This window comes from Haloterrigena gelatinilytica, from assembly GCF_013342145.1.
GTDB classification, from domain to species: domain Archaea; phylum Halobacteriota; class Halobacteria; order Halobacteriales; family Natrialbaceae; genus Haloterrigena; species Haloterrigena gelatinilytica.
This window is the reverse complement of record NZ_JABUQZ010000001.1, coordinates 3797519-3852420: the sequence shown is the minus strand read 5'-3', so window position 1 is coordinate 3852420 and position 54902 is coordinate 3797519. Positions and strand designations below refer to the sequence as shown.

The following is a 54902-nucleotide window of genomic DNA, read 5'->3' as shown; positions in this document are numbered from 1 at the left end:
ATCGCGTCGCGGATCTCGGCGGGAACGACGAGTTCGGGGTCGGAACCGGTCACCGGTAGCTACGCCTCCGCCTCGAGTCGATCGGTCAACTGCTCGAAGGGGACCGCGATCTCCTCGAGCGCGACGGGCGGCGTCTCGGCGTCGAACAGCTTCGGCCGGACGATCGGGGCCAGCGCCTCGAGAGTGTCCACCAGCCGCGGGCCGGGCCGATTCAGGTAGTGGTGGCCGTCCATCGCCCAGACGCGGCCCTCCCGGACGGCCGCGAGGTCGTCCCAGCCCTCGCGCTCGGTGAGGTCCGACGCGTTCGCGGCGGTCTGCTCGAGGCCGAAGCCGCAGGGCGCGACGACGATCAGTTCGGGGTCGTACGCGCGGATCTCGGCCCACTCACGGGGGCTCGAGCGCTGGCCCGCGTCGGCCAGTCCGTACTCGCCGCCGGCCCAGTCGACCAGGTCGGCGGTCCAGTGGCCCGCGATCATGACCGGGTCAGTCCAGTCGAAGATCGCGACGCGAGGCCGATCGTCCGGTTCGAGGCTGGCATCGGCGGTTCGCTCTCGAACGGCGTCGATCCGGGACTCGAGGTCTGCGCGTACTTCTCGAGCGCGTTCCTCGCGACCCGTCGCGCGGCCGATCCGCTCGAGGTCGTTCAGGACGTCGTCGACGCTGTGTGGGTCCGTAGTCAGGATCTCCGGGTCCGCATCGATCTCTTCGACGGCGTCCGCCACGACGACCTCGTCGACCGCGCAGACGTCACACATCCCCTGCGTGACGATCAGGTCCGGCTCGAGGGCCTCGAGCAGCTCCGTGTCGACGTCGTAGACGCCCCCGTCGTCGGCGGTCTCGAGCACCTGCTGGTCGATCTCCGAACTCGAGGCGTCGGCGTCGATCCTCGAGTCGGTCACCGACGGCAGCGACTCGACGCCGGGCGGGTAGTCACACTCGTGGGAGACGCCGACGGGGTCGATCCCGAGCGCGGCCACGGTTTCGGTCGCCGAGGGGAGCGTCGTGACGATTCGCATATCGGTGCGTAGGCGTCGGAGGGGCAAAAACCGACGGCTCAACGGTAGTCGCTCGAGGGGGTCGGCGAACGTATTCCGGCCGTTTGTACCGATTCCGAAGGTGGAGACGACTCGAGCACGCTGCTCACGCTGGCGGCGAGGAGTTTCACATCCCTCCCCAACCGATTCGCTCTCGTCGGTCGCTCATCCACTGTCAGAGTGAATTCTGACAAGCTGCTGAAAAATCGGGGATTTTTCGCATCACGAGACGGCAAAGCCGTCTCGAACGACTTCGTCCGTTACACTCACGAAGACCTCGCACGGCGTTATCTGCTGTCCTCGCCTCCGCTCGGACAGCCGACAGCGCGCGCCACCGCAGAGGGGGAATCGAGGTACTACGGAAACGCCGGATAGACGTTCAATTAAACTTCACGCCGACGTCGTGCAGGTCGTCGTTGTACTTCGCGATGTTGATCACGAGTGGCGTGACGCTCTCGACCTCGGCCGCGTTCGCGAGGGGGCCGACGTCGAGCGCGCGCAGCCCCTCGATCTCGTTGGCGAGGTTGCGGACGGTCTCCTTGGCGTCGTCGTCGTCAGCGACGAGGAGGGTGTCCAGATCCAGCTCGTTGTCCAAGTTCGAGAGCGCGTCGGCCGCGAGGTTGTGGAAGGCGCCGACGACGGGCACCTCGTCGGGCGCTCGTTCGGCGACCAGTTCGGTGACGCTGCCGGTTCCCGGCGGGTGGTAGTGCAGGCCGTCCTCGTCGCCCTGCATGCCGACCGCGGGAGTGACCAGAATCGTGTCGGAATCGAGGTTGTCGGCGACGGCTTCGACGGTGTCGCCGGCGTAGTACGGCGGCACGCTGAGAACGACGACGTCGGCCCGGTCGGCCGCCATCTCGTTCGCGAAGCCCTTGACGTCCGCGTCGGCGCCGCGGGACTCGAGGTTCTCCTCGTAGGTGTCGACCGCGTCGCGGGCCTTCTCGGGATCGCGCGAGCCGATGAGGACTTCGTGATCCGTATCGCGTGCAAAGCGCAGGGCCAGTCCCTGCCCGATATCGCCGGTTCCGCCGAGTAGTGCGATTCGCATACTCGCCTCTCGGGACGGCATCCGAATAAAAGGGGTGGAGGCCGGCCGATCTCGCCGGGTTTTCGGATGGCAGGGAATAGACGCCGGGTCGGCTCACTCGCGGATCGACGGCCCGAGTCCGAGGGCCGACGCGGCGATCCCGAAGCCGACGAGGATCCCGCCGACCCCGAGTGCGGTTCCGCCCGACGAGGGATCGGCCAGCGCTCGAGCGCCCGTGGCTACGAACAGGAGCGCGAGGCCGAGCAGCAAGACCGTTCCGAGGACGTCGAGCAGCGCGTCCCTGACGGCGGTCCGGATGACCGTATACAGTTCGTCTCGCTCGAGGGCAACACCCACGTCGTCGTCTGAGCCGACGTCCCGTCCGGAATCTGTTGCCATACTAACGAGTACTCGCCGGCCCCGATAACGATGACGGGATCGACACCAACGCACGGCGACGGAAACCTCAGGGCGCGTCGCCGTCCTCGGGGTTCATCGCCGCGCCCAGTCCGCTGTCGTACGCGTCGCGCTCTTTGATCTCGCGAATGCGCTGGTCGAGGCGCTCTTCGAGTTCCCGCCGTCGCGTCTCGTCGACGTCCGGATTCGATCCGAGGTCCTCGATATCCTGACGTGCGGTCCGCAGGACTGACACCGCCTCCTCGGTCTCGAGGTCGGCCGCGCGGTCGAGGCTCCGTTCGACGTCCTCGAGGCTGGTCTCGGTCATGGGGTCGGCTTGGGGCGCGAGCGGGGTGAATGCTGGGCCGTCAGTGGTCGGGCGCGGAGCGGCCGTCGGCCGAGAGTCGGCAAGGGCTCGGCGAAAGGGTACACACTTCCCCCGCAGCCCCCACCACGAGGTATGGAGCTCTCGATCGTCGATCTCGCACCGATGCCGGAAGACGGCACCGCAACGGAGGCGTTCGAACACACGATCGAACGCGCCCGGCGGGCCGAGGACCTCGGCTACTCGCGGTTCTGGGTGGCCGAACACCACGACTTCACCGACGCCGTCGCGAGCACGACGCCGGAGGTGGTGATCCCCTCCGTCGCCGCGAGGACCGACGAGATCCGGGTCGGCTCGGGCACTGTATTGCTCAACCACTACAGCCCGTACAAGGTCGCGGAGACGTTCGGCGTCCTCGACGCCCTGGAGCCCGGCCGGATCGACCTCGGCCTGGGCCGGGCGACGGGGAATCCGGCGAGCGACCTCGCCCTCCAGCCGGATCGCAGCCAGCGGCGACGGACCGGCGACGATCAGGCGGAGAAGATCGACGAGGTCGCGAACTACTTCCACGACGGGTTCGCGGACGACCACCCGTTCAGTGACCTCGAGATTCCCCGATCTGGCGACTCCGCGCCCGAAATCTGGGTCCACGGCTCGAGTCCGGCGAGCGCGAAGATCGCCGGCGAACTGGGACTGCCCTACTGTTTCGCCGCGTTCATCCGCCCCGAGCCGGCCGTGCAGGCGTTCGACACCTACCGGGAGCACTTTGAGTCCTCGCAGAACGGTGCCGGCCTCGAGGAGCCCCGCGGCGCCATCGCGGTGAACATGACCTGCGCCGAGACCGACGCGGAGGCCGCGCGGCTCCGCGCGACCGCCGTAGCCTCGTCGCGACTGCTCCGCAGCGGGCGGGTCGACCGACTCCCGATTCGGTCGGTCGACCGGGCGATCGACGTCCTCGGCGGCGTTCCCGAGCCGACGCCGACGGATATCGAACCCGGCGACTGGCCCCGCCACCTCTCCGGCGGGCCGGAGACGGCCCGCGAGATCCTCGAGGAACTGACCGCACAGGCCGGGGTCGACGAGGTCGTGATCCAGAGCCAGCACGCGGACCCCGAGACGACGCTGCGCTCGCACGAACTGCTCGCCGACGCCGTCGGACTCGAGTCGCGGTGACAGAAACTATCGACCTTCGGACTGACGAACTGGGTGCGGTGGCGCGCGCTGGGACGTGGTGAGCGAACAGCGAACCACGGCGAGCAGTCGTTCGAGGTCTTCGCGAGTGTAACGAAGGCTTATCAGAATTCACTCTGACAGTGGATGAGTGAGCGAGCGCAGTGAGTGAGCGAATCGGTTGGGGAGGGTGTGACAATCCCTGTTGCCAGGATGAGCAACGTGTGAGAGTTGGTTCCTCGAGTCATCGAACGCTGTCCTCCGACGAATACCCACGAGAACAGAGCTTCCATTAGCCCCGCCGTCGTCCTCCGACTATGGACAGTCCAGCGGTGATCGCCCACCGCGGTTACGCCGGCGTCGCTCCGGAGAACACCGTCGCAGCGGCCACGAACGCCGCAGCGAACGACGAAACGACGATGCTCGAGATCGACGTCCAGCCCGCGGCCTGCGGCACGCCGGTCGTGATCCACGACGAGCGCCTCGAGGGCACCGATACCCGAGACGGCCGTCCGCTGACCGACGCAACGGGCCTGATCTGGGAAACGTCACTCGAGGAGATCCGAGCCGCACGCGTCCTCGGGACCGAGGAGACGGTGCCGACGCTCGCGGCACTGCTCGAGGCGATCCCCGAGACGGTCGGCGTCAACGTCGAACTCAAAAATCCGGGGACGGCCGACCTGCGGTTCGGCGAGTCCCTCCCGGCCGAGGACCGGGCCGACCGCCGCGATGTCTGGACGCCGTTCGTCGAGCGCGTGATCGAAACCTGCGACGCGTTCGGCGGCGAACTCCTCTTCTCGTCGTTCTGCGAGGGCGCGCTCGCGGCCGTCCGCGAGATCGCTCCACGGTACGCCGCCGCGGCGCTCGTCTGGGACGACCTCGAGGCGGGCCTCGAGATCGCCCGCCGCTACGACTGCGAGGCGATCCACCCGCCGAGAAACGCAATCGCCGGGACGCCGCTCACGGACACCGAGTGCGCCGGGTTCGGCGCCGGCGAGCCAGAGATCGATATCCTCGAGGACGCCCACGCCGAGGGCCGGACGGTCAACGTCTGGACGGCCGAGAACTGGCGCCAGTTCGAGGCGCTGGCCGCCGCCGGCGTCGACGGGATCGTCGCCGACTACCCGGGGCTCGGAACGTACGCGAGCGATCAGTAGCCGGTGGAGGGCCCGAAAACCCTACGACTCGAGCAGGTCCGGTAACGCGTTGATCGACTCGAGGACGGCCGAGGCGTCCTCGGCCTCGTACTTCCGACGCCCCTCCTCGCCGGTGAGCCCGCCCGTGAGGACGCCGATCCCGTGGTACTCGCGGTCCGGATCGGCCTCACGGGCGTTGTTCGCCGTCCGAACGTCGTCTAACGTGTCGCCGACGAAGACCACGCTGTCGGCGTCGAACCGCTCGGCGAGCGTCGTCAGTGCCCGCGGGTGGGGCTTGCCTTCCTCCCAGTCGTCCATCGTGAACCGGTGTTCGAGCGGAATCGCCGCCTCGAGGCCGACGCGCTCGAGGGCGATCTCGGCTTCGGCTTCCGGCCGGCCGGTCAGCACGCCGACGGAGAGCGCGTCGTCCTCGACGAGCGCGTCGCGGGTCGACTCCTCGAGCAGGACCGGTTCGTCGTGGATGAACCCGCGCGTCTCGATGTCGGGCTCGCCGCCCTCGAGACCCCGATAGAGGTCGGCGCCGAGGTACAGTTGCTGGAAGACGTCCCGAAGCCGCTCGCGGTCCCAGCGCTCGAGGACGCGCTGGGTCGCTCGGGCGCCCAGTTCCTCGCGGACGGCGTCCTCGGCGGCCTCGAGGCCGCCGCCGCGGGCGGCGATCTCGTCGGTGAAGTCGTCGATCGATTTCCCGTATCCCTCGCCGGTCGCGAGGACGTACAGCGCGGCGGCGTAGGTCAGTTCCCAGTCGTTGTTGAACCCGCCGGCGTCCTTGAACTGCTGGATGTCGGCCTTGCGGATCGTCCGGTCGTGGACGCGCTCGACGGAGTCGACGATCGCGCGTCGGTAGGAGTCGGCGACGTCGACGAGCACTCCGTCGACGTCTAACACGACGGCGTCTGCGTTCATACCCGTCCAGACGGGCCGCCGAAGGTAAAGGCGGTCGGATTCCGCTCGTGCGGTCTCGCAACGGTGCGCGATCTGGCTCTCTCAGTGCAGCGACCGGGAGCGACGCGGTCCCTCAGAACCCGATCCCGCCGACCGCGTAGAACGCCAGCAGACAGAGCCCCAGCGCGTACAGGACGTCGGCCCACAGCCACGAGAGCAGGTTCACGACGTAGATCACGACGACGACGGGGACGCCGAGCAGAACGACCGGTCGTCGCCGCCACTCCGAGCGGGAGTGCGTCCAGAGCGTGTTCGCGTCGCCGGTGCTCGGGAACGCCTGCACGCCGACCGCGAGGCCGAGCCATCCCAGCGCGAGCGCGAGCGCGAGTTCGCCGCTCGAGGCCGCCACGAGACTGTCGCGCAGTGCGGTCACCGACGCGATCGGATCCGCGGTCGCGGTGGCGAGAGCGTCCGCGATCCCCAGCGACGACGCGAGCGCGGCGAACCCGAGGAAGGCCGCGACCGAGACGACGGTGTTGACCAGAAACGGGGCGACGCTGATCGCGAACGACTCGCGGTACCGTCCGGGCTGGGCGTGGCGGACGTAGCCCGGCGGGTCGCCGAACCGGAAGTAGACGACCTCCTTGACGGGCACCCCGACGAGGTGACAGACTTGCTTGTGGGCGAGTTCGTGGACGACGACGCCGGGGGCGGCGAGGAGGCGCATCACGACTCGGGTGATCGAGCCGACGACGGCGACGATCACCGTCACCGCGACGAGAACGACGAGGGTCGCGACGAGGGGCGAAGCGGCATCAGGGATCATCGGTAACTGAACCGTTCCGAACGGTGGTAATTCCTTCGACCACGAACGATGGGGCGCGGGCGACGATCACCGTCGGCGTCCGGCCGCCGCTCGAGCGACGTACAGCGTCCCCGTCTCGATCGTCCGACGTTCGACCGGGATCGCGGGCTGGTCCCCGCCGAGGGTCGTAAACAGGAGGTCGGCGTCGGCCTCGCGGGCGACCGCGAGCGCCGGTCGGTGGAGTTCCGGCGGGAGATGTAGCGCGTAGATCGCGTCGGCGGTGGCGTAGACCGCCGGATCGGGGTCGACGATGTCGTCGCGGACGAACCGCACGCCGTCGGGGACCGATCGGTCGTGGACGTCCGTCGCGGTGACGGCGACGCCGCGATCGGCCAGCGCGGCCGCCACGTCGGTCCGACGACCGATTCCGACCTCGACGAGCCGATCGTACTCGGTCAGGGTCTCGAGCAGCGTCTCCGCGTTCCGGCGAGAGTGGGCCACGGCGGGACGTTTATGCCACCCGCGGCCATAGCCCTTGCCATGCTCGTCGATATCGTGCCGGTCGGCAACGTCCCCGCGAACGTCAAGCGGGCGGCCTCCGCTGCGTTGCGATCGGTTTACGACTGCGACGTCACGGTCAACGACTCGCAGTCGGTCCCGAACGGTGCTTACGACGCCGACCGGAACCAGTACGCCGCCGAAACGTTCATCCAGCTCGCCGAACGGGTCGGCCGCGGGACGAAAAACATCGCGATCACGCCGCACGACCTCTTCTACCGCCGGCGCAACTACGTCTTCGGGCTGGCCTACCTCGACGGCAGCGGGAGCGTCGTCTCGACCTACCGCCTCCAGACCTCGAGCGACGGCGGCTTCTCGAACCAGAGCGCCGAGGACATCTTCGAGGACCGGGTCCGCAAGGAGATCGTCCACGAAATCGGCCACACCTACGGGTTAGAACACTGCGACAACAACCGCTGTGTCATGAACTTCTCGCCGACGGTCCGCGAGGTCGACATCAAGGAAGAGAACCTCTGCGGGAGCTGTCAGCGGCTGATCAGCTGAGTAGAGTCGATCCCTTTTCGACGGAATCGTACTGACTGGTTTTGACGCGGAGTCGTACTGGCGGCGTGCCACGCAGCCTCGAGTAGCGTCCGCTCGGTCGGCGATCGCGCGATCGAAAAACGAGTCGCGGCCGAAATCAGGGCGCGTAGTAGTACTCGCCGTTCTGCTTCTGCTGTTTGTCGAGTTGCGACTCGGGCTTGTTGATCCGCGGTCGCGAGGTGCGCTCGTCGCGGCGGAACGTGACCTCGAGGTTCGCGAGGAACTCGTTCATCCCGTCGCGCATCGGCTGGGGCTGGCCAGCGCGGCCGTGGACGGCGGGTTCGCCGTCGAAGACCATCAGCCGATCGGCGAGCAGGTCCATCATGTAGATGTCGTGATCGATGACCATCACGGTGGCGTCCTGCTGTTCGGCGTAGCGTCGGATCGCCTTCGTCGCCTGGACTCGCTGCTCGACGTCGAGGTGAGCCGAGGGTTCGTCGAGCAGGTAGAGGTCGGCCGAGTCAGAGAGACAGGCCGCGATGGCCACCCGCTGGCGCTCCCCGCCCGAGAGGTCCGAGAGGTTCTGCTCCATGATCCGCTCTAACTGGAGCGGCTGGGCGATCTCGGTGTTCCAGTAGGAGGAGCCGAACTGATCCGTAATCGACGAGAGGAACGCGTCGACCCGCATGTGCTGGTCGATGGTGACGTACTGGGGCTTGTAGGAAATATCGAGGTCGAGATCCGCATCGCCCTCGTCGGACTCGAGATTGCCCGTCAGCAGCTTCGCGAACGTCGACTTCCCGATTCCGTTGGGACCCACGACGCCCAGCACCTCGTTTTCTCGGATCGTCCCGCCCTCGACCTCGAGAGTGAACTCGCCGTCGCCGTAGCTCTTGGTGAGGTCGGGGTATTCGATCAACGCGTCGGCGTGACTCGCGGTTCGGGGCGCGTGCTCCTCGAACTCGATGGGATCCGGTCGGATCCGCATGTTCTCGTTGTCGAGGTAGCCCGAGAGGTACTCGTTGATCCCGTTGCGGACGGACTTGGGCGCCGTGATGACGCCGTAGGCGCCGGGCTCACCGTAGGCGACGTGGAGCGTATCGGCGAGCAGGTCCAGGATCGCGAGGTCGTGTTCGATGACGAGCATCGATCGGTTCTCCTCCTCCGCGAGCTCCCGGATCAGCCGCGCCGCGGTGACGCGCTGCCCGATGTCGAGGTAGGGCGTAATTTCGTCGAGGAAGTAGAAGTCCGTATCTCGAGCCAGCGTGGCCGCGATGGCGACCCGCTGGAGTTCGCCGCCCGAGAGGTCGTCGATCGACTGCTCCATGACGGGGCCGATCGAGAGCCGCTCGACCAGTTCGTCTAAGACGCCGCGCTCGTCGGTCTGCTCGAGCAACTCGCGGGTGTTGCCGTCGAAGCTGTTCGGAATCTGGTCGACGTACTGGGGCTTGCGCGCGATCGTGACGTCCCCGTCGCGCACGTCGGCGATGTAATCCTGCAGTTCCGTTCCGCGGTAGGCCTCGAGGACCTCGTCCCAGCCCGGGGACTCCTCGTGGCGGCCGAGGTTCGGCTCGAGTTCGCCGGCGAGGATGCGGACGGCGGTGGTCTTCCCGATCCCGTTGGGACCCAGAATCCCCGTTACCTGCCCTTCCTGGGGCGCAGGGAGTCCGTACAGCGAGAAGGCGTTTTCGCCGTAGCGGTGGGCGGGGTCGTCCTGCAGTTCCTCCGGTAGGTTGATGATCTCGATGGCGTCGAACGGACACTTCTCGACGCAGATCCCGCAGGTCTCGCCGAGACAGATCTCCTCGGAGATGTGGACCTGGTCGGGCTGGCCCTCGTCGGCCTCTTCCCCGCGGAGGGTGATACACTCCTTGCCGGTTCGGTTGGGCGGACAGTAGTTCTTACACTCGTAGCTACAGCGGTCGGGTTGGCACCGATCGAGGTCTACGACGGCGATGCTGTCGTCGGCCATGGTTACGCGGCGGCCCCCGTCGTGAGCAAGATTCCCCACGTCACGAACCACAGGGCGAACGTCATGAACACGATGAACAGGTAGTGTTTCGGTCCGAACTCGTCGTCATCGTAGATGCTCGTGAAATCGTAGAGCACGAACTGGGCGAGAATCGCACCGGCGACGAGCATGAGCGTTCGCGTGTCGTTCGCGGCCGCGTCGGCCGATGACACGTCACCCACCAGTGCCATCGAGCCGAACGCCGCGGCGACACCCAACAGCGCGGCCAGGGCGGTCACGCTGATCGAGCGGATGTGCTCGCGTCGGTCACTGATCGATTCGGTCGACATGGATCGAATTCAGTGGCCGGTGGTGAAAAGGAGTTCGGGTTGGTCTCGAAATGAATCCCGTGTGCACGCATCGAACCTCTGTCGTTCTGGCAGCCGCTCGATAGAAACGATGGCCTCGAAAGAGATCGGTTCGGTACCACGCCTCCGATACGGCCCGAAAGGAACAGTTCAGACCGAAAAATGCCGCCGCGAGAGCGGGCGATACGCAGCCGAGATCAGGAGTTCTCGTCAGTGAGTATCGTTATGATTACATCCTTACCCTTGACGTTCCGGTCGAACCCTTCCAGTCGGTAGGTTACTTCTTCGTCCGTACTGATCGTGTATGGGTCGTGGAACTCCTCCGCTCCGACAGCATAGTCTCCCTCGTTTCTGACCTCGGTATCGGTAGTATTCGAGGAATCGAGCTCCATGACCTGATAGGACTGGGGCGGCTTATTACTGGTATCATCTATTTTGAGACCAGTCACCGTTACCGATTCGTTGTGCGTATTCCGTATCGAAAACGCGACTGATTGGCCGTTCCCGGTGTATTCGTCAGTGAATTCGTACCAATCGGCACTGAAGTCCCCGTCTCCACAACTGACGGTAATATCGTTGATCGTTCTCGTAGCTCCGTGGACGGATACGCCGTCGCCGAAAGCGTCGACGACCGTTATTGTAACGTCCGTCTTTCCAGCTGCCTTATTCGATGTACAGGAACCGGAGACGCTCCAACTGTTGTCCTGTTGGCTAACGGTCAGATCTAGTAGTTCGTCGCTCTGGGTAACGTCGATATCGGTACTGTCGAGGCTGGTTATATCGATGGCGTTCGTATTACTCCCGACAGTTGCAATTTCGGTCTGTTTATTATGTTTATCAACCGTCGAGCTCTGTGCCGTAATACCGATGAGTGCGTCCGGGTGGCCGGCAGTACTAACGCTGACGCCTCGATCAGCCGCCAGTGAACTGAAACCGAACGCCGGACTGATTATCGTAGCCGCTCCGAGGACGATCAGACACATACCGATGACGGAGATCGTTCGGATCATAGTTACGGTGGCCGCTCCATCTCACCGAGACGCATCCGCCGGCTCTGTGCCACGTGGACGACTGCAGAAATCGCAAACAGCGCGAACACCAACGTCGACCAGCCGAGTGCGGACACCGCCCCCGTCGGTACGACCTCGAGCCAGAGCCCCGCCATCACGATCGAGCCGACGGCGGCCAGCCCCAGGTAGTACAGTCCCCAGGGGATCGAGTCCGCCGGAACGACGTCCAGATAGACGTCTAACTCCGAGGCCTCGTCCGTGAGTTCGATCGTTCGGTTATCGAACTCGATCATCTCGGCTCGCTCGAGCGTCGGCAGATGCGTCTGCTGTAACGACGTGTACACCCGTTTCCGTTCGGCGGAGGTGATCTCCTCGACCTCCTTGTCGAGTTCCCAGGCGGCGACGTGCTCGGCGAGGTCCCCCAACGTGACCGGCTCGCCCTCGCGCTTGCAGTAGTGAATCGCGTATCGCCGCCGGTGATTGCTCAGCAGATCGAAGATCTCCCCCCGATCCGAATCGCTCCCCATCTGCGTTGCCATTGGATCGTTCGTACTGTGGAGAAAATACTGATTGCTTATATATAACGCTTATTGCCGCGAAATGCGTCTATTTCCCATCGTACGGGCCCGACCACTCGGTCAGCACCGTACGGCGGCCCGGGTTGTGCCTACCCGGCTGCCGGGCGAAAACGGACGGCGATCAACGGTCGATCGCTACGGTCCGTTCGGAAACGTGTACCGCATAGTTAGCGGTACCTCCTGTCTCGTAGTTCACGGCGAGTTGCATCTGCGTATCCATCTCGAGGTCGATCTCTTCGTCGACGATTTCCTCGAAGAGATCGAGTAGCTCGTCTGGGTCGGCGGTCTGATAGTAGTTCCCGCCGGTCTCGGCCGCCCACCCTTCGAGCTTGTCCTCGGGTATCGAGTCGTGCTCGAGGCCATCGAGACCGACAGTGTGAAGGGTGTAATCGAGATCGTCCGACCGGTCGACCAGTTCGTCCATCCGCTCGTCGTTGGCAGCGTTAGAGTTTTTCCCGTCGCTCAGGAGAATAACGACTCGCTCGCGGTCATCGGCACCGCGAGTGGCGTAATCGTCGAGTGCCGCTTCCAGCCCGGCGGCCATGTTCGTCCCGCCGTAAGCGGTGCCGGCGACGCTCTCTTTCGCCGCCTCGAGATCACCGCTAAGGGGATGGAGGGTCCGACCACTGCCGGCGAAATCGTAGACTCCGACCCGATCGGCGCTGGGGTCGAGTTCGTCGATAACGTTTCTGGTCGCCTCGACACGCTGGCCCGTCGGATCGTTCCCCGGGTGAGCGTAGACGCCGATCGAGGCCGGTCTCAGTCCGAACTGATAGTACGGATGGACCCGAATCTCCGTCCAGTCATCAGGATGGGCAAATTCCAAGGACTCAAGCGTTCTGGTCGTCCCGTTTTCGTCTCGAACTTGGAGAACCTTCCAGCCATGCGTATTTCTGAACGGTTCGTCCGTCGGGATCGGCTCCCATTCGTCACCGATTTGAATCTCGTACTCGGGCTCATACGCGTGCCCGTACGGATTGTGCGGCCCCATCGATCCCGACCGGTCGAGAACGAAGGTTACGTCGACCGGAGGCCGCGTGTCGCTGTACTCGAATAACAGATCGGTGTCCTCCTCAGATAACGGTGTTGCACTCCGGAGCGAGCGATCGAAGTTAATCTGAACGTCGTCGCCGATCTCGAGCGTGCCGCCACGCCCGGCCGCATCGCCGGCGATGACGGCCCCGTCGATAGTCACACCGTCCTCGATCTCGAGGTCGGCACCGGGAGCGTAGACGACCCCCTGAAAGTCGTCCTCGATGGTAATCGTCGAATCGCTGGTGGCGTACACCCACAGGGCGTCCGCCCGGTCGTCGGGTCCGATACTGACGTCCGAGAGTTCGGCGCGACCGTCGACGTAGAAGTTCGTCTGATTGTCGCCGTTAATTTCGACGTTCGAGAGCTCGAGATCGCCGTCGACACCGACGTTGACGTTTCCATCGGAGGAATCCGTCGACTCGATCCCGTCTTCTCCGCTGTACATGCCCGCAGAAACGTCACCATCGGCCGGCGGGTTGCCGGCGAGATACGACGTCAGGAGCCGATTGATCTCGTCGTCGATCGGAGCAATGTCGGCGTACGGCTGCGAAAGTTCGGTGGCGAGCGCCGTTCCTTCGACGCCGTTCCCCTTCCCTTCGTTCTCCGAATCTAACCGATACAGGTTCCTGCCGCTCTCCGATTCGCCCTGCTCGGTCCCGTTGACGGTTACTCCGTAGCCGATCGGTGAGATCGACGGATTCCCTTTCGAACCCAGTTCTCCGTTTACGACCGGGATACCTTCGATATCGGCGTGATTGTGAAGGTAGAATTCATCGTAATTCGCGAGCAAGAAGCCGGGGGAGCCGGCGCCATTCGCGTTATGATTTTCGTACGCGCTCATCGAAAGCGACGACCGTAGCGTCCCCGTTTCACCGTCGATGTAGAGTCCGCTGCGAACCGTCGGCTCGATATCGGCGAGTTCGCGGAGCGGTTTCTCGCCATCGACGTTTGCGACGACCGTAACCGTCTCTTCGGATTCGTCGTGGCAGATGATGTTCTCGTCGACCGAACCGGAGATCTCACAGTCGTTGGCATCGGTCGCGTTGAACTCGTCTTTCAGAAAGTCGTACCACCCGTGGTGATAAGACGATTCGGAGACCTCGACCGTAGTGTAACTGACGACCTCGATATCCTCCCCGAGCGATTCGAACGAGTCGGTATCGGGATTCGGGATTTCTCGAACCGTATGCTCGCCCGTGCCGACGCTTCCCTCGAGCGTGACCGGTTCGATATCGACTCGTCCGACTTCCCCGTCTTCGGTCGACTCGTAGTAATACCGGAGGTTCGGATCCGAAACGGCAGTCGCTCGATCGCCGGAAACGTCCCAGGCTCCGCCGGCTTGATACGCGAACTCGTTGCCACCCTTATCGGTTGCAACCAGCGTCTCGAGCGCTATCGAACGACTATCGTTCACGTATCCGTCCGAGACGGTGACCTCGAGCTCTCCGTCGGTAACCAGTTCTCCGTCTAAATTATCGATTCGAACAGGTTTCGGGGTATCGTCCTGCTTTCCGAGCGACGATATCGTCGAATCGAACTGCCGGAGTTCCTGCTGACTCTGTTCGTGATACGCCTGCGACTCGGCGGCGTCGAACGCACCCATCCCGACGACGTAAACGCTCGTTGCGCCGAGGAATACCAGTACGAATAGCAATACAATCCCTAACTGAGGGCTCGCCCCCCGATCGGCCCGTTCGGAAAGAGAGTGCGCAGCGTTTCTACCAATCCGTCCCATTACGAATCCGTATTAATTACTGTATTATAAAATGTAATGAGTGTTGATCTCATCTTCAATAGAACAATTCTGGTCGCTAACGAACAATGCGTCCGGAGAGAATTCGACGAGCCGCTTCCAGTGCTACTGGCGAGGAATCGCACCAGCTAGCCGTTATCGGAGTTGTCGCGACCGGAGACGCCAATCTATAGTCTTCAAGACTGTCTTGAACGGGTGTATTACCGAGCTTTCGGGATTTCTGGCGACCTAATACAAAGTGGGTTGCACTCCACGGTGAGCGTAAGAACCGCGCGCTGGACTCCCGCCTCGAGGCGGGGAGACCCGACGCGGTCAGACGGAACCATAACCATGAGAATGAATCGACGCAATGTGTTAGTCGGACTGGGAACGATCGTCGCGGGCGGCGGAGCAGCGCTTGGGACGGGGGCGTTTAGTAGCGTGGAGGCAGACCGAACCGTGTCGGTCGGGACAACGGGAGACGGTCAGGCGTATCTGGGTGTCAGCGTTACTAATAGTGCGTATGCGGTGGACGGCAGCAGTGAGAGCGAGGCTGCTGTCACGATCGATCTGGGAGACACGGGCAATGAGAGCGTCGGCTTCAACGACGATGCGACGACGTACGTAAATGGTATTTTAGAACTCACCAACAACGCTGCCGACGGCAACAGTATCGAGGTCAGCCTCGGAAGTGCCGCAAACGGTCACTCGAAAAGCCAGACCGTTTCGATCGCCGGTGCAGACGTCACCTTCACGCTGAGCGACCCGGACACAGGTACAGACGGTGATCTGGCGTACGCTACCGTTTCAGACGGAGGAACGACAACCGTTGACGCTGAAATCAATACCGCTGTCGATAATAGCGGCGACGATGAAATGCTGACGCTCTACGCCGACGACGGCAGTAGCTAGTAGAGATCCGTCTACCCGACCCGAGCTCGGTAGATCGGAATAACGGTGTCCGCCCCTCGAGGACGGAGGACACTGGCTACAGAACGCCCGAACGTGTCGCCAGTAAACGACGGCCCGCGAGTCGTGCCAGCAAACCGCACAGATGCTATCCACTGACGTCCGACTTACCGCCGCGGCTGCTTGCGTTCTCCTCGCGTTCGTAGTTCCGACGGTCGCGATCACGGTGGGTGAGAATTCGGCGGCTGACGACGTCCTCCTCGAACCGACGTCCCGATACGCCACGATTCAAGACAACCAACTCGAACTCGACCTCGAGGAACTAAACAAAGACGCAATAACAACCGCTGATGTCTTCACGATCGCGATCGCCGATACCGACGTCCAGCGGGTCTGGATCGAGAACGACGTCGAGGGTCTCGAGTTCTACTCCGGAAACGATCCGACGGCCGAAATCGCCAGAGCGAGCCCGATCGAGCCGTCAGCGGGCGAGACGATCCACGTCGGCGTCGCGGTCGATACACACGTCGCTCACACGGGGACGGAGACGTTCACGGTGCACGTCCGCTACGACGATGACGGCGATGACGACGACGAGGGCGACGAAAACGAGACATCCCAAGGAGTCACCCTCGAGTCCCTCACGGTCTCCCCGACGAGCCTCGAGGCCGGCGAGTCGGTGACGGTCGAGGGGACCTACCGAAACGAGAACGACACGGCAAAGGGACACACCGCGAAACTGACCGTCGACGGCACCGTCGTCGACAGCCGAACAGTCGAGATCGAGAGCGGCGGGACGCGAACGGTCTCCTTCGAACGGGCGATGCAGTGGCCCGGCGGCTACGACGTCGGACTCGACGGCGCGGCGAGCGAACGGGTAACGGTCACGGGACCGGGCGCCGAGATCAGCGAAGCGTCGGTCGCCGACGCCGAACTCACCAGGGGCGATCGGACGACGGTCTCGGCGACCGTCGAGAACCCGACGAACGAACCCGTCGAGCGCACCCTCGAGTTGGCGGTCGACGGGATCGTCGTCGATACCGGAACGGTCGTCGTCCAACCGGGAACGGAGCGAACGGTGACGTTCGAGCGCCGGTTCGACGCTCCCGGAACGTACGACCTGTCGATCAACGGCGTCGACGCCGGTTCCGTCACCGTCTCGGAGCCGGAGCCGTTTCCGATCCGGAATCGGCAGCTGTCGGCGGCGACGACGGCCGCGCTCGCGCCGCCGCTGACGATGGGGATTCTGTTCCTCGGCGCCGCCGCGAACCGGCGCTGGGCGATCGTCTCGAGCGACTACTGATCCGACCATGAGAACCGACGAACACCTGCATCCCGGCTCGTTCGGGACTGTTAAGACGGCCCGATTCGAACGTCGTCTCGATAGACCGGTCAGATATCGATGATATTTCTCGAGGGGAGACGATGACGTGGACGGCGCTCCTGAAGCGAACGCTGGGGGCGGGGATCGCCCTCGTCGTCGTCCTATTGCTGGTCGGGCAACTCCTCGGACAGCCGATCCTGCTCGGGTACGTCGCGACCGGCAGCATGGAGCCGGCGATGGACGCCGGCGACGGGTTCGTCGCGATTCCCGACCTCGCCGATAGCTCGGTCGAACAGGGGGACGTCGTCGTCTTCGAGGCCCGGGAACTCCACGGCGGCGGGCTGACGACCCACCGCGTGGTCGGCGAGACCGAAGCGGGGTACGTCACGAAGGGCGACGCCAACCCGTTCACTGACCAGGACGGCGGCGAACCCCACGTCACGGACGGCCAGATCGTCGCGAAAGCGTGGCGAGTAAACGGTGGGGTCGTGACGATCCCCCATCTCGGAACGGCGACCATGGGCGCCCAGAACGTCGCGGAGTCGGCCTCCGGAACCGTCGCCTCGGTGGTCGGACTGACGGCGACCGGCGACTCGGAGGGACTCGGCGCCGTCCTCGTCGCCGTCGGCGTCGCCCTGCTCGGGTTCGGGACGGTGTTCGAGCGACTCGGCCCGGGGCGACGCGAGACGCACCGATCGCGCTCTCGAGAGAACGTGATCGCGTTCTGGACGGCGCTGGGGCTGGTCCTGCTCGTGTTCGTGACCTTCGCGACCGCGGCGATGGTCGTTCCCTCCGGAACCGCGGAGTACGAACTCGTGAGCACCGACTCGCCGACGGACGATCCGCAGGTGATCGCTCCGGGCGAGACGACCCAACTCACCCGCACGGTCGACAACGCGGGCTATCTCCCGATCGTGGCCGTCCACGAAGCCGAGAGTAACAACGTCGAGATCGAACCCGCCACGCAGACCGTCGGGAGCCGCTCGAGCGGGGAGACGACGGTCTCGCTGACCGCGCCCGACGAGACCGGATCGTACGCGCGACACGTCGGCGAGTACCGCTACCTCGCGGTGCTCCCGCCGGCGGCGGTCGTCTGGCTGCACGGGCTGCACCCGCTCGCCGCGATCGCCGCGGTCAACGGCGTCGTCGTGGGCCTCGCCGTCGCGATCGTGCTCGTCGTCTTCGGGCACGGCGATCTGCGCCTTCGCTCGGCGGGCGATCACGTCCCCGTATCGACCCGCCTCGAGCGGAAACTGCGCGAGTGGCTCCGGGAGTGATCCGTTCGCCGACGGCCAATATCGTTATAATGGTCGGATCGGATGAATGAACGAACGAAACTCCGCAGTCAGCCGGGGGATCGGTGCGGACGAGCGGGGGAAGAAACGCCGTACGGGACGGCTTCGACAGGGGTGTCCAACACGTGATCGATAATCCGCGTCTCGACCTGGTGCTCGCCAAATACGGGCGGTCGATCGTCGTCGTTCTCGTCGGGATCGGCATCCTCGCGTTTCTCGCCTCCGGGTGGGTCGTCGCGACGCCGTCGACGTCGACGAGCCACCAGTACGCCGACGAACGCGTCTCGAGCGACGTCGACACGAGCGCCGTCGTCGTGCGGAACGGAACGCTCTGGAACGAGGGCGACCGACTCGAGAACAGCGGCGTCTACATCCTGAACGCGTCGCCGGAACTGACGCTTCGCCCGGAGACCAGGCTGACGAACGCGACCGCGGAGGCGCCCGTCGACGACGGGACCGTGAGCCACGAACTGACGCTTCGGTTCGAAGCGACGCGTGAGGGCACGGCGTTCTGGAACGAGACCAAGACGCTCGTCGACGAGTCGCCGGCGGTCGAGAACGGCGTCGCGAGATCGGAGACGACTATCGACGTCGAATCCGTCCGGGACCGACAGCGCGAGATCGAGCGCGAACTGTCCGGCGTCGGGGCCGTCGACGTCCGCCTCGAGTTCCGCGCCGCCTACGAGACGGGCGCGGGACGGGGGGTACAGGAGGCGTCGACGACGCTCGAGATCACCGACGACGCCTACTGGATGGCGGACTCGCTGTCCGCGTCGGACGAACGGCGCTACCGGACGGGAACGACGGTGACGACCGAGTCGCGGAACCTGGGACTGATCGCCGGCCTCTCGCTGCTCGGAACGCTCTCGCTGGCCGCCGCCGTCTCCCTCGCCCGTCGCTCGCCGGTCGACGAGGCGGCCGCTCGACGAGCCGTCCACGAGCGGCGCTACGCCGAGTGGATCTCCCGGGGATCGATCCCGATGTGGATCGGCGACTACCACGTCTCGCTCGACACCCTGGAGGACGTCGTCGACGTCGCGATCGACACGAACGAGCGCGTCGTCCACGACACCCAACGCGGGCTGTTCGCCGTCGTCAACGACGGCGTGGTCTACTACTACAGCGACCGCGGGCTCTGGGAGGAAACCGCCTGGCCCGAGATGGATCTCGACGACGGGTCCGCGGTCGTCGACGCCGACGCGCCGCTGAACCCGGAGGAACTCGAACTCGAGGGGAGCGACGAGTTCTCGGATCCGGACGACGGGTTCGACGACGACGCGGACGTCTGGCGAAAGCTCTGAGCGTGCGGGAGACGGGGTGCGGTTGCCTGCTTCTATATCATGCCATACATCGACAGGGAGAGGTGTGTTACCAATCAGCAGTGAGGGCGTCAGACACCGGCGCGGTGAGTCGTCGACCGACCGTCGCAGCGCTCTCGGTAGTCCCAAATTTCACCGACCCCTGACCAGCCAGTCAACTCTCGATATCTCGGTAAAGAGGCTTTCACTCGCCACTTTACCGTTCAAAATCTGTTGGAAACTTTTGTGATGGGCACCGTTCGTAAGGCTCAACTTTTATGCTGCTGGGAGCTTTCGATTCGTAATATGGCAGAGACCGACGGGGAGGACATCGAAGATTTGCCACCGAGCGCCAAACTGGTCTTCAAGGTTCTCGAGTACGACGGGCCGCTGACCCAGAAACAGATCGTCGAAGAGTCGATGCTGTCAGCCCGAACCGTCCGCTACGCGCTCGAGCGGTTAGAGGAGATCGGGATCGTCGACGAGGACATCTACTTCGCCGACGCGCGCCAGAGCCTCTATCGACTCGAGGAGCCGGTGGCAGCCGACGGAAACGGCGTCGAGGAGTCCCCGAAGAAGGACGCCTGCTGCGCCGAATAACGGCGCGGAAACCGGGAGGATTATTTTCAGTCGGTGACCGTCCACTAGTATGGACAAGGAGACGCTGCCGCGATGGGGATGGCTCTTGCTGGGGCTGTTCGCGATGGCGGTCGTCGCGAACACGTTCAATCTCTTCGTTCTCGGTCCGGCGGGCGTTCCCGAGCGGTACCACGTCGTCACCGTCATCACGTCGATGGCGCCGGTGTTGATCTACGTCGGCGTCTGGTACGACGACGACCGCCAGCAGTACTGGGACCACTCGCGGGAACACATCGTCGGCGATATCGTGTTCGTCATCACGGGCGCGGCGATCGGGGCGGGCATGGGGGTCGTCGCGACCGAGGGGATCGGGCTCCCGCCGTTCGTCGAAGACGTCATCGCCATGGCTATCGGATTCATGCTCTCGTGGGGACTGTTTTGGTGGCGGAACACGGAGCTGTACCGCGATCTCGATGGCCGCTGATCACGAGCGTCGCTCCGGTCGCTCCGACGGGTGTGACCGCGTTCGCCGCCGCTCACTGTCCCGTCAGCGGTCGCTCGGCGCCGCGGTCGGCGATTCCGGGCGTCGGCGGCATCGATCGCTTGTGCTCGGTTTCGTCACAGAGCCACGCGATCGACCGCGCCGTCTCGCGGTCGATCTCGAGCGTCGTCGCGGCGTCCTCGATCGACTCGTCCTCGTCGACGAGCCGTCGTAACAGCGGGTCGATGACGTCGTAGGTGGCGCCGAGTTCGTCGGCGTCGGTCTGGCCCGCCCAGAACCCCGCCGACGGCTCCTTGCTGACGATCCGGCGCGGAACGCCGATCCGCTTCGCGAGCGCCCGCACTTCGGTCTTGTAGAGGTCACCGAGGGGATACGCGTCGGCCGCCCCGTCGCCGTGCTTGGTGAAATAGCCCAGCAGCAGCTCGGAGCGATTGGCGGTGCCGAGCACGAGTCGGCGCTGGCGGTTCGCCGCGTAGTACGCACAGCACATCCGCAACCGTGCGGTCACGTTGCCGATCGCGTGGGTGCGCTCGTCGGGACGTGCGTCGTCGCCGTCGTCTCCCGGCTCGAGTTCGATCGCGGCCGCCTCCTCGAACGCCTCGAGGACCGGCCGCAACTGGATCTCTCTGAACTCGATGCCCAGCCCTTCGGCGATCGTTCTGGCCTCGCTCACGCCGGCTCGTTCGCTCTTGTGGCAGGGGAGCCCGAGCCCGAGAACCCGATCGCTGCCGAGGGCCTCAACGGCCAGTTCGGCGGTCGCCGTCGAATCGATCCCGCCGCTCATCGCGACGACGACGCCCGCGGCGCCCGCGTCCTCGACCGTCGTCCGAATGTCGTCGACGATCCGCGAGCGGACGCGCTCGAGTCCCGGTCGATCCGTGATGAACGTCCCGGTCGTGCGCCCGATTCCAGCATCGACGATCGTCTTCCTCTCAGCGCCCATAGCGATCAAACACCATTTGTTTCACACTTCCCCCAGACATTTGTCTCGTATAAGTGCTTTATCCTTAAATAATATATTCTCCTATGCGCAATCGGAGGTCAAACAGTTGCAGATATAGAGTAATCGACTGTAAACGTCCATTCCCGTTCACCCCCGTTCGTTCCTCGTAGAATTCAGTTAGTATACAACAGGTCCGGGGGCGAACTACGATGCAGCTGGGTTCAGCCGTCTCCTCTCCGTTTGCGGAAGTGGACGCCATCCATGCTCGAGGACCTGGGCTGTGCAGGAAGCTACTTCCTCGTCGACGACCGGATCGCCGTCACCGCGAGGGGATGTACGGCTTCCGGAAATCGCCGGGCCGACGGCTGAGCGTCCTCTGAAACGAATAAAAACCGCTCACTCCGTTCGCGATACGATCCCTACGACGGCACGACCGTCACCGGCTCCTTCCGATCGATCGCTTGCTCTAACTCCTCGGCGATCGCGCTGCCACGCGAAACCTGAATCTCGCCGCCGCGGCTCACCGTCGCGGTGAAGAGGTACTCGCCGCCGGCCTGGACCTCGACGGTCTCGCCGTGGTTGCCGTCGACGGGGATGACGATGTGTCGCGAGGTGATCTCGGGGGTGACCATCTGTCCGGCCTGGGTACCGCCTCCGCCTCTGCCGTCCGCGCTGGCACTGCCGCCGCCGCTACCGGCCCCGTAGTTGGGGTTCTCGTCGTGAGTCCGGACGTCGATGTCGATCCCGAGGCGGTTCTCGACGTCGGTGATGCGACCGCCGCCCTTGCCGATGACGCTCGAGATGTCGTCCTCCTCGACGTAGACGACGGCCTTGTCCTGGCTCTTGAGTTCGACGTCGACGTAGCCGCGGGCGATCGAGCGGATCTCGCGTTCGATCTCCTGTTTGGCGATGCGGTCGACGCCGGACTCGTTGCCGGGGCCGCCCTCGTCGTCCGTGAGCGGGACGGTGACGACCTGGCGGTTGAAGGTGTAGATCTCGTACTCGGGTTCGCCGGTCTCGAAGTTCGTGACCTGAATGACCGGCCGCGCGAGGTCCTCCTCGGTGAGTCCGGCGGGGACCTTGACCTCCGTCCGGACGTCGTAGACGGTGTTGACCTCGCCGGCCTCGATGTAGACGACGGTGTCGACGACCTGCGGGATCATCCCGAGTTCGACGCGACCCACGAGCCGCTGGAGGGCGTCGATCGGCCGCGTCGCGTGGACGACGCCGATCATGCCGACGCCCGCCAGCCGCATGTCCGCGAAGACCTCGAAGTCGTCGGTCTTCCGGACCTCGTCGTAGATGGTGTAGTCCGGGCGGACCATCAGCAGGGCGTCGGCCGTCTTGGCCATCTCGCCGCCGAGTTCGGTGTACTGGGTGATGTCGGGGCCGACCTGTAGGTCCCGCGGTTTCTCCATCGTCTTGACCGCGTAGTCGTGATCGGAGATGAAGCGGGCGACCGCCTGCGCGAACGTCGACTTCCCGGCACCGGGGGCGCCCGAGATCAGGACGCCGCGCTGGCGCTCGAGCAGTCGCTCTTTCAGCTCGTCGGCGTTCTCGTAGTCCTCGATGTCGGTCTGGGCGATCGGCCGGACGGCGGTGATTTCGATGCCGTCGGCGAAGGGGGGCCGGCCGATCGCGATCCGGTAGTCCCGGAACTGGACGATCTTCATCCCCGGCTCGGAGAGCTCGAGGAAGCCGTCGGGGGACTCCTTGGCGGCGTCGACGATCTCGCGGGCGTACTCGTCCATCGTCGCCTCGTCTAACGGCTCGTCGGCGATCGCCTCGTAGCGCATCTCGCCGAGTTCGCCGCGCTTTGCCTTCGGCACCGCGCCCGTCTTGAGGTGGACGCTCATCGTCTGATCGTCGAAGTAGGTCTCGACGGTGAGCGTGCCGACCTCGCGGGTCTCGGGGGAGACGTGTTCGACGTCGAGCCCCTTCGCCCGGGCGACCTCCGCCTGGACGACGTCGCTGGTCAGGAAGGTGGCGCCGAGATCCTCGGCGAGATCCCGAATGAGGGCGTCGATCTCGCCCTCCGAGGCGTGGCCCCGCTCGATGGCGTTGGGCCGCTCGCCGACGTACTCGAGTTCGATGACGCCCTCGTCGGCGAGGTCGGCGAGACGCTGGAGCTCCTCCAGCCCGTCCCAGCCGGTATCGATCCCGTCGTTGGCCTGCGCTTCGAGTTCCGCGACGACGGCTTCCGGCACCGAAATCGTCGCTCCCTCGAACTGCCCGTCGTCGACTGTCGCCGAGACGCGGCCGTCGATGACCACGCTCGTATCCGGCACGACGTTCATACGCTAACTGGTCGACGGACGCCTATAAGGGTGTTCCACCTGCGAAAGTCGTATCGGCGGGATCTACGACGCTCGTAGGTCCCGTATTCGACGTGCTCGAGGCCGCGACCGTCTTCGCGTTCGACAGGAATCGAGCGGCCGCTCCGCCGACTGCGACCGGTGGTCTCAACTCGCCGCCCGTCGACGACTCGCCCATGGAGGTCGTCGACCTGACCCGCGAACTCGTCTCGATCCCCAGCCACGAGGACGAGACGGCCGCGGGGGACTACATCGAAGCGTGGCTCCGCCGCGAAACCGACGCCGACGTGGCGCGAGACGAGGTCGGGAACGTAATCGCCCGCCGGAGCGGAGGCGTGGGCGCTGGCGCAGGTGCAGACTCGCGGACGGACTCGAGCCCGGGAGGCGAGACGACGCCGGCGGAACGGTCGCTGGCGCTGGTCGGCCACCACGACGTCGTCGAGCCGGCCGACGCGCAGCTCGAGGACGGCGAGTACGTCCTCGAGGAGCGGGACGGTCGCCTCTACGGCCGCGGTGCGGCCGACATGAAGGGCGCCGTCGCAGCCGCGATGCTCGCGTTTCGCGACGCTACAAGTGGGAGCAACGAGGGGGAGGAAGACGGCGACAGAGGTGGAGACGGGGCGGCGGAACTCGTCTTCGCGAGCTTCGTCGGCGAGGAGGTCGGCGGCGTCGGCGCGCGCCACGCCATCGACCGGGGGTTCGCGCCCGACTACGCCGTCGTCGGCGAGGGCTCGACGGGCTACTCGGGGCCGGACGTCACGGACGTCGCGGTCGCCCACAAGGGCCGTCGCGGATCGACGATCACCGCCCGCGGGACGGCCGCCCACGCCAGCGAGGTCGGCGCCGGCGAGAACGCCATCTACCGCGCGACCGACGCCGTCGACCGCGTCCGCGACCTCGAGCCGCCGTCGGTCGAGGTGGCCGGCGAGGCCATCGAGGGGAGCCTCGCCGTCACCGAAATCGAGGGCGGCTCGGCGATGAACGTCGTCCCGGACCGCTGCGAACTGACCGTCGACGAGCGGACCGTCCCGGGCGAGCGGGCCGCCCTCGAGCGCGTCGAGGACCTCGCTGGCGTCGAGTGGACCGTCGACCAGGACCTGCCGCCGATGCGCTGCGACGACGAGGCGTTCGCGACGGCAGTCCTCGAGGCGGCCGACGACGCTCAACCGGGGTCGCCGGAACTGATCGCGAAGCCCCACGCGACCGATGCGGGGTGGCTCGCCGCGGCCGGCACGGAGTGCGTGATCTGTGGCGCCGCCGAACCCGGCGAGGCCCACACCGAAGACGAGAGCGTCTCCCTCGAAGTCCTCGAGCGGTGCCGGGAGACCTACCGGACGGTGGCGGCGTCGTGGCTCAGTTAGGCGCGCAACGAGAACCAGTTACTTCGGCGAACTGTGCGAGTCGTCGGAGAACCAGTCGTCGGTGACGTCCGTCGGAGACGCGGTTCCCGAGGATCGGACGGTCCGATAGAGGTGCTCGAGGTGCTCGAGCGTTTGCCGGACGTCGTAGCGTTCGATGGCCGCCCGCGTGTCCCGATCCGACCGGAGACAGCGTTCGACGGCGTCGGCCATCGCCTCGAGGTCGCCGTAGGCGAACCGCTCGCCGTTGTCGGGCCCGATCGTCCGGTCGAACGGCGGGACGTCGGACGCGACGACGGGCGTGCCGCAGGCGTTGGCCTCGAGCGTCGAGAGCCCGAGCGTGTCGGCGGTCGAGGCGGTGACGAACGCGTCGATCGAGGAGTAGAAGATCGGCAGCTCCTCGCGGGGGAGGAAGCCGCGGATCTCGACGTTGTCGGGCGCCTCGCGCTCGAGGCAGTCGCGGTAGGGGCCGTCGCCGACGATGACGAAGTCATACTCCGGGAGCGTCTCGGCGACGCGGAGGATCTCACTGACGTTTTTCTCCATGCTGAGCCGACCGCTGTAGCCGATGACGGTCCGGTCGGGATACCAGTCCTCGTCGGTCGGCTGGAAGAACTCCATGTCGATGCCGACGGGGAGCTGAACGTGTTCCACGTCGCGTTCGATTCGGCTCGTGGAGGCGGTGACGATATCGAAGCTCCGGAGGAGCGCGTTCTCCAGCGGGACGTACAGCCTCGAGAGCGCGTCGGCGATCGACTCGAACTTGACGTTCTGGTGGAAGTACTCCTCGATCGGCGTGTGGTGGGTGTACACCGCGGGCAGATCGTGTTTCCGGGCGTAGTACCGCCCGAGTACGCCGACCGTCGCCGGCCCGTGACAGTGGACGACGTCCAGCTCCGGCAGCGTCGACGGGCGTTTGAACACGGGAATCCGATAGCCGGGGTAGAACGGATTGGACACCGATTTGACCGGGATCTCGCGGTCGCCGGGCTCGTAGTCGCCGTCCGGGTAGACGACGTACACCTCGTGTCCGTCCTGTTCTAACTCCTCGCGCCAGAGTTTGATCGTATACGTGACGCCGTCGATCTCGGGGAAGTAACTGTCCGTAAAGAAACCGATTTTCATTCAGGTCACCTCGTCGTAAAGTGTCTGGTACCGGTTCGCGACCGACTCGAGCGTAAACGCCTCGCTCCGTTCGGCTGCGTTCGATCCGAGTCGCTCCCGGAGGTCTGGGTCCTCGAGTCGCTCGATGGCGTCTGCGAACGCGTCGACGCCGGCGTCCGACGCCGCCACCTTCAGACAGTCCTCGCCGTCCTCGAGCCAGGAGAACGTCTCGATGTCGCGGACGAGGATCGGTTTGCCGGCCGTCATCGCTTCCAGCAGCGCGATGCCCTCGTTTTCCTCGTGGGTGGGGAAACAGAAGATGTCTCCCGCTGCGAACGCGCCGCGGATGTCGTCGACGTAGCCGGTGAACGTGCAGTTGTCCGGCGACTCCTCGATGAGCCGCGTCGTTTCTCGACCCTTGAGCGAGAGGTCCAGCGGGCCGAACCACGCGAAATCGAGGTGGGGCAGCCGGCGGGCCAGTTCGACGAACGTCTCGAGACCCTTGCGCTTGATCACGTGGCCGACGAGGAAGACCGTCGGCGACTCGAGGTCGTAGCGCTCGCGGTACTCCGCCTCGAGGGACTCGAACCCGTCGAGTTTCTCGCCGTCGACGCCGTTCGAGACGACGGTCGTCCTCGCGTCGGTGTACGTCTCGATCAGCCGTCGGTTGTACTCGGAGGGACAGACCAGCGCGTCGGCCAGCCCGTAGGCCCACTCGAGGTACGGTTTCAGAGGCCTCGCGAGCGCGTTGGTAAACCGAAAGCTGTCCCCGAAGTCCTCGGCGGTGACGTGGGTGTGGGCGACGACGGGGATCCCCCGCGATCGCGCCCGCCGCGCGTACCAGACCGAGCGCGGTCCCATGAGGTTACAGTGGAGGACGTCGGCGTCCAGCGTCGGCTCGGTCGTGTACTCGACGTCCAGCCGATCCAGCATCTTCCGCTGGTGGACGACCGACTCGCGGATGCCGCCGGTGACGTGCTCCTCGAGTTCGAAGTAGTGGCTGATCTTCATCCGGAGTCTCTCGTGGCTGTGGTGGGTTCGGTCGCGTTCGAGGGATCGACGGGGCGGTGCGGTAGCGGTGACCGTGAGGTGACGTTACTCGACTTCGAGCCACGGCACCTCCATGAGCGGCGGGATGTACGTCTCGATGTGGTGTTCCCAGACGCCCTCCTCGCCGAAGGCCTCGCCGTGGTCGGCGGTCACGACGACCCGCCCGTCCAGTTCCGGGATCAGTTCGGCGACGGACTCGAGGGCGATCCGAAGGTTCTCCTCGTAGAGCTCCAGCGCCGCCTCCCGCGTGCCGTTCTTGACGAGGTCGGTCGGATCGAGTTCGAGCCAGAGGCCCGCTTTCTGCGCGAATTCGCTGTCCTCGAGTCGGCTCTCGACTTTCGGTCGGATGGTGTCGCTGAGCGACGACAGCGTCCCATCGCCGCCGTCGGTCGCCTTCTCGGCTTCCTCCTGGCGGCGGATCCCCTTCTGAATCTGCTTGAGCTTCTGTCCCTTTCCGCGGGAGAGGTACGGAGCGTGGGGCTGCATGTAGTGGAGGACCGTCCGGTCAGCCCGCTCGACGGCGTCCTGGTTGTTTCGGAACGCCTCGGCCAGCCCCTCCGGCGGGACCGTCCCGAGGTCGTCGTCCCAGCCGGACTTCCAGACGTCGAAGACGTCGCTGATGTGTTCCGACGCCGTCCACTCGTAGTCGCAGCTGGCCCCCCACTTGAGTTCGTTCAGCGGGATTCCGAGGTCGTTGATAAACGGGTTTCCGGAGAAGTAGGCGATATCGTGTTCGTCGGTGAACGTCCGGTACGCCCACTCCGGCGTGGACGAGCCGGTGCTCCACCGCTTTTCGAGCGTTCCGTCGAGATACTCGTCGTAGACGTCGCGGAACACGTCGTACCGGCACGCGTCCAGCACCAGACAGTAGTCCCACTCTGACTCGAGGAAATGCTGGTCCTCCATCGGTTAGGTTGGGGTTTCGAGTCGACAAACGTATGCTTACTGGTGTCCGGACAGTCACTGTAACTTTCCCGTTTCGATCAGTATCGGTCCGAAAACGGACCTCAGAGCGTCGAGATCGGACGGTACTACTCGAGATAGCCGAGTTCGCGCAGGCGGTCGCGGGTCTCCTCGTCGGCCTCGGCCAGCGCGTCGGCGTCCTCGGCGTCCGTCTCGCTGGGATCGACCCACGCGCCGCCGGCGGCCCGCTCGAAGCGGGCGAGCGCGCGTTCGGCGGCGGCGACGACCTCGTCGTCGGCCGGATCGACGGGCGTCGATTCCGCGGGGTCCTCGTCGAGTCGGTACCCCTCGTCGGGGATGCGGTCGGCCCGGACGTACTTCGCGTCGGTGCTGCGGGCCGCGCGCAGGCGGGAGTAGGCACGGTGGTCGTCGGGCAGTTCGAGCCCGGCCTCGCTGGCCTTCTCCTCTAAGTGGTGGAGTTCGATCACCGGCTGGGCGTACTCGACGAACGCGTAGTCGTCAGCCCCGTCGCTGCTCGAGGTATCGTCGGACGCCTCGTCGCTCGCGGCGTCGAGCACCGCCCGCTGTCCGGGATCCGGTTCCGGCGCCGCCTCGAAGGCCCGATACTCGCTCGAGAGCAGGGATCGCGTCGGATCGCGGCCGGCGACGGAGCCGTCGTCCGCCGGCGCGAGCGCGTCGGCGGGATCGACGTCCAGCGCCTCGAGGACCGTGTGATAGCAGTCGAGCAACTCGACGAGGTCGTCGCGTCGGTCGGCCTCGAGTGCGGGGTGTTTGACCAGCAGCGGGACGTTGATCAACTGGTCGTAGAGGGCGAACTCGTGGCCGTAGAGGTCGTGTTCGCCGTGGAGTTCGCCGTGGTCGGCGCAGACGACGACGGTCGTCTCCTCCCACTGGCCGGTCTCGCGCAGCCAGTCGAACAGGCGGCCGAGTTCGGCGTCCATGTGGGCGATTTCGGCGTCGTAGAGCCCGCGGATGGCCTCCCACTCCTCGCCGTCGATGTCGCGGGCGCCCGAGTTGTACTCCTTCGAGTTCTGGCAGACCGACCCCGGATCGACGCCGGGAGCGAACTCCTCGCGGTACTCCTCGGGCGGATAGTAGGGCAGGTGAGCGTCCATCAGGTTGACGAAGGCGAACCACCCCTCGTCGCTCTCGCTGTCGTCGACGAAGGACTTCGTCCGGTCGATGACCGACGGCGTCTTCGTATCGGCGCCCTCGCCGCTGGCGAGCTTCTCGTGGGCCATGGCGCCGAGTCTGACGAGTTTCGACGCCAGATCGCGGAGGTAGTCGTTGTCGTTGACCGTCTGCCAGGCGCTGGCCAGCGGCCCCGAGAGGACGTCGCCGGGGAGGACCTCGAAGAACGAGTCCTGCGCGTCGAACCCGTCGGTGAGTCCGGTGTAGGGGGTGATCCAGGCGTTCGAGGAGTAACACGCCGTGTCGTAGCCGGCCGCCGAGAGGATCGACGCGAGGGTCGTCTCGTCCTCGAGGTACGGACTCCCCTGATCGGCCCCGTGCTGGCTCGGGTACCGGCCGGTAAACAGCGAGGCGTGGACCGGTAGCGTCCACGGCGCGGGCGCGACGGCCGACTCGAAGACGGTCGCCTCCTCTGCGAACGCGGAGAGTTCGGGCGTCGTCTCCCGCTCGTAGCCGTACGGACCCAGTCGGTCCTTGCGGACCGTATCCAGCACGACGAAAAGGACGTTGGATTGCTGAGCGTCGTCCATTACGGGAGACAACTGAGTCCATCTAAATAAAACGCGTCAACTGTCTCGAGTCACCGCGAAAGTCGTCAGCGGTAGTGAATTTCTGACGGCTGACTCGTCTCTCCCGTATCGGACCGCCTCGACGATAATCAGACGTTTCAAGTCCGCTGACGATCCACGTCCGCTATGAACGAGCGAAATCGGCGGCGGCTCCTCATCGGCGCGTTCGGCGCGCTCGCCGTCTTCGCCGTGCTGTTCTTCGCGGTCGGTGCGCGCGACGTCATCGACACGCTGTTCTCGGCCGCGCCCTCGCTGGTCGTCGCGACCTTCGCCCTCGCGCTGTGCTGGCTGGCCGCGTGGAGCCTGATGCTCCGGACCGTACTGGTCGCCCTCGACGTCGAGCTGTCGGTCGTCAAGGCGTTTTTCGTCTACGCCGGCGCCGTCTTCGCCAACAACGTCACGCCGTTCGGCCAGGCCGGTGGGGAGCCGGTCGCGGCGCTGCTCATCTCGAAGACCGCCGACGCGCGCTACGAGACGGGGCTGGCCGGGATCGCCAGCGTCGACGTGCTCAACGTCGTCCCCTCGATCTCGCTGATCCTCGTCGGGGTCGGCTACTACGGGACCACCGCCGCCGTCGGCGACCGCCTCGAGACGGCCGTCGGCTCGGCGGTCGTGCTGATCGCGGCGATCGTCCTCGCCATGGCGTTCGTCTGGCGACACCGGCACGCGCTCACCGAGCGGCTGCCGGCCGTCATCGCCCCCCGTCTCGGTCGCCTCGGGCTCGCCCGCTTCCAGAGCGACACGCTCGAGGCGGACCTGACCGATCGGATGGGCCGCTTCTTCGAAAACATCGAGCGCGTCTCGACCGATCGCTGGCGACTCTCCGCCGTCGTCGGTCTCTCGCTGGCCGGCTGGCTCTTCCAGACGGTCGCGCTCATGGCCGCCTTCGCCGCGCTGGGCGAACCCGTCGCGCCGTACATCCTGCTGTTCGCGATCCCGCTCGCGAACCTCGCGGGCGCCGCTCCGCTCCCCGGCGGGCTCGGCGGTATCGAAGCCGCCTTCGTCACGCTGCTCGTGCCGACCACCGGCATCCCGGCGTCGACGGTCACCGCGGCCGTACTCATCTTCCGCGGGGCGATCTACTGGATGCCCATCCTGATCGGCGGCCTCTCGGTGTCCGCCTTCGGCGTCAAGGCCCTCGAGTGACGGCCGGACGCGAGCGACCGAGCGGTTGATCCCCGTCGGGCACGGACGATCGGTCGTCGAAACGCATGTACCGAGGCGGTCACATCGGCTTCAACGCCCTCCTGTACGCTCCGTTCGTCCCGCTGGTGAGCCGCGGCTGGTCGCTCGAGATGGCGCTCGCGGGAGCGGTCCTCGCCGTCGGGCTGGCGAACCTCCCGGACGTCGACCAGCCGCTGCCGCGGGTCCCTCACCGCGGGCCGACGCACACGATCTGGTTCGCCCTGCTCGTCGGGCTGTTGGCCAGCGTCGCAACGGCGCTGGCCGTCCCCTCGACGTCGGCCTTCCGGTTCGGATTCGTCGTCGGGACCGGCAGCATCGTCGCCCACCTCGCGGGGGATATCGTGACGCCGATGGGGATCAGCCCCTTCGCGCCGGTCTCGCGGTACCACGTCACCCTCAACTGGTTCAAGTCCAAGAACGGGCGGATCAACCGGGCGTTCCTGCTGGTCGGATCGACCGCGCTACTCGCGTCGCTGGGCCTGACGATCGGACGCGTCGGAGCGGTCGCTCCGGTGGGTTGATCGGTCGCTCGGAACCGACGCGACGAGAGGGTCCTCCGTCCGCCACGCGAGGACGCCGAGCGACGTCGCCCAGAGCAGCGCCGTCGCCGCGGGACCGTGAATCGGAACGCCGGGTCCCGCGGTGTCCGCGAGCGGGAACAGCCAGTCGATCCCCTTCGCCGACAGGGAGTCGATAGCGAGGTGCGAGCCGAGTCCCAGTCCGACGGCGATCGCGACCGTCCGATCCCGCCGGAGCGCGTACGCGCCGGCGACGGCGGCGGCCGCGAACACCGGCGTGTGCGTGAGTCCGCGGTGAACCAGCGGCCACCCCCACGCCTCGGGGAACAGGAAGTCCGCGTCCGGGAGGAGACCGAGAACGACGCCGAGCCGCGGATCGACGTCGGTAGCTCCACGGACGAGGGCGTAACCGACGACCGCGTGGGTGGCGAAGGCAGCGGCGAGAAACGCGATCCGCGTCGTGTCCATCGTCTCGATATTCCGCCTCCATCACGACATGCTTTGGGCCCGGTAACGCGTTCGAACGAATCGCCGCGCCGATCGCGGACCTCCGGGAACCAACAACGCTTACATTCGGGACGGAATAGGACCGAGGTATGGTACCGCTGCAACTCGAGGGGATGCCGGGCTGGCTCGAGTCGCTGTTCACGTCGGAGTTCGCGTTCGCGGTCCTGCTCGGGATCTGCATCCTCGAGGGCGCGATGATGCTGCGGTTCATGCCGAGCGAACTGGTCGTGCCGTCCGCGTTGGCGCTAATCGGATCGTCGATCCCGGAAACGGTCGCGATCGTCGCCGTCGCCGTCGTCGGGACGACGATCGGTCAGTTCCTGCTGTTCTGTCTCGTCCGCCGCGCCGGGCGGGAGTACGTCATCCAGAAGCGGTGGTTCCCCCTCACGGAGTCGCGACTCGAGCGCTTCGACGGCTGGTTCGACCGCTGGGGCGGGATCGCCGTCGCCGCGAGTAACACGATGCTGGTCGTCAGGGGGCTGCTCACGATTCCCGCAGGGCTCTCGGAGATGGACGGCCGGACGTTCGTCGCGCTGTCGGCGCTCGGCTCGCTTTCCTTCCAGTCGATCCTCGCCGCCCTCTACCTGTTCGGCGGTTATCTGCTGGCCCTGTGACGGAGCCGGTGACCGGTGAACGGGCGCATCGTCGACTCTGCCATACGCCAGCGGCGCAGCGCACTGATCGCTCGGTTGATGCGCCCGCTCGAAACCACCGCCAGCCAGCAGTTCGCTACGTCGCGGGTTTCTGGCCAGACGAGTCGACTCTGGTGACGTTCTCGTCGCGGATCTGCTATCTGCCCCGGCCGACCAAGGTTCATACCGTAAGTCGTTGCAATCGGAACCATGTCGCCGTCCCTGCCGATCGAGACGGACGGTGAGGGTAGCCGGGATCGATCACTGGCGGACGTCCCGGTCGAACTGTATCCGATCGTCCTCGTCGCGGCCGCGCTGCGGCTGTTCCGGCTGGAGTCCGAGAGCTACTGGGTCGACGAAGTCGTCTCGGTGACCATCGTCACGTCGAACACGCCGTTCGAACTCCTGGTCAGCGTACCGGGGAACGACCCCCATCCGCCGCTCTACTACCTCCTCCTGTCCGGCTGGACGACGGTCTTCGGAACGGGCGAACTGGCGACGCGACTACTGTCGGCTCTCGTCGGCGTTGCCACCGTCGTCGTCCTCTACGGGGTCGGTCGACGACTCTTCGACAGGCAAGTCGGAGCGATCGCCGCGGTGCTCGTCGCCGTCTCACCGTTCCACGTCTGGTACTCGCAGGAAGTGCGAATGTACAATCTGCTCGGGCTGCTGACCGTCCTTTCGTTCTACTGGTTCGTGCGACTGCAGACGGCGGAATCGACCGACGAGACCGGCATTCGGGACGATATCTGGTACGTTGTCTCCACGGTCCTCCTCGGCTATACCCACGTCTTCGGGCTGTTCGCGATACTCGCCCAGAACGCGTACGTCTTCTCCCGGTATCTGGTCCGGACCGTCCCTCGTTCGCGGCTGACGCTCCGCCGCTGGATCGCCCTCGAAGGAGTCACCGCCCTGCTCCTCCTCCCGTGGCTAGTGAGGCTGCTCCGCCGAACGGTGGCGGCCAGCGCCGGCGATACGGGCAACGTCTCGTGGATTCCGCTACCGACGGGCGAGACGGTCAGAGGGACGTTCGCCGCGTATCTCGGCGGACAGCTGTTCGAGGAGTCGTTCCCGGTTCTCGTCTCGCTCGTCGTCGTCGGCTGTCTGGTGCTCGCGCTCTCGAGCGGCCGGGACGCGGTGACGGCGACCGACCGCGATGCGTCGGGTGCGACGACGGCGACCGACCGCGAGGACACGCCGGTAAACGCCGTGTACGTGGTTCTCCTCTGGTTCGTCGTGCCGATACTCGTCCCGATCGCCCTCTCGCACGTCGTCACGCCGATTTTCGTGGATCGCTACTCGATCGGGGCGTCGCTGGCGTTTTTCCTCCTGATCGCGATCGGCGTGCGGACGATCTCTCGCCCGTCGCTTCGGTACGTCGTCGTCGGGGTGCTCCTCGTCGGTCTCGCGGCGCCCCTCCCGGCGTACTATCAGGACGACCAGAAAGAGCAGTGGCGGGCGGCCGCCGCCGACGTCGAGTCGAGCGTCGACGGCGACGACGTCGTCCTCGTGAGCAGGCCGTTCACGGAGCGGACGTTCGGCTACTACTTCGACCGATCGGTCGCGCCCACGGTTCGGATCCCGCCCGACGCGTCGGCCGACGAGATACGGGCGTCCGTCGACGGACACGACGACGTCTGGATCGTGCTCTCGTACACCGATTCGTCGACCAACCAGCGGATTCTCGAGGCGGTGGAGAGCCGCGCCGAGTACCGGGGGCCGGTACAGGTGAACCGGTACAACGGAATCGTAGTCGTCGAGTTCGAGCGGACGTCGGGTGGCTGATAGAGCCACCCTCGGCGTCTCCGTCGGTCGAATCCGCGCGACCGTGCCGAACGCCGACCCGCTAGCCGCGGTCGATTCGACTCGGCCACGCGTCACACTGCCGCCTGTTCAGTCGGTCGTCGGTTATCGCGATCCACCGCACCTCGTTCCAACTCAGTCGGTAGTGACAGGTCTCCGGTTTCGCCTGCTCCCAGTAGATCGTCTGCATCGACGGGACGTCCGCGTCGCCCGGCGAAATCGGGAGGTCCTCGTCCGTCTCGGCCTCCGCTTGCATCGTCCGGAGCGTCGACTGCGGAGCCGGCGAGCCGAAGTGCCAGACCAGTCCCGAGAGGACGAGCAGGCCGACGACGGCGACGACGGCCACGGCCGCCCACGGAGTTCGGTTCGTCCGCGTCGCGTCGCGATCGCGGCGGTCCGTCGTCGCCGGTCGCCGTCCGAAACCGCGATCGACGGCGACGGCGACGCCGAGCGCGACGAACGCGAGCCAGAGAAGCGCGTCCGTCGAGCCGTCTAAGTCGACGAACAGCACCTGAACGGTGAGTAACACGCCGCCCGCCGGAACCCACCACTGCGCTCGGAAATCGCGGACGACGGCGCGCGCCCAGCCGTAGAGCGCGACCGGGAGGAGCACCGTTCCGTAGCCGAACACCAGCAGTATCGTGTAGACGCGCTCGGCCAGGGTGTACGACGATCCGGCGGTCAGCGGGGCGACCACCGTCTGGACGACCATGGGAACGAGCCCCCCCGTGGCCGCGAACGCGAGGACGACGGCACCGGTGACGACGGCGCCGCCGGCGACCGCCGAGAGCGCGTCCTTCCCGCCGGTTCGCTGGTACGCCATCCCGACGACCAGCAGCGCAAAAACCGCCCCCGACTGCCACGACCCTGCGCTCAGCGCCGCGAGAGCCCCGGCGAGGAACGGCCTATCGCGGAGGGCCAGCGCGAGCGCGAGGACGCCGAAAAACAGCGCATAGAACTGCGCTCGAACGCCTTCCGGGGAGAGGAGAAAGAGCTCCGGCACGACGAGCATCGTGAGGCCGGCGGCGATCGCCGCCGCGTCGTCCCCGGTCACGCGGCGGGCGATCCACCCGACGAGCGGGACGCTCGCGGCTGCGACGAGCGTCGTGAGCGTCGCTCCGAGACCGTGCAAAACGAGCATGTTCCCGCCGGAGAGGGCGGCGAGCGCGGCCGCGATTCCGAACGGAACGGGCGGGTTCACGTCCCAGACGTCGACGTACGGTACGCCGCCCTCGAGGACGTACCAACCCGTGTGCTGGAAGAACGCCGGGTCGGTCGCGATCGTCGGCCAGTCGACGAGCAGGTGCCTGCCGAACCCGACGACGAACAGGACGGCGACGATCGGACCGAGGACGGCGAACCACGGACTGCGAGACGGGAGACGCGAGCGGACGGTCATCTCAGATCCGCTGCGAGATCTTCTTCGCGACGGCGAGGGCGCCCTGGTCCCACGCGACGCGGTGGTCCAAGCCGCTCTCGTCGGCCACCTCGTCGGCCTCGTAGTTCTCGAGGTACCACTCGTAGGTCTCCACGAGCGCCTCTTGGTTGGAGTACTCTGGCTCCCAGCCGAGATCCTTCAGCTTCTCGACGGAGACGTAGGAGTCCTCGTGGGCCGTCTCGTAGACCCACGGATACAGCGGCGAGAGGTTCAGTTCGTCCAGTACGCGGAGGACCGCGACCGTGAGGAAGGCGGGCGTTCCGATGGTTCGTTTGCCCGTCCCCGCGTAGTCGATCGGGGCCTGGAAGTCCTCCTTCATCGTACCGAATTCGTCGGTACCGACGTTGAACGTGTCGTTCACCGATTCCTCGTCCTCGGTGAGCAGCAGTTCGATGGCGGTGACGAGGTCGCGAACGTGTAGCAGCTGGTAGCGGTTGTTCCCCCGGCCGACGAGCGGAACGTTCGCGCCGTCCTCGATCCAGTCGAACAGCACCTGAAACACGCCGAGTCGCTGCGGGCCGATGAACGTCTTCGGGCGAACGATCGGGACGCACATCCCCATGCGGCGGAAGTCCTGACAGACCTTCTCGGCCTCGATCTTGGCCTCGCCGTAGGGGCCGACCCCGTCCAGGGGCGACTCCTCGGTGATGGGGTGCGTGTCGTGGGTTCCGTACACCGCCGTCGAGGAGACGTAACAGACCCGCTCGACGTCGCGGTCGTTCGCCGCCCAGAGCACGTTTCGCGTCCCGTCGACGGTCGTCTCTCGGATGCGGTCGGCGTCCCACAGCGGGAGCGCGGCCGCCGTGTGCACCACCGCGGTGGCGTCGCTCTCCTCGAGCGCGTCGGCGACGGACGCCTCGCTTCGAACGTCCCCTTCGACGAACTCGATTCCGTCCGTATCGTCGTCCGGCTCGAACGGCTTGAGATCGAACGCGGTGACGTCCCATCCCCGGTCGCGGAAGTACTGGCACGCGTGCAGGCCGAGGAATCCGGTCCCCCCGGTGACGAGAAGCGAGCCGCTCGAGTCGTCGGCGCGCTCACTATCGCTCATCGTGAATCAAACTGGACGTCAACACGGCGCCTCAATAGTGTATCGGCGTTTTGCGGGCCGTACGTGGCTCGATCCCCTCGCGGACCGCGAACCGGCGGATCGGGGCGCGATAGCGCGGGCGGCGCGCTCGTGACGAGCGACCGTTCGCCCCGTGAAACCGAGTCAGTCGGCCGCTAACCGAGCGGTGATTCGGCGTACGGCGATCCGGTGAGTTACCCGCGTTGCGCCACGGTCGGTCGCTGCTCGAGCGAGCGGCACGCGCGCGTTTCCGGGCGCCTGACGTCGGGAAGCGGTAGCGTAGCGCCGCAGATCCGTTACAGGCAAGCCCGATCTTTTTGCCGACCTGTGTGGGAGGACAGACGGATGAACCGCGCCTACGCCGACCGGAGTCGGGTCGCGGTGACCGTCTCCGGTCTGGTAAGGGAGATACGCCCCTGGCAGTGGTACAAGCAGGGAATACTGCTCGTGGGGCTCGTCTTCTCCAGGAGCCTGTTCGATCCGGTCGCCGTCACGAACGTCGCCCTCGGGATCGTCGCCTTCTGTGCCGTCGCGGGCACGACGTACATCGGCAACGACATCCTCGATATCGAGGAGGATCGCAACCACCCGCGAAAGAAACACCGCCCCATCGCCAGCGGACGGGTCCCGGTCTCCGTGGCGGTGGCGTTCGCGATCCTGCTCTTCGCCGGCGGTCTCACCCTCTCCTGGTACCTCGGCCCGCTGTTCCTGCTCGTCGTCTGCGCGTACCTCGTACAGAACGCGCTCTACTCCGCGTTTCTGAAGGAGGTCGTCATCGTCGACGTGATGGTCATCGCCATCGGGTTCGTGCTGCGGGCCGTCGCCGGCGTCGTCGCCATCGACGTCTCCCTGAGCCCCTGGCTCGTCGTCTGTACGTTCCTCGGGGCGCTCATGCTCGCGCTCGGCAAGCGCCGCCACGAGATGGTCGTCAGCGACGATCCGGCCGCGTCGCGCGCGACCCTCGCCGAGTACACCGAGGAGACGCTCGACCAGTGGCTCGTCGTCGTTCTGGCGGCGCTGCTCGTCTCCTATTCGCTCTACACGTTCTTCCGCGGCGGTCCGTGGATGATGACCACGCTCCCCTTCGCCTTCTTCGCGACCTTCCGCTACCACCTCCTCGTCTACACGCGAACGCTGGGCGGCGACCCGAAGTTCCTCTTCGCCGATCCCCCGTTTCTCATCAATCTCGTCGTCTGGGGGCTTCTCGTCGTCGCGGTCCTGTACCGGGTCCCGCCCCGACTCCTCGAGGTGATCGCGTGACCGTCTCACCCCGCTCCAAATCGAGCCCGCCATGACACGACGATACGATCTCCAGGTGCACACGGACGCCTCGCCCTGCTCGAGCACGCCGCCCGAGCGCGTGGCCGCGGCGGCGGTCGAGGCCGGACTCGACGGCATCGCCGTCACCGACCACGACACGCTGGCCAACGTCGCCGCCGTCCGGGACGCCGCGCCGGCCGATCTCGACGTTGTCGCCGGCGTCGAAGTGACGACGACCGAGGGCCACCTGCTGGCCCTCGACGTGACGGAGGCGCCGCCTCGAGCCGATCCGCTGACGGTGGTCGACCGGGTCCACGAGCAGGGCGGCGTCGCCGTCCTCTCGCATCCGTTCGACGCGCTGCGACAGCGCTACGAGACGGACCTCGAGGCCCTCGCCGACGCCGTCGACGGGGTCGAAGCGGTGAACTCCCGCTGCGTTCGCCGCCGGTTCAACGAGCGCGCGGCCTCGTTCGCGGCCGCTCGCGACCTGCCGGCGACCGGCGGCAGCGACGCTCACTTCCCGATGGAAGTCGGCCGCGCGTACACCCGAGTCGAGGGCGCCGGATCGCTCGCGGACGCGGTACGCGACGGGCGCGTGCGTCCGGGCGGTCGCGGACGATACCTCTCCGGGCACGTCGCGACGAAACTCCACCAGTTCCGCACCGCCTCCGGTCGCGTCGTCGCGGCGCTCACCTCGAGGCGATCACCGTGACGACGAGCGGTGAGGCCGGCGGGGTCGGTCGGAGCGTCGTCGACCGCTGCCGGCGGGTCGTCCGCGATCACGGCGTCTGGCTGACGGCGCTGCTCTCGGTCGCCGTCTTCCTCGGCCTCGCCGCCTACGCGAACGTCGGCGACGTGACGAACGCCCTCGCCACCCTGCGCTGGCGGACGTTCGCGACCGTCATCGGCCTGACGACGATCGGCTACGGCTTCCGCTTCGCCAAGTGGCACTACTACCTCCGGCGCCTCGAGGTAGACGTTCCGCTCGAGGCGAGCGCCATCGCCTTCTTCAGCGGCCTGATGATGGTCGTCACGCCGGGGAAGGCCGGCGAGGTCTGGAAGGCGTGGTTCCTCCGCGATACGCGCGGGGTCCCCGCGAGCAAGACCACCTCCGTCGTCGGCGCCGAGCGCATCACGGATCTCATCGCGCTCAGCGCGATGGCCGCGCTCGGCCTGCTGGTCTACAGCCGTTCGTCGCTCCCCATCGTCGCCGTTCTCGGCGCCATCGGAGCCGGGATCGGCCTGCTCCAGTGGCGACGGGCCTGTCTGGCGATCCTCGCGCGACTCGAGTCGCTCCCGGTCGTCGGCGAGTACGCGACCGAACTCGAGCGGTTCTACGAGAGCGCGTACCAGTTGTTTCGGTTCCGCCCGCTGGTCGTCGCGACGCTGGTCAGTCTCGCGGCGTGGGGTCTGGAGGGCGTCGCGCTCTGGCTGGTGCTCGACGGGTTCGGCGTCGAAACCAGCGTCGTGATCGGGCTGTTCGTCTTCGGCCTCGGATCGGTCGTCGGAGCGGTGTCGATGCTGCCCGGCGGACTCGCGGCGGCGGAGGCGTCGATGGTCGGCGTGTTGCTCACGTTCGGCTACCCCGAAGCCGTCGCGGCCGCCGCGACGGTCGTGATCCGCGTGGGGACGCTGTGGTACGCCGCGGCGCTCGGCACGGCGGTGTTTCTCGCGTACACGGCGACCCGCTGAACGGTCGACAGCCGGCCGCTCGCTCCGCAGCGAGTCGCTCACAGGGATCGATACCGATAGCGGCGGTAAAATCGAGGGTCGGCCGGAATCAGTCGCCCCGCCGGTAGACGGGCAGGCGGAACCGAACGCCGGCGTCGCGGAGTTTCCATCGGGTCTCCATCCCGAGCCATGCCAGCCCGGTCAGGATCGCGATGCCGACGGCCGCGAACTCGGAGGCGCCCATCCAGACCGGCGACGCGAACAGCAGTCCGTTGTGGATCCGGTGTGGCAGGAGATCCTCGAGGAGGTCGCCGGCCCAGCCGAGCGGATCGAAGCCGAAGAGGCCACTGCTCCCGCCTCCGCCGCCGCTGTCGTCGACCGTGCGCGACTCGAGGCCGAGTTCGGCCGCGCTCTGCCCGCCCTCGCTTTCGGGGCCGGTCTCGAGGCGTTCCGCCTCGTAGGGGAGGGTCGATCCGACTTCCCAGACGATGTCGCCGGACTCGTTGACCTCGATCACGCGGTTGCCGTGACTGTCGGCGATGAGCGTGTTCCCGTTGGGGAGGCGGTCGGCGTCGCGGGGCCACTGAATCCGGTCGTCCTCCCACTGCCAGGTGCGGTTCCACTCGCCGTCCTCGCGATGGAACTCCTGAACGCGGCCGTTCTCGGAGTCAGCGACGACGATCGCCGGCCCGCCCTGTGATTCGGGGATGTAATCGGGGTTGTGCTGTTCGTACTGGACGTCGTAGTCGTTCTCGCTGCCCAGCGTCCAGTTCTCGACCAGTCCCTCCTCCCGGTCGAGGAAGACGACCTGGTCCTGGTTCCGGAGGCTGGCCACGATCCGCCCCTCGTGTTGGCCCTCGTCGATGTACTCGACGTCGTTGATGTGAGCCCAGTCGCCGGGGTACGGGCCGCCGCCCTCGACGGGGAAGTCGCTCTGGGCGTCCCAGAGCCACTCGACGACCTCCGTCTCCGTGTTGACGATGAAGACCTGATCGGCGACGATGTCGGCGACGACCACGTGCGTCTCGTTGATGCGGTCGGAGTCGTGCCACTCGCCGGCGGTCTCCTTGTAGTCGTAGCGCTCGTAGATGACCTCGGGCTCGGGATTCTCGTCCTCGAGGTCGACGCGCTCGATGACGTTCAGCGCGCACGGCGGGTCGCTACAGGTCGGTCCCTCGCTGTGGATCGTGTCCGTCGCCGTGTACTCGATGGTCATCGGGTCGCCCTCGACGGGGTCGGCGTCGAAGTACTTCGTCCGCGTGTTATTGTAGTACGCCACCTCGCCGTCGGGCTCGTAGACGGTGATCGTCCCCGCCCGTCCGGACTCGGTTACGACCGTGTGGTTCTCGGTCGCCGGCGCGTCCGGAACGTCCTCCTCGGAGGCGGTCGAGAGGTCGTCGCTCATCGCCGCGCTCGCCACGGCGGCGGCCGAGAGGAGGATGACGGCCAGAAAAACGACGCGGAGGCGGTTCCGCGAGAGCGCCGATCGACCCCGGGACGCACCCGACCGGACGGCTGCGAGCGGCGATTGCGAACGATCAGCCACGGTCTACCACCCTCGAGTCTCGAAACGCCAGCTGGGAACCCATTGGCTTTCGTTTCCGGAGCGAAGTATTAGTGTTTTTTCTAGCTGACTCGGTAGCGATGACGGCGAGCGAAACGCCGCGGTTGCAGGGCCGCCGGTCGGAGTCGGTTCCGACCGCACCCCGACGACGCCTCCCCCTGCCGGCGCGTGCTCGCGACCGAAAAGCGTATGCGACCGCTCCCGAACCTCCGCAGCAACGGTGAGCGAAACGGAATCTCTCCACTCCGGGACGGACCGCGCCGACGTCGACCCGGTAGACGACGATCGCCCGGTCCTCGAGTCCCGGCGTCGCCGATTGCGTGCGTACCTCCGGCACAACGCCGAACGGATCTGTCGCGACGCGGTCGTGTTGGCCGGCTGGGCGCTGGTGATGGTGCTCTGGATTCAGGACTTCGGGGTCCCGCGCTGGCTGTGTTACCTCGCCACGTTCGTGGGCGTCGTCGGCTACACGCAGGTGACCTCCCCGTGGGTGCGCCCGTACACGAGCCCCGACGACCTCGAGTCGATGCCCGCGGAGGGTCGAGGGCGGCTACAGGAATCGAAGCAGCGGCACGAGTAGCGTCACGACCCAGAGGAGCGCGCCGAGGCGCACGTAGTCGTGGTCCTCCGGATCGACCCGGACGGTGTGGGACGCCCCCACGGCGATGAATCCGAGGGCGACCGCGGTCGAGAACCGGTGGACGAGCACGTTCAGCGGGAGTCGAGTCACGCCGAGCAGCGTGTAATCGAGGAGGATCGCGGTCGCGAAGCCGACCGCGCCGGCCGCGAAGGCCGTCGGCCGGTCGAGCGACCGCGCGAAGTAGTACGTACAGACCGGCAGGCCGACGGCGAGCAGCGGATAGAACGCCGCCGCGATGAACCGTGGATCGATCCCCTCGAGGCGCGCCTCGACGGCGATGGCGCCGAACCGGACGAAGAGGTAGAGCCCGAGCAGCGACCCCGCCAAACACAGCGCGCGCGGGACGCGAGCGGCGACCGGATTCGGGAACGAGGTCCGGGTCGACACCCGGCTCGCGAGCAGGAGTCCGGGAAGGAGGCCGACGATCGCGACGTGGGACGGCGGGTCGCCGCTCTCGAGGTCGACGACCGTCACCCAGCCGTCGGAATCGAAGCCGCGACCGTTACCCAGGTGAACGCGCGAGACGTTCGACACGTACCGCCGATCCATGAACTCGCGTTCGACGTAGCGCTGGGAGTCCTCGGCGCTGTCGACCGTGTGGCTGAGCCGGAACCAGTCCCAGTGTTCGCTGTGGGCCTGGATCGCGGTCCACTCGTCGTCGGGGTCAGGCGACTCGTAGGCGCGGATGTGCTCGCGCGAGCCGAGGTAGTCGCCGTCGTGGAGCTGGTAGCTCTCGTCGAGCCACACGCCCTCGGCCGTCTCGTTGCCCGTGGAGACGTAGACGTACCGCGTCGAGCCGTCGGCGCTGCGCCAGGCCGTTTCGGTCCCGACGACGTCCTCGGGGTTCGTCTCGCTCACGTCCTCCTCTTCGGGCGCGGTCTCGTTCCAGTCGCCTCGACTCCGCTCTTCTAGGTGCCGGCGCGTCTCCGCCGGATCGCCGTTGATCAACACGTTGATCGCGAGCGTCCGTTCCTCGACGGTCGTCGCGCTGCTCGTGTACGGCCACAGCGAGGTCTCGTCACCGGTGCTCACCAACTGCTGGTGTCGGTCGGCTTCGTGGCCGTCCGCCGACGTGGCGGCGGTCGCTCCGAGAGCCAGCGCGAAGCACGCGACGGCGACCGCTCCGAGAGCGATCAGCGTCTGTCGCTCGATGGGCGGTCACCCCCGTCAGCGATCGTTCGAGTGTTCATCGGTAGAACGACGGGCCGAGCCCGTCAGGTGGCTACGTAGGACCCGTCTCGGTCCGCTTATAGGCTTTCTCGTCTCCGCTGTCGGGCGTTCTACCGGTGACTGTCAGGGTTTCGAACGAGTCGCGGCGACGTCCGGCGTCGGGCGAACGAGGTCAGTCCATCTCCTCGGCGCGGCGCGTCGTGAGAACGGGAACCGGGGACGTGCGAATGACGCGCTCCGTGAAACTGCCGAGCAAGTGGCGGTCGATACCGGTCCGGCCGTGGGTGCCCATCACGACGAGGTCGATCGCCTCCGCCTCGGCGTAGGCGAGGACCTCTCGCGGCACCGAGCCGGTCTCGATGGCGGTCTCGACGTCGTCGGCGCCCGCCCGCGCGGCGGTCGCCGCGTCCTCCTCGAGCGCCTCCCGCAAGTTCTCCTCGAGTTGGGCGGGGAGCGGGGCCGTTTCCGCGTCGGCGACCTCCGGCAGTTCGTCCATGACCGACAGCAGGTGCAACGTCCCGCCACAGCGGTTGGCGAACTGCGCGCCGAGTTCGACCGCCGCCCTCGCGTGAACGCTCCCGTCGGTCGGCACGAGGACGTCCCCGTAGGGGTAGGTCGCCCTCGCGTCGTCGGCCGCGCGAACCGTCAGCACCGGCACCTCGCTCCGGTTGACGACGTAGTCCGTGACGCTGCCGAGGATGTACTCGCCCAGGCCGCGTCGGCCGTGGGCTCCCATCACGACGAAATCGAACGCGACGCCGTCCGCGTCGTCCGACTCCGACTCCGACTCCGCGCCGGCGGTGACGAACTCGACGATCGTCTCGCGCGGTTCGCCCTGGACGACGTGCGTGCTGACGGCCACGTCGCGCTCCGCGGCCAGTTCGGCGGCCGCCGACACGATCTCCTCGCCTTCCTCCTCTAAGGCGTCGACGACCTGCGTGCCGAGGCGCGTGAGACTCGGCTGGTTCGTGTCCGCGACGTTGAGGACGTGCACGACCGCGTCCCGGTCGGCGGCGATATCCAGCGCGTGCTCGAGGGCCGCCCTCGCGGAGTCGCTCCCGTCGGTCGGAACGAGAATGCGAGTATCCATATCCATGGACCGTGATTCGGGACGAATCCGCTTACGTCTATGGGACGACACTCGCAACGTGGGGCCGGAGAAGGGACGCGGCGCCGCTCAGGCGCCGGGGATACCGACGGCGTCGAAGGCGGTGACCCCGAGCGCGGCGAGGGCGTAGAGGACGACCAGCACCGTCACCCAGGCGACGAGGCCGATCATCGCCGCGGCGGTCCAGTCGCCGGGGTACTGGAAGTTGATCACGCCGATGTACGCCAGCAGCGCCAGCAGCGGCCCGAGTAGGGGGATCCACCCGACGAAGAAGCCGACGAGCCCCCAGACGATCGCCCCGATCAACGCGGTGACGATCGCGTGGTCGTAGTCGTCGGCCCCGACGATGATCCGGGCGCCGACGTAGATTCCCAGTGCACCGATCAGCAGGCTCACCACGAACACGATGGCTGACCCGATTGGTGACGCAGCGACCATTGTACAGGAACACACGTCAGATAGCCCGAACAGTCCACTGCTTGCAAGTTCTATACAGCGATCATCGGCCGCGTATAATGCCGGTATGGCGCCGAAACAGGGCGCTGATACGGGAGCGAGACTGTCGGTGATCGCGATAGCTTTCGGTCGACTGGCTCGAGCCGACCGGGCCGGCCGACGCTCGACTCACAGCGGCTCGAAGGCCGGCGAACGCGCGAGCCCCGAACCGCCGCGGCGACCGACGACCGGAAACCGCCGGAACCACGACGTTGATACGGCCGCCGCGTGTATCGGTCGCCTATGGCGACCGATCAGGCCCGAAGCGAGGCGGCCGACGACAGCTACGCGGCGTTCGAAGAACGCGTTCGGCGGATCGCGAACGTCTCGAACGCGTCCGGCATCCTCCAGTGGGACCAGGAAGTCGTGATGCCCGACGAGGGGACGCCCGCCCGCGCACAGCAGCTCTCGGCGCTGTCCGCGATCAGCCACGAACTGCTGACGGCCGACGAGACCGGCGCGTTGCTCGAGGAGTTAGAAGACGGCGACCTCGAGGAGGAACAGGCCGCGGTCGTCCGGGAAGTCCGGCGCAAGTACGACCGCGAGACCAGCGTCCCGCAGGAACTCGTCGAGGAGATCTCCGAGACGACGACCAACGCTCATCCCGCCTGGAAGCAGGCCAAGGAGAACGACGACTTCGAGGAGTTCGCGCCCGTCCTCGAGAAGCTCGTGGAACTGAAGCGGGAGTACGCCGAACACATCGATCCCGACGCCGACCCCTACGAGGTGCTGTTCTCGGACTACGAGCCCTACATCGACCTCGAGACGGCCGAGCGGGTCCTCGAGCGGCTCCGCGAGGAACTCGTGCCGCTGATCGACGCGGTCGAAGACAGCGACGCCGACCTCGAGACCGAGGCCTTCGCGGGGGAGTTCGACGACGACGATCAGGAGGCGCTGGCGCGGGACGTCCTCGACTCGCTGGGGTACGACTGGGATCGCGGTCGGCTGGACACCGCACCCCACCCGTTCTCCTCGGGGACGCAGTTCGACGCCCGCGTGACGACCCGCTTCGAGGAGGACGATCTGCTGGGCTCCATCACCTCGACGATCCACGAGTTCGGCCACGCCAACTACACGCTCGGCCTGCCCGACGAGGGCTACGGTACGCCGCTGGGCGAGGCGCGGGACCTCTCGGTCCACGAGTCCCAGTCCCGGCTCTGGGAGAACCACGTCGGCCGTTCCCGGCCCTTCTGGGAGCAGTTCCTGCCGATCGCCCGCGAGCGGTTTCCCGAACTCGAGGACGTCACGCCCGAGGCGGCCTACGAGTCGGCCAACCAGGTCCACGACGACAATCTCATCCGGGTCGAGGCGGACGAACTCACCTACCACCTCCACATCGTGATCCGCTTCGAGATCGAGCGCGATCTGATCCGCGGGGACCTCGCGGTCGAAGACGTCCCGGAGGTCTGGAACGACAAGTACGAGGAGTACCTCGGCGTCCGACCCGAGACCGACGCGGAGGGCTGCCTACAGGACATCCACTGGTCTCACGGCTCCTTCGGCTACTTCCCGACGTACTCGCTCGGTTCCGTGCTCGCGGCGCAGCTGTACGCCGCCGCCGAGGACGAACTCGGGAGCGAGGCGCGTAGCGCCTCGGAAAAGCCGAGCGGCGATGAGCCCCGAGGCGATCTCGACGACGACATCCGCGAGGGCGACTTCGAGGCCCTCAACGGCTGGCTCCGCGAGAACGTCCACCGGCACGGCAAGCGCTACACCACGCCCGAACTGATCGAGCGCGCGACCGGCCAGGAGCTGACGGCCGACCCCTTCCTCGAGTACGTCACGTCGAAGTACGGCGAGCTGTACGCCCTCGAGGACTACTGACGCCGGACCACTGTTTCGAGCCCGAACTAACGGGCGGCGGCTATTTTCTCACCGAGGGCGTTCGCCGCGTCCGTACCGGACCGTAACGGAATCTGAGTCGGGACATGAAAGGTGCTCCTTGATACCGGTAGGCGAGATAGCGCTCCCCGCATGCCACACATCACGGCCGAGGACGGCGTCGACGTATTCGCGCGTGACCTGGGCGAGGGCGACCCCGTCGTCTTCCTGCACGGCTGGCCGCTCAACCACCGGATGTTCGAGTACCAGTACACCTACCTCCTCGACGAGGGCTTTCGCTGTATCGGCATCGATCTCCGCGGTTACGGAGAGTCGGAGAAACCGTACGGAGACTACAGCTACGACCGCTTCGCCGACGACGTGCGCGCGGTCCTCGACGAACTGGACGTCGACGACGCGACGTTAGCGGGGTTCTCGATGGGCGGCGGCACTGCGACTCGGTACATGAGTCGACACGACGAGGCCCGCGTCGACAAGCTCGCGTTGCTGGCCCCCGCGAGTCCGGTTATCACCGAGAAGCCGGACTTCCCCGAGGGGCTCGACGAGTCGGACGTGAACCCGCTCATCGAGGGCGCGCGGACCGACCGCGCGAAGATGAACGCCGACTTCGCCGAGATGCTGTTTCACACCGACCAGAGCGACGAGATGACGGACTGGATCTGGAGCCTCGGGATGGAAGCGTCCGGGCAGGCGACGATCGCCTCCGCCGAGACCTGGCGCGACGCCGATCTCCGGCCGGACGTGGACGACATCACCGTGCCGACGAAAATTTATCACGGCGTCCACGACGAGGTCACCCCGATCGAGATCACCGGTGAGGTGCTCGAAGAGGGTATCGAGAACGCCGAACTGATCCGGTTCGAGAACAGCGGTCACGGCCTCGTCGCCGACGAGACGGAGACGATCAACGAGCAACTGGCCGATTTCGCCGGCTGACTGGCGGAACCCGGGCCGCAGTGCGGCTGCCGCGGTTTCGATACCGGAATCCCCCGCCGGTCGTTCGACGCCGTCGCGTTCGGGCCGCCGAGTGAACGACCGGTCCGTCGGACCGATCGGGGGCCGTGCCAGGTTGCTACGGCTCAGGGACGACTCGAGGGGGCTCGAGGGAATCGTCGGTCGGCCTCGGAGAGCGCGACGCAACCCGGGCGTTTTAGAGGGCGTTCGTCGTGAGTGCCGACCATGACCGACGGATCACTCGCCGGGGAGACGGCGATCGTCACGGGAGCCAGTTCGGGAATCGGCGCCGCGACCTGTCGCGAACTCGCGGCCAGAGGTTCGAACGTCGTCCTCGCGGCCCGCAGCGAGGATCAGTTGGCCGACCTCGCGGACGAACTCGAGGCCGACCACGGCGCCGAGACGCTGGTCGTTCCGACGAACGTCCGCGAGGAGTCCGCGGTCGACGCGCTGATCGAGGAGACCGTCGAGACCTTCGGCGGGATCGACGTGCTGGTGAACAACGCGGGGCTCTCCCGGGGCGGCGAGGTCGAGGAGTTGACGACCGAGGAGTACGAGACGATGCAGGAGACCAACGTCGACGGCGTCTTCTACGCGACGCGGGCGGCGATCCCCCACGTTCGCGAGCGCGACGGCCACCTGATCTTCGTCGCCAGTTTCGCCGGCCGCCACCCGCGGCCGGCCAACCCCGTCTACGCGGCTACGAAATGGTGGACCCGCGGCTTCGCCAAGAGCGTCGCCGCCCAGATCGGCGACGACGGGGTCGGCATCACCGTCGTCAACCCCGCCGAAGTCCGCTCGCAGTTCGAGACGGGCGACGGGCAGGCGTTCGCCGACGCGTTCGACGAAGACGAGGCGAGCGAACCCGAGGAGGTCGCCGAGGTCATCGCCTTCGCCGCCGGTCAGGACCGCTCGAGCATCAGCGAGATCGATATCAATCCGCGGGACAAGTTCGCCGACACCTTCTTTTGAGCCCCGGCGGGCCGCGACCGCGCGGGAAAACTGGGGTGGCAGGTGCCGGGTGCAGACTCACCCGCGGTGGCTCCCATAGCTCGCGTATGCGCGTCTCAATTCCGGGCCTTCCCGGCGTCTACTACGATACCGACTCGGGATCGACGGCGATCGGCGTCGCCTCGACGGCCATCGGTCGCAAAGCGCCGAAACCGCAGGGGTACGCCATCCAGTTGCTCCCCTACGTCTGGTCGTTCGACGTCGACCTGCGGGAGGTCCCGAACGACCACCCGATCCAGTACCTCCACCCGGAGGGAGCCCGTAGCTTCGGCGAACTCTCCCCCCAGCGCGGCGTCCGCGAAGCCGGCAACGAACTCGAGTCGGTGCTGCGGTTCGTCTGGTCGGTCAACCAGGAGGTCGAGTCGACCGCGAACCAGTTGATCGGCCGCGGCGCGGCCGAGGACGGCGTCGTCATCGAGATCGAGGAGGGTCGGGTCAGCGTCGGCGGCGACGAACTCGCGACCGACGAGTTCGACCTCGAGGAGCCGGCGGCCGGCGAGACGGTCGGGGACGCCGTCACTACCGTCGAAATCGCCGACGGGACGGACGTCATCAACGGAAGCGACGCCGCCGAGGTGGACACTGACGACGAACGAGTCGTCGACGAGACGGAGGAATCGGACGAGACGGACCGCAGCGACGAGGCGGACTCGGAAGACGTGTTCGGCGCCACCGAAGAGCCGCCGGCCGACGAGACGATCGATCGCGAGGAGACGTTCGGCTCCGACGAGTCCGCGTCCGACGAGGAGTCGGCCACCGGCGGGGAGACCGGCGCCGACGACATCGATCCGGACGAACCGTAGGCGACGCCAGCGCCGTCGCTGATCGAGACGTAGCGGTCGCGAAAAACGGCGGCTCGAGGGGGCCCGTCGCTTACGCGCCGGCCGACTCGAGGGCGTCTTCGATGTCGTCGCGCTGGGTGACGCCGACGAAGCGCTCGACGATGCCGTCGTCGTTCTCGATGATCAGGGTCGGCAGCGAGCGAACCTGGTACTCGTTGGCGACGTCCTGCTGTTCGTCGACGTTGATCTTCTCGACCTCAAATCGGCCCTCCCAGTCCTCCTCGAGGTCCTCGAGGATCGGATCCTGGGTCTTACAGGGGCCACACCAGTCAGCGTAGAAGTCCTTGAGTGTGACAGTCATCGGTTCATCGCTAGTTCCGACGCGTCGCGCATAAGGGTTTCCCACCGGTCTGCGATTGCCGCAAGCGGTGACGTCAGTGATACCGGCGGACGAAAGATTTAGTTCCGCCCGTCCGTAGTAGCGGGTATGGACCGAGGACAGAACAGCGGTGGGCTGATGTCCAGTGCCGGGCTCGTCCGGTACTTCGACTCCGAGGACTCGAACGCGATCAAGATCGACCCCAAGACGGTCATCGCGACCGGCGTGATGATCGGGGTGCTGGTACAGCTGCTGACCTTCGTCGCGTAGACCGACGCCCACTTCTCGACGCCGACCACCCGCTCGAGAGCGGTAGCGCTCCGCTCGCCTCGGTTCACGGCGCGATCTCGGGGACCGCGGAGCGACCGACGAGGACCCGCGCGCTCGACGCGACGCGATGTCGGTCGGTCTGACCGTGCGGTCAGGTAGCATATATACGCGCGTCGCATATCTCCCGTATGAGCGACTCTCGGGACCGATTGCCGGCGGCGACTCTCTTCGGACGAAGCGTACTGACGGTCAGCGACGAATCGGCCGTCGCGGAGTTCTACCGGGACGTGATCGGCCTCTCGGTGCTCTCGCGAGACGGATCGACGACGGTGCTCGGCGCCGGCGACGCGCCGCTGCTCGAGCTCCGGCACGCGCCGGACGCCCGGCCGCGGCCGACCGACGCCGCGGGACTCTTTCACAACGCCTTCCTGGTCCCCAGTCGCGAGGCGCTGGGGGACGGGCTGGCCCGAATCCGCGACCGCTGGTCGCTCACCGGCGCGTCCGACCACGGCGTCAGCGAGGCCCTCTACCTCGACGATCCCGAGGGTAACGGCGTCGAACTCTACCGGGATCGGCCGCGCTCGGAGTGGCCCCGCGACGGCGAGGGCGGCATCCAGATCGGCTCGTGGCCCCTCGACCTCGAGTCGGTCGCGGCCGCCGCGGATGATACGGCCGGTGATACCGTCCCGGACGGTACGACTCTCGGCCACGTTCACCTCGAGGTGTCGTCGCTCGAGACCGCCCGGGAGTTCTACGTCGACGCGCTCGGCTTCGACGTGAAGACGGCTTCCCCGAAGGCGCTGTTCGTCGCCGCCGGCGACTACCACCATCACCTCGGCTGCAACACCTGGAACGGCCGCTCGAGTCCCGCGCCGCCCGACGCTCGCGGCCTCTCGCGGTTCGATCTCGTCGTCCCCTCGAGCGAAGATTTGAATCGGATTCGAGATCGACTCGAGGACGCGGGCGCGGCCGTCGACGAGCGCGCCGGCGGCCTCGAGTGCACCGATCCCGACGGGATTCGAATTCGGTTTCGAGCGCAATCGGGCTCGGGCTCGAGCTCGAGCGACGGCGAGTAGTCACGTCGCTCCTCGAACGGGGTCCACTACCGGCGCGCGGAAGCGAGGTTTTGCACTGCGAAAACGAAGTTAGCTGTGTTCGAACGGCCTGTTCAGAGGGGAATCGCTCCCAGCAGCAGGCCGACGACGAGGATCACGCTGGACGGGATGACCATGAGCGGGAGCGTGAACTTGATGTGTTCGCCGAGTTCGACCCCCGCCAGCCCGATGAGGAGGTAGGTCGCGCCCGTGAACGGCGACACGGGGAAGCCGACGGTCTGACCGACGAGGGAGGCGCGGACCACCGCGACCGGATCGTGTCCGTACGCCGCGCTCGTCTCGGCCAGCACCGGCAGCACGCCGAAGTAGAAGGCGTCGGGGCTGAACAGGAGCCGGGCGGGCAGCGAGACGATCGCGACGACGACCGGGAGGTGCGCGCCGAGCGCGTCGGGGATGAGCAGGACCAGAATGTTCGCCATCTCGGTGATCATCCCGCTCTCCTCGAGCACGCCGATGAGCACGCCGGCGGCGAAGAGGATGCCGACGTAGGTCATCACGTCGGGCGCGTAGGACTCGAGGACCTCCTTCTGTCGCTCGTAGTCAGGTACGTTGACGGCGAGGGCGACGACGACGCCGATCATGAAGGAAACCTCCGGAGAGGTGACGCCAGCGATCAACACGCCGAGGACGGCGATCGTCAGCAGGAGGTTGAAGACCCACTTCCAGTCGGTTTCGATCTCGCGGCCGTCGATCGCTCGTCGCCTCGTCGACGACGAAGCGACGAGATCGATCCGCCGGCCCTGATACCGAAGACGGAGAGCATCCCGGCGGCCTGGGCGGGGATCATCGGGTTGAAAATATTCGAGACCGTCGCCGGTTCGATCGCCGCCACGCCGCGGACGACCTGTCCGCCCCACGGGAGCATGTTCATCGTCCCGGCGGTGAGGGCGACGAGCGCGGCGAGGATCCTCCGGTCGACGTCGAGCGCGTCGTACAGCGGGAGCAAGGCCGGAATCGTGATGAGCATCGTCGTCGCGCCGGCGCCGTCCAAGTGCGTCATCATCGCGAGGCCGACGGTCCCGACCGTCAGCAGCGCCGGTCTCCCGATGATATTGTCGACGATCCGCGCGACGAAGGGATCGAACAGACCGTTGTCCCGCATGATACTGAAGTACCAGACGGCGAACGCGAACATCGCTGTGATACCGACGATTCCCTGGAGTCCTTCCTCCGCGAAGGATCCGATCTCCTCGAACGAGAAGCCGGCGACCAGCGCGGCGAGCACCGGTACCACGATCAACGTGGGGATCACGTACATTCGCTTCCGTATTACCAGCAACAATATGAGGAGTATAGCGCCGTAGCCGATGATACCAAGTGATACGCCAGTTCCTATCATGGGCGTGTATCAATGATACATATATAAAAACAATTTTGTTTGTGTTCGGGCACGGAAGGTTGCTGCGCGTACGGCCGTCCGGAGTCGCGCGCTATCGACGGCAGCCGCCGTGAGAACCGCCCGCCAGGTCGAGCGATCCGTTCGGTATTCACCAGTGAACCATCCCTCGAGTAGTACGGCCGACAGGTTCCCCGGCCCGGGTGCGGTCGGCCGAAGAGGCGATTTGGTTCGACGCGTGACGAAGAACGAACCGGCGACGCGACCTTTTTGCCGTCCCCCTCCCTAGCCGCGGGCATGTCACTGACCGCTGGCGTCGTCGCCGTCCAGGGCGACGTCGAGGAACACGCCGCTGCCATCGAACGCGCCGCCGCGGCCCGCGACCGCGAGGTCACCGTCCGCGAGATCCGCGAGTCGGGGCTCGTCCCCGACTGCGACCTGCTGGCGATGCCCGGCGGCGAGTCGACGACCATCTCTCGGCTCGTCCACAGCGAGGGAATCGCCCCCGAAATTCGGGCCCACGTCGAGGCCGGCAAGCCCCTGCTCGCGACCTGCGCCGGCCTGATCGTCGCCTCGAGCGAGCCGAACGACGACCGCGTCGAGGAGCTCGGACTGCTCGACGTCGGCGTCGAGCGCAACGCCTTCGGCCGGCAGAAGGACAGCTTCGAGGCGCCGCTGGCGGTCGACGGACTGGCCGACGACGACCCCTATCCGGCGGTGTTCATCCGCGCGCCGGCCATCGACGACGTCGCCGGCGGGGACGCGGCGGTGCTCGCCTCGTGGGACGGCCGCCCGGTCGCCGTGAAACAGGGGCCGGTCGTCGGCACCGCGTTCCACCCGGAACTCACCCCCGATAGCCGCATCCACGGGCTCGCGTTCTTCGAGAACGAGGCGGCGGCCGTGCCGGCTCTCGAGGACGCGCGGTAGGTCGATCGACGGGCCACACGGACAGCACGGGGAACCCATCGGCTGTCAGCCAGCGGGAGTAGTAGTCGGAGAGAACGATAGTCTTCGGTCGAACGCTACGCAGCGGTCGCCCGGCAGTCAGCGATCGGTCGCGTCCGCCGTCGTTCGAAACGTGCGGATGGTGTCCCGCTTGCCCGTCTGGACGTCGACTTCGTCGAACCCCAGGTCGGTGAAGATCGCGCTCCAGTCGCGGTAGTAGAGCGGGAAGTCGTCGTTGACATAGCTCACTTCGGGATCGGTCGACCCGGTGTGTTCGGGTTCGTCGCGCTCGGTCTCGCGCTCCTCGAGTTCGCTCTCGTTTTCCACGGTGATGAGGAGGTCGTCCGTGATTCGGGCCAGCTCCTCGAAGACCCACTCCGCGTCGGGGTGGAGGTGCTGGAGGGTCTCGACCGAGTAGACCGCGCCGAACTGGTCGTCGTCGAACTCGCGGACGACGTCTTCGATCGCGTCGAGATAGAACTCGCCGTCGGCGGCGAGGTCGGGGTAGTGGTCCTCCATGACGTCGAACGCGTCGGCGTTGAGTTCGATCCCTACCGGGGAGTCGAACCCGTGTTCGTAGAGATGCGAGAGATGGCGGCCCGAACTGCAGCCGAGTTCCAGAACCGGCGCGGTCGGATCGACGAATCGCTCGAGCGTCCGGAGAATAGCGTCGCTCGTCTCGTTCGGGCCGTAGTAGGCGTAGTACTCCGGTGAGTACTCGCCGGATCGCTCCGCCCACTGACGCCGAACATCGTTAGAATCCACAGGAGCTAGCACTTGGAGGAGACGTAAAGCCTCGTCGGGAGGCGCGTCTCGGCGCCGAGGCCGACGCCGAACGGCACGGCGCCTCGCTCGAACTGGGGATTCCACAGAAGCCTCGCGGCAGTCCGACGGATCGGACGCGATTCTCCGGATAACCGATGGTGCGTGGACAAATTGACATCCAGATCCGAGTTGGAATGATATTCCAACAACTGATAGAATATTTTCCGGACGAATGCGGAACACTTAACCGTGTATTCCCACTTCGTTTAGTCGCAATGGCAAACGGTAAGGTTGACTTCTTCAACGACACAGGCGGCTACGGTTTCATCGAGACTGACGACTCCGACGACGACGTGTTCTTCCACATGGAAGACGTTGGCGGCGAGGACCTCACGGAAGGAACCGAGATCGAATTCGACATCGAACAGGCTCCCAAGGGCCCCCGCGCGACGAACGTCGTCCGCAACTAACTACGGACTCACAGTGTCGTTGAGAAGCGGCAGCACGTGACTTCGTTTCTTCTACCCACAACGCACCGAGAGCGATCGCTCGAGTGCTTGGTCGATACGAC

Annotated in this window: 56 protein-coding genes (1 of these 56 cut by a window edge); 26 read left to right on the top strand and 30 right to left on the bottom strand. The window is 66.4% G+C overall.

Features of this window, described 5'->3' with window-relative positions; translation table 11 throughout:
* From HTZ84_RS19095 to HTZ84_RS19075, 5 genes are all read right to left on the bottom strand, one after another.
* Nucleotides 1–53 carry the 5' portion of a desampylase gene (locus HTZ84_RS19095; protein ID WP_174682116.1) on the bottom strand. It extends 385 nt beyond the left edge of the window, so only the first 53 of its 438 coding nucleotides appear in the window; its start codon is at nucleotides 51–53; its stop codon lies beyond the left edge, outside the window.
* 6 nt (nucleotides 54–59) lie between these two features.
* Nucleotides 60–1016, bottom strand: coding sequence for a cobalamin-binding protein (locus HTZ84_RS19090; protein WP_174682115.1), 957 nt, complete (start codon nucleotides 1014–1016; stop codon nucleotides 60–62).
* A 397-nt stretch (nucleotides 1017–1413) separates the two neighbouring features.
* The gene (gene npdG, locus HTZ84_RS19085; protein ID WP_174682114.1) at nucleotides 1414–2082 is read right to left on the bottom strand and encodes an NADPH-dependent F420 reductase; all 669 of its coding nucleotides are present in this window, start codon (nucleotides 2080–2082) and stop codon (nucleotides 1414–1416) included.
* 93 nt (nucleotides 2083–2175) lie between these two features.
* Nucleotides 2176–2460 carry a hypothetical protein gene (locus tag HTZ84_RS19080; RefSeq protein WP_174682113.1) on the bottom strand — a complete coding sequence of 95 codons (285 nt, stop codon included), beginning with the start codon at nucleotides 2458–2460 and terminating at the stop codon, nucleotides 2176–2178.
* A gap of 67 nt (nucleotides 2461–2527) precedes the next feature.
* Complete coding sequence (locus HTZ84_RS19075) at nucleotides 2528–2785, bottom strand: hypothetical protein (RefSeq protein WP_174682112.1); 258 nt, start codon at nucleotides 2783–2785, stop codon at nucleotides 2528–2530.
* 132 nt (nucleotides 2786–2917) lie between these two features.
* On the opposite strand from HTZ84_RS19075, the gene HTZ84_RS19070 reads away from it, so the two are divergent.
* Nucleotides 2918–3955, top strand: a complete 1038-nt coding sequence (locus HTZ84_RS19070; protein ID WP_174682111.1) for an LLM class flavin-dependent oxidoreductase — start codon at nucleotides 2918–2920, stop codon at nucleotides 3953–3955.
* Between the two features lie 314 nt (nucleotides 3956–4269).
* A complete protein-coding gene (locus HTZ84_RS19065; RefSeq protein ID WP_174682110.1) occupies nucleotides 4270–5109 on the top strand; it encodes a glycerophosphodiester phosphodiesterase in 840 nt (279 codons plus the stop codon).
* Nucleotides 5110–5130: 21 nt separating this feature from the next.
* On the opposite strand, the gene HTZ84_RS19060 is transcribed toward HTZ84_RS19065, so the two are convergent.
* The 3 genes from HTZ84_RS19060 to HTZ84_RS19050 all read right to left on the bottom strand — a co-directional run bounded on the left by HTZ84_RS19060 (nucleotide 5131) and on the right by HTZ84_RS19050 (nucleotide 7297).
* Complete coding sequence (locus tag HTZ84_RS19060) at nucleotides 5131–6012, bottom strand: TIGR01548 family HAD-type hydrolase (protein ID WP_174682109.1); 882 nt, start codon at nucleotides 6010–6012, stop codon at nucleotides 5131–5133.
* Between the two features lie 112 nt (nucleotides 6013–6124).
* Entirely contained in the window at nucleotides 6125–6817 is a 693-nt protein-coding gene (locus tag HTZ84_RS19055) for a metalloprotease family protein (protein WP_174682108.1), read from the bottom strand.
* A 66-nt stretch (nucleotides 6818–6883) separates the two neighbouring features.
* Nucleotides 6884–7297: a UPF0146 family protein gene (locus HTZ84_RS19050; RefSeq protein WP_174682107.1), complete on the bottom strand. Its 414-nt coding sequence runs from the start codon at nucleotides 7295–7297 to the stop codon at nucleotides 6884–6886.
* A gap of 39 nt (nucleotides 7298–7336) precedes the next feature.
* Between HTZ84_RS19050 and HTZ84_RS19045 the strand changes: the two genes are divergently transcribed.
* Nucleotides 7337–7858, top strand: coding sequence for an archaemetzincin family Zn-dependent metalloprotease (locus HTZ84_RS19045; RefSeq protein ID WP_008893597.1), 522 nt, complete (start codon nucleotides 7337–7339; stop codon nucleotides 7856–7858).
* Nucleotides 7859–7994: 136 nt separating this feature from the next.
* Here HTZ84_RS19045 and HTZ84_RS19040 read toward each other — a convergent pair whose 3' ends face one another.
* The 5 genes from HTZ84_RS19040 to HTZ84_RS19020 all read right to left on the bottom strand — a co-directional run bounded on the left by HTZ84_RS19040 (nucleotide 7995) and on the right by HTZ84_RS19020 (nucleotide 14514).
* On the bottom strand, nucleotides 7995–9809 hold the full coding sequence (locus tag HTZ84_RS19040) for a ribosome biogenesis/translation initiation ATPase RLI (RefSeq protein ID WP_174682106.1): 1815 nt from the start codon (nucleotides 9807–9809) through the stop codon (nucleotides 7995–7997).
* Nucleotides 9810–9811: 2 nt separating this feature from the next.
* Nucleotides 9812–10138: an EMC6-like membrane protein gene (locus HTZ84_RS19035; RefSeq protein WP_174682105.1), complete on the bottom strand. Its 327-nt coding sequence runs from the start codon at nucleotides 10136–10138 to the stop codon at nucleotides 9812–9814.
* Between the two features lie 215 nt (nucleotides 10139–10353).
* Complete coding sequence (locus HTZ84_RS19030; protein WP_174682104.1) at nucleotides 10354–11166, bottom strand: hypothetical protein; 813 nt, start codon at nucleotides 11164–11166, stop codon at nucleotides 10354–10356.
* A 2-nt stretch (nucleotides 11167–11168) separates the two neighbouring features.
* On the bottom strand, nucleotides 11169–11705 hold the full coding sequence (locus HTZ84_RS19025) for a DUF7344 domain-containing protein (protein WP_254611784.1): 537 nt from the start codon (nucleotides 11703–11705) through the stop codon (nucleotides 11169–11171).
* Between the two features lie 160 nt (nucleotides 11706–11865).
* Nucleotides 11866–14514, bottom strand: coding sequence for a DUF7289 family protein (locus HTZ84_RS19020; RefSeq protein ID WP_455429275.1), 2649 nt, complete (start codon nucleotides 14512–14514; stop codon nucleotides 11866–11868).
* Nucleotides 14515–14952: 438 nt separating this feature from the next.
* Here HTZ84_RS19020 and HTZ84_RS19015 point away from each other — a divergent pair, with 438 nt between their 5' ends.
* The 6 genes from HTZ84_RS19015 (at nucleotide 14953) to HTZ84_RS18990 (ending at nucleotide 20400) form a co-directional block, all read left to right on the top strand.
* On the top strand, nucleotides 14953–15423 hold the full coding sequence (locus tag HTZ84_RS19015) for a hypothetical protein (protein ID WP_174678794.1): 471 nt from the start codon (nucleotides 14953–14955) through the stop codon (nucleotides 15421–15423).
* A gap of 142 nt (nucleotides 15424–15565) precedes the next feature.
* On the top strand, nucleotides 15566–16723 hold the full coding sequence (locus tag HTZ84_RS19010) for a CARDB domain-containing protein (protein WP_174682103.1): 1158 nt from the start codon (nucleotides 15566–15568) through the stop codon (nucleotides 16721–16723).
* A 122-nt stretch (nucleotides 16724–16845) separates the two neighbouring features.
* Nucleotides 16846–18021: a signal peptidase I gene (locus HTZ84_RS19005; RefSeq protein WP_174682102.1), complete on the top strand. Its 1176-nt coding sequence runs from the start codon at nucleotides 16846–16848 to the stop codon at nucleotides 18019–18021.
* Between the two features lie 143 nt (nucleotides 18022–18164).
* Nucleotides 18165–19340, top strand: coding sequence for a DUF5305 domain-containing protein (locus HTZ84_RS19000; RefSeq protein ID WP_174682101.1), 1176 nt, complete (start codon nucleotides 18165–18167; stop codon nucleotides 19338–19340).
* Between the two features lie 303 nt (nucleotides 19341–19643).
* Nucleotides 19644–19937 carry a MarR family transcriptional regulator gene (locus tag HTZ84_RS18995; RefSeq protein ID WP_012944628.1) on the top strand — a complete coding sequence of 98 codons (294 nt, stop codon included), beginning with the start codon at nucleotides 19644–19646 and terminating at the stop codon, nucleotides 19935–19937.
* A gap of 49 nt (nucleotides 19938–19986) precedes the next feature.
* Complete coding sequence (locus HTZ84_RS18990) at nucleotides 19987–20400, top strand: hypothetical protein (RefSeq protein ID WP_174682100.1); 414 nt, start codon at nucleotides 19987–19989, stop codon at nucleotides 20398–20400.
* Between the two features lie 52 nt (nucleotides 20401–20452).
* Here the strand turns inward: HTZ84_RS18990 and HTZ84_RS18985 are convergent, their stop codons facing one another.
* The gene (locus tag HTZ84_RS18985; RefSeq protein WP_174682099.1) at nucleotides 20453–21361 is read right to left on the bottom strand and encodes an NAD+ synthase; all 909 of its coding nucleotides are present in this window, start codon (nucleotides 21359–21361) and stop codon (nucleotides 20453–20455) included.
* Nucleotides 21362–21780: 419 nt separating this feature from the next.
* The gene (locus tag HTZ84_RS18980; RefSeq protein WP_174682098.1) at nucleotides 21781–23658 is read right to left on the bottom strand and encodes a PINc/VapC family ATPase; all 1878 of its coding nucleotides are present in this window, start codon (nucleotides 23656–23658) and stop codon (nucleotides 21781–21783) included.
* A 194-nt stretch (nucleotides 23659–23852) separates the two neighbouring features.
* Between HTZ84_RS18980 and HTZ84_RS18975 the strand changes: the two genes are divergently transcribed.
* Nucleotides 23853–25037: a M20 family metallopeptidase gene (locus HTZ84_RS18975; RefSeq protein ID WP_174682097.1), complete on the top strand. Its 1185-nt coding sequence runs from the start codon at nucleotides 23853–23855 to the stop codon at nucleotides 25035–25037.
* 18 nt (nucleotides 25038–25055) lie between these two features.
* Here the strand turns inward: HTZ84_RS18975 and HTZ84_RS18970 are convergent, their stop codons facing one another.
* The 4 genes from HTZ84_RS18970 to HTZ84_RS18955 all read right to left on the bottom strand — a co-directional run bounded on the left by HTZ84_RS18970 (nucleotide 25056) and on the right by HTZ84_RS18955 (nucleotide 29833).
* On the bottom strand, nucleotides 25056–26159 hold the full coding sequence (locus tag HTZ84_RS18970) for a glycosyltransferase (protein WP_174682096.1): 1104 nt from the start codon (nucleotides 26157–26159) through the stop codon (nucleotides 25056–25058).
* Nucleotides 26160–27149: a glycosyltransferase family 4 protein gene (locus tag HTZ84_RS18965; protein WP_174682095.1), complete on the bottom strand. Its 990-nt coding sequence runs from the start codon at nucleotides 27147–27149 to the stop codon at nucleotides 26160–26162.
* 84 nt (nucleotides 27150–27233) lie between these two features.
* Nucleotides 27234–28094 (bottom strand): hypothetical protein, encoded by an 861-nt coding sequence (locus tag HTZ84_RS18960; RefSeq protein WP_174682094.1) that lies wholly within the window; start codon nucleotides 28092–28094, stop codon nucleotides 27234–27236.
* Between the two features lie 125 nt (nucleotides 28095–28219).
* A complete protein-coding gene (locus HTZ84_RS18955) occupies nucleotides 28220–29833 on the bottom strand; it encodes a sulfatase (RefSeq protein ID WP_174682093.1) in 1614 nt (537 codons plus the stop codon).
* Between the two features lie 165 nt (nucleotides 29834–29998).
* Between HTZ84_RS18955 and HTZ84_RS18950 the strand changes: the two genes are divergently transcribed.
* On the top strand, nucleotides 29999–31018 hold the full coding sequence (locus HTZ84_RS18950; protein WP_174682092.1) for a lysylphosphatidylglycerol synthase transmembrane domain-containing protein: 1020 nt from the start codon (nucleotides 29999–30001) through the stop codon (nucleotides 31016–31018).
* A gap of 65 nt (nucleotides 31019–31083) precedes the next feature.
* The gene (locus tag HTZ84_RS18945; protein ID WP_174682091.1) at nucleotides 31084–31578 is read left to right on the top strand and encodes a metal-dependent hydrolase; all 495 of its coding nucleotides are present in this window, start codon (nucleotides 31084–31086) and stop codon (nucleotides 31576–31578) included.
* Here the strand turns inward: HTZ84_RS18945 and HTZ84_RS18940 are convergent.
* Nucleotides 31519–32043, bottom strand: a complete 525-nt coding sequence (locus tag HTZ84_RS18940) for a metal-dependent hydrolase (protein ID WP_174682090.1) — start codon at nucleotides 32041–32043, stop codon at nucleotides 31519–31521. The genes HTZ84_RS18945 and HTZ84_RS18940 overlap by 60 nt on opposite strands.
* Nucleotides 32044–32171: 128 nt before the next feature.
* Here HTZ84_RS18940 and HTZ84_RS18935 point away from each other — a divergent pair, with 128 nt between their 5' ends.
* Entirely contained in the window at nucleotides 32172–32696 is a 525-nt protein-coding gene (locus tag HTZ84_RS18935) for a DedA family protein (RefSeq protein WP_174682089.1), read from the top strand.
* Nucleotides 32697–32924: 228 nt separating this feature from the next.
* Nucleotides 32925–34499, top strand: a complete 1575-nt coding sequence (locus HTZ84_RS18930) for a glycosyltransferase family 39 protein (RefSeq protein WP_174682088.1) — start codon at nucleotides 32925–32927, stop codon at nucleotides 34497–34499.
* Nucleotides 34500–34560: 61 nt separating this feature from the next.
* Here the strand turns inward: HTZ84_RS18930 and HTZ84_RS18925 are convergent, their stop codons facing one another.
* Complete coding sequence (locus HTZ84_RS18925; RefSeq protein ID WP_174682087.1) at nucleotides 34561–35916, bottom strand: DolP-mannose mannosyltransferase; 1356 nt, start codon at nucleotides 35914–35916, stop codon at nucleotides 34561–34563.
* 1 nt (nucleotide 35917) lies between these two features.
* Nucleotides 35918–37006 (bottom strand): NAD-dependent epimerase/dehydratase family protein, encoded by a 1089-nt coding sequence (locus HTZ84_RS18920; RefSeq protein ID WP_174682086.1) that lies wholly within the window; start codon nucleotides 37004–37006, stop codon nucleotides 35918–35920.
* A 363-nt stretch (nucleotides 37007–37369) separates the two neighbouring features.
* Here HTZ84_RS18920 and HTZ84_RS18915 point away from each other — a divergent pair, with 363 nt between their 5' ends.
* Genes HTZ84_RS18915 through HTZ84_RS18905 form a run of 3 tightly spaced genes read left to right on the top strand, consistent with a single transcriptional unit; the run spans nucleotide 37370 to nucleotide 39976 of the window.
* Entirely contained in the window at nucleotides 37370–38284 is a 915-nt protein-coding gene (locus tag HTZ84_RS18915) for a decaprenyl-phosphate phosphoribosyltransferase (RefSeq protein WP_174682085.1), read from the top strand.
* Between the two features lie 31 nt (nucleotides 38285–38315).
* Nucleotides 38316–38996 carry a PHP domain-containing protein gene (locus HTZ84_RS18910; protein ID WP_174682084.1) on the top strand — a complete coding sequence of 227 codons (681 nt, stop codon included), beginning with the start codon at nucleotides 38316–38318 and terminating at the stop codon, nucleotides 38994–38996.
* Nucleotides 38993–39976 carry a lysylphosphatidylglycerol synthase transmembrane domain-containing protein gene (locus tag HTZ84_RS18905; RefSeq protein ID WP_174682083.1) on the top strand — a complete coding sequence of 328 codons (984 nt, stop codon included), beginning with the start codon at nucleotides 38993–38995 and terminating at the stop codon, nucleotides 39974–39976. The genes HTZ84_RS18910 and HTZ84_RS18905 overlap by 4 nt, the downstream gene beginning before the upstream one ends.
* Nucleotides 39977–40064: 88 nt before the next feature.
* Here the strand turns inward: HTZ84_RS18905 and HTZ84_RS18900 are convergent, their stop codons facing one another.
* Nucleotides 40065–41501: an aryl-sulfate sulfotransferase gene (locus tag HTZ84_RS18900; protein ID WP_174682082.1), complete on the bottom strand. Its 1437-nt coding sequence runs from the start codon at nucleotides 41499–41501 to the stop codon at nucleotides 40065–40067.
* 238 nt (nucleotides 41502–41739) lie between these two features.
* Here HTZ84_RS18900 and HTZ84_RS18895 point away from each other — a divergent pair, with 238 nt between their 5' ends.
* Nucleotides 41740–42099, top strand: a complete 360-nt coding sequence (locus tag HTZ84_RS18895) for a hypothetical protein (protein ID WP_174682081.1) — start codon at nucleotides 41740–41742, stop codon at nucleotides 42097–42099.
* Here HTZ84_RS18895 and HTZ84_RS18890 read toward each other — a convergent pair.
* The 3 genes from HTZ84_RS18890 to HTZ84_RS18880 all read right to left on the bottom strand — a co-directional run bounded on the left by HTZ84_RS18890 (nucleotide 42070) and on the right by HTZ84_RS18880 (nucleotide 44875).
* A complete protein-coding gene (locus HTZ84_RS18890) occupies nucleotides 42070–43191 on the bottom strand; it encodes a hypothetical protein (protein WP_309138763.1) in 1122 nt (373 codons plus the stop codon). The two genes, HTZ84_RS18895 and HTZ84_RS18890, sit on opposite strands and share 30 nt — an antisense overlap.
* A gap of 310 nt (nucleotides 43192–43501) precedes the next feature.
* Nucleotides 43502–44419, bottom strand: coding sequence for a universal stress protein (locus tag HTZ84_RS18885; protein ID WP_174682627.1), 918 nt, complete (start codon nucleotides 44417–44419; stop codon nucleotides 43502–43504).
* An 87-nt stretch (nucleotides 44420–44506) separates the two neighbouring features.
* The gene (locus tag HTZ84_RS18880) at nucleotides 44507–44875 is read right to left on the bottom strand and encodes a hypothetical protein (RefSeq protein ID WP_174682080.1); all 369 of its coding nucleotides are present in this window, start codon (nucleotides 44873–44875) and stop codon (nucleotides 44507–44509) included.
* A 300-nt stretch (nucleotides 44876–45175) separates the two neighbouring features.
* On the opposite strand from HTZ84_RS18880, the gene HTZ84_RS18875 reads away from it, so the two are divergent.
* The 4 genes from HTZ84_RS18875 (at nucleotide 45176) to HTZ84_RS18860 (ending at nucleotide 49542) form a co-directional block, all read left to right on the top strand.
* Nucleotides 45176–46756, top strand: a complete 1581-nt coding sequence (locus HTZ84_RS18875; protein ID WP_174682079.1) for a carboxypeptidase M32 — start codon at nucleotides 45176–45178, stop codon at nucleotides 46754–46756.
* Nucleotides 46757–46906: 150 nt separating this feature from the next.
* Nucleotides 46907–47710, top strand: a complete 804-nt coding sequence (locus tag HTZ84_RS18870; RefSeq protein WP_174682078.1) for an alpha/beta fold hydrolase — start codon at nucleotides 46907–46909, stop codon at nucleotides 47708–47710.
* Between the two features lie 243 nt (nucleotides 47711–47953).
* A complete protein-coding gene (locus HTZ84_RS18865) occupies nucleotides 47954–48700 on the top strand; it encodes an SDR family oxidoreductase (protein ID WP_174682077.1) in 747 nt (248 codons plus the stop codon).
* 86 nt (nucleotides 48701–48786) lie between these two features.
* Nucleotides 48787–49542 carry a hypothetical protein gene (locus HTZ84_RS18860; RefSeq protein WP_174682076.1) on the top strand — a complete coding sequence of 252 codons (756 nt, stop codon included), beginning with the start codon at nucleotides 48787–48789 and terminating at the stop codon, nucleotides 49540–49542.
* Between the two features lie 70 nt (nucleotides 49543–49612).
* Here HTZ84_RS18860 and HTZ84_RS18855 read toward each other — a convergent pair whose 3' ends face one another.
* Nucleotides 49613–49882 carry a thioredoxin family protein gene (locus HTZ84_RS18855; RefSeq protein WP_008893564.1) on the bottom strand — a complete coding sequence of 90 codons (270 nt, stop codon included), beginning with the start codon at nucleotides 49880–49882 and terminating at the stop codon, nucleotides 49613–49615.
* Nucleotides 49883–50008: 126 nt separating this feature from the next.
* Between HTZ84_RS18855 and HTZ84_RS18850 the strand changes: the two genes are divergently transcribed.
* On the top strand, nucleotides 50009–50170 hold the full coding sequence (locus HTZ84_RS18850; RefSeq protein ID WP_008893563.1) for a preprotein translocase subunit Sec61beta: 162 nt from the start codon (nucleotides 50009–50011) through the stop codon (nucleotides 50168–50170).
* Between the two features lie 188 nt (nucleotides 50171–50358).
* A complete protein-coding gene (locus HTZ84_RS18845) occupies nucleotides 50359–51246 on the top strand; it encodes a VOC family protein (RefSeq protein WP_174682075.1) in 888 nt (295 codons plus the stop codon).
* Between the two features lie 92 nt (nucleotides 51247–51338).
* Here the strand turns inward: HTZ84_RS18845 and HTZ84_RS22950 are convergent, their stop codons facing one another.
* Both HTZ84_RS22950 and HTZ84_RS22945 read right to left on the bottom strand, forming a co-directional pair.
* Nucleotides 51339–51905 (bottom strand): transporter permease, encoded by a 567-nt coding sequence (locus HTZ84_RS22950; RefSeq protein ID WP_394353286.1) that lies wholly within the window; start codon nucleotides 51903–51905, stop codon nucleotides 51339–51341.
* 17 nt (nucleotides 51906–51922) lie between these two features.
* Nucleotides 51923–52543 carry an SLC13 family permease gene (locus tag HTZ84_RS22945; RefSeq protein ID WP_254611780.1) on the bottom strand — a complete coding sequence of 207 codons (621 nt, stop codon included), beginning with the start codon at nucleotides 52541–52543 and terminating at the stop codon, nucleotides 51923–51925.
* 375 nt (nucleotides 52544–52918) lie between these two features.
* On the opposite strand from HTZ84_RS22945, the gene pdxT reads away from it, so the two are divergent.
* Complete coding sequence (gene pdxT, locus HTZ84_RS18835; RefSeq protein ID WP_174682074.1) at nucleotides 52919–53548, top strand: pyridoxal 5'-phosphate synthase glutaminase subunit PdxT; 630 nt, start codon at nucleotides 52919–52921, stop codon at nucleotides 53546–53548.
* A gap of 117 nt (nucleotides 53549–53665) precedes the next feature.
* Here the strand turns inward: pdxT and HTZ84_RS18830 are convergent, their stop codons facing one another.
* A complete protein-coding gene (locus HTZ84_RS18830; protein WP_174682073.1) occupies nucleotides 53666–54331 on the bottom strand; it encodes a class I SAM-dependent methyltransferase in 666 nt (221 codons plus the stop codon).
* A gap of 275 nt (nucleotides 54332–54606) precedes the next feature.
* On the opposite strand from HTZ84_RS18830, the gene HTZ84_RS18825 reads away from it, so the two are divergent.
* Nucleotides 54607–54801: a cold-shock protein gene (locus HTZ84_RS18825; RefSeq protein WP_008893559.1), complete on the top strand. Its 195-nt coding sequence runs from the start codon at nucleotides 54607–54609 to the stop codon at nucleotides 54799–54801.
* Nucleotides 54802–54902 lie beyond the last annotated feature (101 nt).

Excerpts from the sequence above, each read along its gene's own strand:
- HTZ84_RS18910 (WP_174682084.1), top strand. The coding sequence starts at position 38,316 with ATGACACGACGATACGATCTCCAGGTGCACACGGACGCCTCGCCCTGC.
- HTZ84_RS18870 (WP_174682078.1), top strand. The coding sequence starts at position 46,907 with ATGCCACACATCACGGCCGAGGACGGCGTCGACGTATTCGCGCGTGAC.
- HTZ84_RS19070 (WP_174682111.1), top strand. The coding sequence starts at position 2,918 with ATGGAGCTCTCGATCGTCGATCTCGCACCGATGCCGGAAGACGGCACC.
- HTZ84_RS18945 (WP_174682091.1), top strand. The coding sequence starts at position 31,084 with ATGTACCGAGGCGGTCACATCGGCTTCAACGCCCTCCTGTACGCTCCG.
- HTZ84_RS19005 (WP_174682102.1), top strand. The coding sequence starts at position 16,846 with ATGACGTGGACGGCGCTCCTGAAGCGAACGCTGGGGGCGGGGATCGCC.
- HTZ84_RS18995 (WP_012944628.1), top strand. The coding sequence starts at position 19,644 with ATGGCAGAGACCGACGGGGAGGACATCGAAGATTTGCCACCGAGCGCC.
- HTZ84_RS18955 (WP_174682093.1), bottom strand. The coding sequence starts at position 29,833 with ATGGACGACGCTCAGCAATCCAACGTCCTTTTCGTCGTGCTGGATACG.
- HTZ84_RS18860 (WP_174682076.1), top strand. The coding sequence starts at position 48,787 with ATGCGCGTCTCAATTCCGGGCCTTCCCGGCGTCTACTACGATACCGAC.
- HTZ84_RS18965 (WP_174682095.1), bottom strand. The coding sequence starts at position 27,149 with ATGAAGATCAGCCACTACTTCGAACTCGAGGAGCACGTCACCGGCGGC.
- HTZ84_RS19075 (WP_174682112.1), bottom strand. The coding sequence starts at position 2,785 with ATGACCGAGACCAGCCTCGAGGACGTCGAACGGAGCCTCGACCGCGCG.
- HTZ84_RS19030 (WP_174682104.1), bottom strand. The coding sequence starts at position 11,166 with ATGATCCGAACGATCTCCGTCATCGGTATGTGTCTGATCGTCCTCGGA.
- npdG (WP_174682114.1), bottom strand. The coding sequence starts at position 2,082 with ATGCGAATCGCACTACTCGGCGGAACCGGCGATATCGGGCAGGGACTG.
- HTZ84_RS18960 (WP_174682094.1), bottom strand. The coding sequence starts at position 28,094 with ATGGAGGACCAGCATTTCCTCGAGTCAGAGTGGGACTACTGTCTGGTG.
- HTZ84_RS18915 (WP_174682085.1), top strand. The coding sequence starts at position 37,370 with ATGAACCGCGCCTACGCCGACCGGAGTCGGGTCGCGGTGACCGTCTCC.
- HTZ84_RS18875 (WP_174682079.1), top strand. The coding sequence starts at position 45,176 with ATGGCGACCGATCAGGCCCGAAGCGAGGCGGCCGACGACAGCTACGCG.
- HTZ84_RS18990 (WP_174682100.1), top strand. The coding sequence starts at position 19,987 with ATGGACAAGGAGACGCTGCCGCGATGGGGATGGCTCTTGCTGGGGCTG.
- HTZ84_RS19045 (WP_008893597.1), top strand. The coding sequence starts at position 7,337 with ATGCTCGTCGATATCGTGCCGGTCGGCAACGTCCCCGCGAACGTCAAG.
- HTZ84_RS18865 (WP_174682077.1), top strand. The coding sequence starts at position 47,954 with ATGACCGACGGATCACTCGCCGGGGAGACGGCGATCGTCACGGGAGCC.
- HTZ84_RS19080 (WP_174682113.1), bottom strand. The coding sequence starts at position 2,460 with ATGGCAACAGATTCCGGACGGGACGTCGGCTCAGACGACGACGTGGGT.
- HTZ84_RS18950 (WP_174682092.1), top strand. The coding sequence starts at position 29,999 with ATGAACGAGCGAAATCGGCGGCGGCTCCTCATCGGCGCGTTCGGCGCG.
- HTZ84_RS18930 (WP_174682088.1), top strand. The coding sequence starts at position 32,925 with ATGTCGCCGTCCCTGCCGATCGAGACGGACGGTGAGGGTAGCCGGGAT.
- HTZ84_RS18985 (WP_174682099.1), bottom strand. The coding sequence starts at position 21,361 with ATGGGCGCTGAGAGGAAGACGATCGTCGATGCTGGAATCGGGCGCACG.
- HTZ84_RS18935 (WP_174682089.1), top strand. The coding sequence starts at position 32,172 with ATGGTACCGCTGCAACTCGAGGGGATGCCGGGCTGGCTCGAGTCGCTG.
- HTZ84_RS22945 (WP_254611780.1), bottom strand. The coding sequence starts at position 52,543 with ATGTACGTGATCCCCACGTTGATCGTGGTACCGGTGCTCGCCGCGCTG.
- HTZ84_RS19065 (WP_174682110.1), top strand. The coding sequence starts at position 4,270 with ATGGACAGTCCAGCGGTGATCGCCCACCGCGGTTACGCCGGCGTCGCT.
- HTZ84_RS18925 (WP_174682087.1), bottom strand. The coding sequence starts at position 35,916 with ATGACCGTCCGCTCGCGTCTCCCGTCTCGCAGTCCGTGGTTCGCCGTC.
- HTZ84_RS18850 (WP_008893563.1), top strand. The coding sequence starts at position 50,009 with ATGGACCGAGGACAGAACAGCGGTGGGCTGATGTCCAGTGCCGGGCTC.
- HTZ84_RS18975 (WP_174682097.1), top strand. The coding sequence starts at position 23,853 with ATGGAGGTCGTCGACCTGACCCGCGAACTCGTCTCGATCCCCAGCCAC.
- HTZ84_RS19040 (WP_174682106.1), bottom strand. The coding sequence starts at position 9,809 with ATGGCCGACGACAGCATCGCCGTCGTAGACCTCGATCGGTGCCAACCC.
- HTZ84_RS18920 (WP_174682086.1), bottom strand. The coding sequence starts at position 37,006 with ATGAGCGATAGTGAGCGCGCCGACGACTCGAGCGGCTCGCTTCTCGTC.
- HTZ84_RS18855 (WP_008893564.1), bottom strand. The coding sequence starts at position 49,882 with ATGACTGTCACACTCAAGGACTTCTACGCTGACTGGTGTGGCCCCTGT.
- HTZ84_RS19020 (WP_455429275.1), bottom strand. The coding sequence starts at position 14,514 with ATGGGACGGATTGGTAGAAACGCTGCGCACTCTCTTTCCGAACGGGCC.
- HTZ84_RS18970 (WP_174682096.1), bottom strand. The coding sequence starts at position 26,159 with ATGAAAATCGGTTTCTTTACGGACAGTTACTTCCCCGAGATCGACGGC.
- HTZ84_RS19010 (WP_174682103.1), top strand. The coding sequence starts at position 15,566 with ATGCTATCCACTGACGTCCGACTTACCGCCGCGGCTGCTTGCGTTCTC.
- HTZ84_RS18845 (WP_174682075.1), top strand. The coding sequence starts at position 50,359 with ATGAGCGACTCTCGGGACCGATTGCCGGCGGCGACTCTCTTCGGACGA.
- HTZ84_RS18980 (WP_174682098.1), bottom strand. The coding sequence starts at position 23,658 with ATGAACGTCGTGCCGGATACGAGCGTGGTCATCGACGGCCGCGTCTCG.
- HTZ84_RS18825 (WP_008893559.1), top strand. The coding sequence starts at position 54,607 with ATGGCAAACGGTAAGGTTGACTTCTTCAACGACACAGGCGGCTACGGT.
- HTZ84_RS19090 (WP_174682115.1), bottom strand. The coding sequence starts at position 1,016 with ATGCGAATCGTCACGACGCTCCCCTCGGCGACCGAAACCGTGGCCGCG.
- HTZ84_RS19035 (WP_174682105.1), bottom strand. The coding sequence starts at position 10,138 with ATGTCGACCGAATCGATCAGTGACCGACGCGAGCACATCCGCTCGATC.
- HTZ84_RS18880 (WP_174682080.1), bottom strand. The coding sequence starts at position 44,875 with ATGGTCGCTGCGTCACCAATCGGGTCAGCCATCGTGTTCGTGGTGAGC.
- pdxT (WP_174682074.1), top strand. The coding sequence starts at position 52,919 with ATGTCACTGACCGCTGGCGTCGTCGCCGTCCAGGGCGACGTCGAGGAA.
- HTZ84_RS19055 (WP_174682108.1), bottom strand. The coding sequence starts at position 6,817 with ATGATCCCTGATGCCGCTTCGCCCCTCGTCGCGACCCTCGTCGTTCTC.
- HTZ84_RS18885 (WP_174682627.1), bottom strand. The coding sequence starts at position 44,419 with ATGGATACTCGCATTCTCGTTCCGACCGACGGGAGCGACTCCGCGAGG.
- HTZ84_RS19060 (WP_174682109.1), bottom strand. The coding sequence starts at position 6,012 with ATGAACGCAGACGCCGTCGTGTTAGACGTCGACGGAGTGCTCGTCGAC.
- HTZ84_RS18940 (WP_174682090.1), bottom strand. The coding sequence starts at position 32,043 with ATGGACACGACGCGGATCGCGTTTCTCGCCGCTGCCTTCGCCACCCAC.
- HTZ84_RS19025 (WP_254611784.1), bottom strand. The coding sequence starts at position 11,705 with ATGGCAACGCAGATGGGGAGCGATTCGGATCGGGGGGAGATCTTCGAT.